General features: G+C 43.1%; 54 protein-coding genes and 3 pseudogenes. 31 read left to right on the forward strand and 26 right to left on the reverse strand.

Going from position 1 to position 52,059, the window contains the following annotated elements:
- Nucleotides 1–173: 173 nt before the first annotated feature.
- From H6F44_RS10125 to alr, 5 genes are all read right to left on the reverse strand, one after another.
- A complete protein-coding gene (locus tag H6F44_RS10125; RefSeq protein WP_190350840.1) occupies nucleotides 174–935 on the reverse strand; it encodes a fatty acid desaturase in 762 nt (253 codons plus the stop codon).
- A gap of 109 nt (nucleotides 936–1,044) precedes the next feature.
- Nucleotides 1,045–2,004, reverse strand: coding sequence for an orange carotenoid protein N-terminal domain-containing protein (locus tag H6F44_RS10130; RefSeq protein ID WP_190350841.1), 960 nt, complete (start codon nucleotides 2,002–2,004; stop codon nucleotides 1,045–1,047).
- Nucleotides 2,005–2,330: 326 nt separating this feature from the next.
- A complete protein-coding gene (locus H6F44_RS10135; RefSeq protein ID WP_190350842.1) occupies nucleotides 2,331–2,657 on the reverse strand; it encodes a hypothetical protein in 327 nt (108 codons plus the stop codon).
- A 106-nt stretch (nucleotides 2,658–2,763) separates the two neighbouring features.
- On the reverse strand, nucleotides 2,764–5,001 hold the full coding sequence (locus tag H6F44_RS10140) for a GAF domain-containing protein (protein WP_190350843.1): 2,238 nt from the start codon (nucleotides 4,999–5,001) through the stop codon (nucleotides 2,764–2,766).
- A 106-nt stretch (nucleotides 5,002–5,107) separates the two neighbouring features.
- The gene (gene alr / locus H6F44_RS10145) at nucleotides 5,108–6,244 is read right to left on the reverse strand and encodes an alanine racemase (protein WP_190350844.1); all 1,137 of its coding nucleotides are present in this window, start codon (nucleotides 6,242–6,244) and stop codon (nucleotides 5,108–5,110) included.
- 146 nt (nucleotides 6,245–6,390) lie between these two features.
- Between alr and H6F44_RS10150 the strand changes: the two genes are divergently transcribed.
- Nucleotides 6,391–7,791, forward strand: a complete 1,401-nt coding sequence (locus H6F44_RS10150; protein ID WP_190350845.1) for a family 10 glycosylhydrolase — start codon at nucleotides 6,391–6,393, stop codon at nucleotides 7,789–7,791.
- Nucleotides 7,792–7,893: 102 nt separating this feature from the next.
- Here H6F44_RS10150 and hisA read toward each other — a convergent pair whose 3' ends face one another.
- Nucleotides 7,894–8,655: a 1-(5-phosphoribosyl)-5-[(5-phosphoribosylamino)methylideneamino]imidazole-4-carboxamide isomerase gene (gene hisA, locus H6F44_RS10155; protein WP_190350846.1), complete on the reverse strand. Its 762-nt coding sequence runs from the start codon at nucleotides 8,653–8,655 to the stop codon at nucleotides 7,894–7,896.
- An 87-nt stretch (nucleotides 8,656–8,742) separates the two neighbouring features.
- On the opposite strand from hisA, the gene H6F44_RS10160 reads away from it, so the two are divergent.
- From H6F44_RS10160 to H6F44_RS10210, 12 genes and pseudogenes are all read left to right on the forward strand, one after another.
- Nucleotides 8,743–9,588, forward strand: coding sequence for an ABC transporter permease (locus H6F44_RS10160; RefSeq protein WP_190350847.1), 846 nt, complete (start codon nucleotides 8,743–8,745; stop codon nucleotides 9,586–9,588).
- 126 nt (nucleotides 9,589–9,714) lie between these two features.
- Entirely contained in the window at nucleotides 9,715–10,440 is a 726-nt protein-coding gene (locus H6F44_RS10165) for a hypothetical protein (protein ID WP_190350848.1), read from the forward strand.
- A 198-nt stretch (nucleotides 10,441–10,638) separates the two neighbouring features.
- Nucleotides 10,639–10,857 carry a type II toxin-antitoxin system HicB family antitoxin gene (locus H6F44_RS10170; protein WP_190350849.1) on the forward strand — a complete coding sequence of 73 codons (219 nt, stop codon included), beginning with the start codon at nucleotides 10,639–10,641 and terminating at the stop codon, nucleotides 10,855–10,857.
- Nucleotides 10,858–11,142: 285 nt separating this feature from the next.
- On the forward strand, nucleotides 11,143–11,361 hold the full coding sequence (locus H6F44_RS10175) for a DUF4160 domain-containing protein (protein ID WP_190350892.1): 219 nt from the start codon (nucleotides 11,143–11,145) through the stop codon (nucleotides 11,359–11,361).
- Nucleotides 11,315–11,644 (forward strand): DUF2442 domain-containing protein, encoded by a 330-nt coding sequence (locus H6F44_RS10180; RefSeq protein ID WP_190350850.1) that lies wholly within the window; start codon nucleotides 11,315–11,317, stop codon nucleotides 11,642–11,644. The genes H6F44_RS10175 and H6F44_RS10180 overlap by 47 nt, the downstream gene beginning before the upstream one ends.
- On the forward strand, nucleotides 11,641–12,330 hold the full coding sequence (locus tag H6F44_RS10185; RefSeq protein ID WP_190350851.1) for a hypothetical protein: 690 nt from the start codon (nucleotides 11,641–11,643) through the stop codon (nucleotides 12,328–12,330). Before H6F44_RS10180 ends, H6F44_RS10185 begins: the two co-directional genes overlap by 4 nt.
- Nucleotides 12,331–12,423: 93 nt before the next feature.
- Nucleotides 12,424–12,651: a hypothetical protein gene (locus H6F44_RS10190; protein ID WP_190350852.1), complete on the forward strand. Its 228-nt coding sequence runs from the start codon at nucleotides 12,424–12,426 to the stop codon at nucleotides 12,649–12,651.
- On the forward strand, nucleotides 12,648–12,917 hold the full coding sequence (locus tag H6F44_RS10195) for a type II toxin-antitoxin system RelE/ParE family toxin (protein WP_190350853.1): 270 nt from the start codon (nucleotides 12,648–12,650) through the stop codon (nucleotides 12,915–12,917). Before H6F44_RS10190 ends, H6F44_RS10195 begins: the two co-directional genes overlap by 4 nt.
- Nucleotides 12,918–13,012: 95 nt before the next feature.
- Entirely contained in the window at nucleotides 13,013–13,174 is a 162-nt protein-coding gene (locus tag H6F44_RS23995; RefSeq protein ID WP_407681870.1) for a DUF6888 family protein, read from the forward strand.
- A complete protein-coding gene (locus H6F44_RS10200; protein ID WP_190350854.1) occupies nucleotides 13,171–13,323 on the forward strand; it encodes a DUF6887 family protein in 153 nt (50 codons plus the stop codon). The genes H6F44_RS23995 and H6F44_RS10200 overlap by 4 nt, the downstream gene beginning before the upstream one ends.
- A gap of 77 nt (nucleotides 13,324–13,400) precedes the next feature.
- Entirely contained in the window at nucleotides 13,401–13,628 is a 228-nt protein-coding gene (locus tag H6F44_RS10205) for a hypothetical protein (RefSeq protein ID WP_190350855.1), read from the forward strand.
- Nucleotides 13,628–13,744: pseudogene (locus tag H6F44_RS10210) on the forward strand (PIN domain-containing protein); the annotation flags it as partial. The gene H6F44_RS10205 and the pseudogene H6F44_RS10210, both read left to right, overlap by 1 nt.
- 120 nt (nucleotides 13,745–13,864) lie before the next feature.
- Here H6F44_RS10210 and H6F44_RS10215 read toward each other — a convergent pair.
- Nucleotides 13,865–17,161 carry a PAS domain S-box protein gene (locus tag H6F44_RS10215; RefSeq protein WP_190350856.1) on the reverse strand — a complete coding sequence of 1,099 codons (3,297 nt, stop codon included), beginning with the start codon at nucleotides 17,159–17,161 and terminating at the stop codon, nucleotides 13,865–13,867.
- A gap of 243 nt (nucleotides 17,162–17,404) precedes the next feature.
- Here H6F44_RS10215 and H6F44_RS10220 point away from each other — a divergent pair, with 243 nt between their 5' ends.
- Nucleotides 17,405–17,554: a hypothetical protein gene (locus H6F44_RS10220; RefSeq protein ID WP_190350857.1), complete on the forward strand. Its 150-nt coding sequence runs from the start codon at nucleotides 17,405–17,407 to the stop codon at nucleotides 17,552–17,554.
- A 32-nt stretch (nucleotides 17,555–17,586) separates the two neighbouring features.
- Here the strand turns inward: H6F44_RS10220 and H6F44_RS10225 are convergent, their stop codons facing one another.
- The 5 genes from H6F44_RS10225 to H6F44_RS10245 all read right to left on the reverse strand — a co-directional run bounded on the left by H6F44_RS10225 (nucleotide 17,587) and on the right by H6F44_RS10245 (nucleotide 20,761).
- Nucleotides 17,587–19,035, reverse strand: a complete 1,449-nt coding sequence (locus tag H6F44_RS10225; RefSeq protein ID WP_190350858.1) for a bifunctional orotidine-5'-phosphate decarboxylase/orotate phosphoribosyltransferase — start codon at nucleotides 19,033–19,035, stop codon at nucleotides 17,587–17,589.
- A gap of 23 nt (nucleotides 19,036–19,058) precedes the next feature.
- Nucleotides 19,059–19,682, reverse strand: coding sequence for a CBS domain-containing protein (locus H6F44_RS23765; protein WP_190350859.1), 624 nt, complete (start codon nucleotides 19,680–19,682; stop codon nucleotides 19,059–19,061).
- A gap of 52 nt (nucleotides 19,683–19,734) precedes the next feature.
- Nucleotides 19,735–20,037, reverse strand: coding sequence for a hypothetical protein (locus H6F44_RS10235; protein WP_190350860.1), 303 nt, complete (start codon nucleotides 20,035–20,037; stop codon nucleotides 19,735–19,737).
- 73 nt (nucleotides 20,038–20,110) lie between these two features.
- Entirely contained in the window at nucleotides 20,111–20,434 is a 324-nt protein-coding gene (gene trxA / locus H6F44_RS10240; protein ID WP_190350861.1) for a thioredoxin, read from the reverse strand.
- Nucleotides 20,435–20,464: 30 nt separating this feature from the next.
- Complete coding sequence (locus tag H6F44_RS10245) at nucleotides 20,465–20,761, reverse strand: 2Fe-2S iron-sulfur cluster-binding protein (RefSeq protein ID WP_190350862.1); 297 nt, start codon at nucleotides 20,759–20,761, stop codon at nucleotides 20,465–20,467.
- 79 nt (nucleotides 20,762–20,840) lie between these two features.
- Here H6F44_RS10245 and H6F44_RS10250 point away from each other — a divergent pair, with 79 nt between their 5' ends.
- Together H6F44_RS10250 and H6F44_RS10255 are read left to right on the forward strand one after the other, a co-directional pair.
- Nucleotides 20,841–21,275, forward strand: coding sequence for a recombinase family protein (locus H6F44_RS10250; protein ID WP_190350863.1), 435 nt, complete (start codon nucleotides 20,841–20,843; stop codon nucleotides 21,273–21,275).
- A gap of 225 nt (nucleotides 21,276–21,500) precedes the next feature.
- Nucleotides 21,501–22,694 (forward strand): CBS domain-containing protein, encoded by a 1,194-nt coding sequence (locus tag H6F44_RS10255; protein WP_190350864.1) that lies wholly within the window; start codon nucleotides 21,501–21,503, stop codon nucleotides 22,692–22,694.
- Between the two features lie 167 nt (nucleotides 22,695–22,861).
- On the opposite strand, the gene H6F44_RS10260 is transcribed toward H6F44_RS10255, so the two are convergent.
- From H6F44_RS10260 to H6F44_RS10275, 4 genes are all read right to left on the reverse strand, one after another.
- Nucleotides 22,862–23,287 carry a DUF29 family protein gene (locus H6F44_RS10260; protein WP_190350865.1) on the reverse strand — a complete coding sequence of 142 codons (426 nt, stop codon included), beginning with the start codon at nucleotides 23,285–23,287 and terminating at the stop codon, nucleotides 22,862–22,864.
- Nucleotides 23,288–23,290: 3 nt separating this feature from the next.
- On the reverse strand, nucleotides 23,291–23,785 hold the full coding sequence (locus tag H6F44_RS10265) for a hypothetical protein (RefSeq protein WP_190350866.1): 495 nt from the start codon (nucleotides 23,783–23,785) through the stop codon (nucleotides 23,291–23,293).
- 37 nt (nucleotides 23,786–23,822) lie between these two features.
- Nucleotides 23,823–24,248, reverse strand: a complete 426-nt coding sequence (locus H6F44_RS10270; protein ID WP_190350867.1) for a DUF29 family protein — start codon at nucleotides 24,246–24,248, stop codon at nucleotides 23,823–23,825.
- Nucleotides 24,249–24,440: 192 nt separating this feature from the next.
- Nucleotides 24,441–24,596 (reverse strand): hypothetical protein, encoded by a 156-nt coding sequence (locus tag H6F44_RS10275; protein ID WP_190350868.1) that lies wholly within the window; start codon nucleotides 24,594–24,596, stop codon nucleotides 24,441–24,443.
- A 231-nt stretch (nucleotides 24,597–24,827) separates the two neighbouring features.
- Between H6F44_RS10275 and ftsH the strand changes: the two genes are divergently transcribed.
- The 4 genes and pseudogenes from ftsH (at nucleotide 24,828) to H6F44_RS10295 (ending at nucleotide 30,660) form a co-directional block, all read left to right on the forward strand.
- Nucleotides 24,828–26,714, forward strand: coding sequence for an ATP-dependent zinc metalloprotease FtsH (ftsH, locus tag H6F44_RS10280; protein WP_190350869.1), 1,887 nt, complete (start codon nucleotides 24,828–24,830; stop codon nucleotides 26,712–26,714).
- Nucleotides 26,715–26,779: 65 nt separating this feature from the next.
- A pseudogene (locus tag H6F44_RS10285) lies at nucleotides 26,780–26,935 on the forward strand (hypothetical protein); the annotation flags it as partial.
- Between the two features lie 81 nt (nucleotides 26,936–27,016).
- The gene (locus H6F44_RS10290; protein WP_190350870.1) at nucleotides 27,017–28,132 is read left to right on the forward strand and encodes a hypothetical protein; all 1,116 of its coding nucleotides are present in this window, start codon (nucleotides 27,017–27,019) and stop codon (nucleotides 28,130–28,132) included.
- A 29-nt stretch (nucleotides 28,133–28,161) separates the two neighbouring features.
- Complete coding sequence (locus tag H6F44_RS10295) at nucleotides 28,162–30,660, forward strand: lipase family protein (protein ID WP_190350871.1); 2,499 nt, start codon at nucleotides 28,162–28,164, stop codon at nucleotides 30,658–30,660.
- Nucleotides 30,661–30,764: 104 nt separating this feature from the next.
- Here H6F44_RS10295 and H6F44_RS10300 read toward each other — a convergent pair whose 3' ends face one another.
- The 5 genes and pseudogenes from H6F44_RS10300 to H6F44_RS10320 all read right to left on the reverse strand — a co-directional run bounded on the left by H6F44_RS10300 (nucleotide 30,765) and on the right by H6F44_RS10320 (nucleotide 34,584).
- Nucleotides 30,765–30,941, reverse strand: a complete 177-nt coding sequence (locus H6F44_RS10300) for a hypothetical protein (protein ID WP_190350872.1) — start codon at nucleotides 30,939–30,941, stop codon at nucleotides 30,765–30,767.
- Nucleotides 30,938–31,165, reverse strand: a complete 228-nt coding sequence (locus H6F44_RS10305) for a nucleotidyltransferase domain-containing protein (RefSeq protein ID WP_190350873.1) — start codon at nucleotides 31,163–31,165, stop codon at nucleotides 30,938–30,940. Before H6F44_RS10305 ends, H6F44_RS10300 begins: the two co-directional genes overlap by 4 nt.
- An 85-nt stretch (nucleotides 31,166–31,250) precedes the next feature.
- A pseudogene (locus tag H6F44_RS24000) lies at nucleotides 31,251–31,376 on the reverse strand (type II toxin-antitoxin system Phd/YefM family antitoxin); the annotation flags it as partial.
- Nucleotides 31,377–31,390: 14 nt separating this feature from the next.
- Nucleotides 31,391–32,782, reverse strand: a complete 1,392-nt coding sequence (rlmD, locus tag H6F44_RS10315) for a 23S rRNA (uracil(1939)-C(5))-methyltransferase RlmD (protein ID WP_190350874.1) — start codon at nucleotides 32,780–32,782, stop codon at nucleotides 31,391–31,393.
- Between the two features lie 179 nt (nucleotides 32,783–32,961).
- On the reverse strand, nucleotides 32,962–34,584 hold the full coding sequence (locus tag H6F44_RS10320; protein ID WP_190350875.1) for a cation:proton antiporter domain-containing protein: 1,623 nt from the start codon (nucleotides 34,582–34,584) through the stop codon (nucleotides 32,962–32,964).
- Between the two features lie 156 nt (nucleotides 34,585–34,740).
- Between H6F44_RS10320 and H6F44_RS10325 the strand changes: the two genes are divergently transcribed.
- Nucleotides 34,741–34,953 (forward strand): hypothetical protein, encoded by a 213-nt coding sequence (locus H6F44_RS10325; RefSeq protein ID WP_190350876.1) that lies wholly within the window; start codon nucleotides 34,741–34,743, stop codon nucleotides 34,951–34,953.
- A 39-nt stretch (nucleotides 34,954–34,992) separates the two neighbouring features.
- Complete coding sequence (locus H6F44_RS10330) at nucleotides 34,993–35,346, forward strand: HesB/IscA family protein (RefSeq protein ID WP_190350877.1); 354 nt, start codon at nucleotides 34,993–34,995, stop codon at nucleotides 35,344–35,346.
- A 140-nt stretch (nucleotides 35,347–35,486) separates the two neighbouring features.
- On the opposite strand, the gene H6F44_RS10335 is transcribed toward H6F44_RS10330, so the two are convergent.
- Nucleotides 35,487–36,935, reverse strand: coding sequence for a protein kinase domain-containing protein (locus H6F44_RS10335; RefSeq protein WP_190350878.1), 1,449 nt, complete (start codon nucleotides 36,933–36,935; stop codon nucleotides 35,487–35,489).
- A 184-nt stretch (nucleotides 36,936–37,119) separates the two neighbouring features.
- Here H6F44_RS10335 and pcrA point away from each other — a divergent pair, with 184 nt between their 5' ends.
- The gene (gene pcrA, locus H6F44_RS10340) at nucleotides 37,120–39,495 is read left to right on the forward strand and encodes a DNA helicase PcrA (RefSeq protein WP_190350879.1); all 2,376 of its coding nucleotides are present in this window, start codon (nucleotides 37,120–37,122) and stop codon (nucleotides 39,493–39,495) included.
- A gap of 16 nt (nucleotides 39,496–39,511) precedes the next feature.
- Here pcrA and H6F44_RS10345 read toward each other — a convergent pair whose 3' ends face one another.
- From H6F44_RS10345 to H6F44_RS10360, 4 genes are all read right to left on the reverse strand, one after another.
- Nucleotides 39,512–40,645, reverse strand: coding sequence for an ATP-binding protein (locus tag H6F44_RS10345; protein WP_190350880.1), 1,134 nt, complete (start codon nucleotides 40,643–40,645; stop codon nucleotides 39,512–39,514).
- A gap of 95 nt (nucleotides 40,646–40,740) precedes the next feature.
- Entirely contained in the window at nucleotides 40,741–42,402 is a 1,662-nt protein-coding gene (locus H6F44_RS10350; RefSeq protein WP_190350881.1) for a DUF1565 domain-containing protein, read from the reverse strand.
- Between the two features lie 63 nt (nucleotides 42,403–42,465).
- Nucleotides 42,466–43,176 (reverse strand): ribonuclease H-like domain-containing protein, encoded by a 711-nt coding sequence (locus H6F44_RS10355; RefSeq protein ID WP_190350882.1) that lies wholly within the window; start codon nucleotides 43,174–43,176, stop codon nucleotides 42,466–42,468.
- Between the two features lie 273 nt (nucleotides 43,177–43,449).
- Nucleotides 43,450–44,139, reverse strand: coding sequence for an NUDIX hydrolase (locus H6F44_RS10360; RefSeq protein WP_190350883.1), 690 nt, complete (start codon nucleotides 44,137–44,139; stop codon nucleotides 43,450–43,452).
- 210 nt (nucleotides 44,140–44,349) lie between these two features.
- Here H6F44_RS10360 and H6F44_RS10365 point away from each other — a divergent pair, with 210 nt between their 5' ends.
- The 8 genes from H6F44_RS10365 (at nucleotide 44,350) to H6F44_RS10400 (ending at nucleotide 51,701) form a co-directional block, all read left to right on the forward strand.
- A complete protein-coding gene (locus H6F44_RS10365) occupies nucleotides 44,350–45,135 on the forward strand; it encodes a protein phosphatase 2C domain-containing protein (RefSeq protein ID WP_190350884.1) in 786 nt (261 codons plus the stop codon).
- A 135-nt stretch (nucleotides 45,136–45,270) separates the two neighbouring features.
- On the forward strand, nucleotides 45,271–46,044 hold the full coding sequence (locus H6F44_RS10370) for an ADP-ribosylglycohydrolase family protein (RefSeq protein WP_190350885.1): 774 nt from the start codon (nucleotides 45,271–45,273) through the stop codon (nucleotides 46,042–46,044).
- Nucleotides 46,038–46,811 (forward strand): ADP-ribosylglycohydrolase family protein, encoded by a 774-nt coding sequence (locus tag H6F44_RS10375; RefSeq protein ID WP_190350886.1) that lies wholly within the window; start codon nucleotides 46,038–46,040, stop codon nucleotides 46,809–46,811. The genes H6F44_RS10370 and H6F44_RS10375 overlap by 7 nt, the downstream gene beginning before the upstream one ends.
- 17 nt (nucleotides 46,812–46,828) lie before the next feature.
- Nucleotides 46,829–48,682 (forward strand): hypothetical protein, encoded by a 1,854-nt coding sequence (locus H6F44_RS10380; protein ID WP_190350887.1) that lies wholly within the window; start codon nucleotides 46,829–46,831, stop codon nucleotides 48,680–48,682.
- A gap of 18 nt (nucleotides 48,683–48,700) precedes the next feature.
- Nucleotides 48,701–48,994 (forward strand): hypothetical protein, encoded by a 294-nt coding sequence (locus tag H6F44_RS10385; protein ID WP_190350888.1) that lies wholly within the window; start codon nucleotides 48,701–48,703, stop codon nucleotides 48,992–48,994.
- Nucleotides 48,991–49,407, forward strand: coding sequence for a type II toxin-antitoxin system VapC family toxin (locus H6F44_RS10390; RefSeq protein WP_190350889.1), 417 nt, complete (start codon nucleotides 48,991–48,993; stop codon nucleotides 49,405–49,407). The genes H6F44_RS10385 and H6F44_RS10390 overlap by 4 nt, the downstream gene beginning before the upstream one ends.
- A 26-nt stretch (nucleotides 49,408–49,433) precedes the next feature.
- Nucleotides 49,434–50,486, forward strand: coding sequence for a cysteine hydrolase family protein (locus H6F44_RS10395; protein WP_190350890.1), 1,053 nt, complete (start codon nucleotides 49,434–49,436; stop codon nucleotides 50,484–50,486).
- 441 nt (nucleotides 50,487–50,927) lie between these two features.
- A complete protein-coding gene (locus tag H6F44_RS10400) occupies nucleotides 50,928–51,701 on the forward strand; it encodes a hypothetical protein (protein WP_190350891.1) in 774 nt (257 codons plus the stop codon).
- Nucleotides 51,702–52,059 lie beyond the last annotated feature (358 nt).

Raw genomic sequence — 52,059 nt, forward strand, 5'->3', positions numbered from 1 at the left:
GTTTTTTCTTGCTTTTGCTGCTTTTCTTTGCATTTTATCAGTTTTCGTTGCCCTTGAAAACCTATGCGCGTATGCTTTTCTTGCTTTTTCAGCAAGCCCTATTTAAGTTGACAAACCAGAATATTCACAAAAGCGAAGCGGAGCGATGGGTTTAAAATATCTTGTTTTTTAAGTCAGTGCTTTGCACTGTAATTAATATGAGCATTGGGTAACTGATACCAAGGAACGTTGGGATATTGATGATGCTCCCAATGGTAATGCCCAAAGTTATAGCAGCTAATCAAAGACCAAATCAAAGAATAGCGATCGCGGTGGAGGCGTGGTAAGAAATTTGGATTGGTTTCAATTTGCTGATGCGGTAGATATGTACCGAAATAGAATAATTGCAGTGAACTCAGGACAAGGGGCAGCAACCAAAAGAGAATTAAGTTAATCACATTAACCTTGAAGAAGAAAATGAGACTAACAATGCTTATAAGCATACTTAGGATAAAAACGATTAGCGAACGAAAAGGAAAGTATTCGCGAATAAATTTACCATACCAAAACAAAGGACTAGAAAAGCCATCACAAAAATCTGGATCACCAACTTGAGATGTGTAACGATGATGCTTGGTATGATTTTCGCGGCAGTGATCGTAGGGTAAAAAAGCATAGATAGTGACTGCCAAACGACCAATCATATTATTGACATTTGGATAAGGCGGCAATAAATTCCCATGCATAGCATCATGGGCAACAATAAACAATCCAGTTTGGAGATAAGCCCGCAAAATCACAGTCCCAGCTATATATAACCATGATGTAGTAGATATAGGAATACTGAGGGATAAGAAAAAGCTGGTTATCCATAGCCCTAATATGAGCATTGATAGAGCTAATCCTGACCATGTATCAGACTTCCACATCTTTAGCGAACGAGCCAAAGTTTGCATATTCTCCAAAGACAATAAGTTAAATACTGATTTGCAGTCTGATTTTAGTTGCACTAACAAATGATAGGCGGTGCAGAGCATTACCTATCATTTGCTAATGTGGATTTACCTAGCGAGCAAGATTTAAAAGCTCTTTAGGAGAGGCAAGAAGATCAATCGCTACAAAGAAAATTTTATTGTCTGGATCGAGCAAGAAGCGCCATGCAATATTCATACCCACAGCCGAACCAAACCAGGGAGTTTGTACTTTGCCTGTTACTTTAATTTGGTTATAGCCACCCTCTGCTGGTTCTGAAATACCTTTTTCAGGGATAAGTACTAGATTCTGGCATTCCTCTTTGAAAAACCTCAACACCGCATCCTTGCCAACAATTGGTCTTTGGAAAGGAGGCTGCAAAGCTCCATCAGGAAGGAATAAGGAAATTAGAGCATCAAAATCATTGGCGTTCATGTTGTTCATGTAAGCCGAAATCGTAGGATTGCTTACACCTTCAATACTTACTTGAGTTCGACTGGCAATCTCGCGTGGTGGAGCGACAGGCTCAGCAATGCGGGTGTATCCACCCATTTTGGCTGGGTCAAAACCCATATCCAAAACTGAATTACGCAGAATTGTAATTTGTTGGCCTGGCTCCAGAGTTTTAAGAGTTTCCAAAACAGCCAAAGCATTTGCTGAAAGTTGATAACCTTCAGGGATCGGAGCGACAATTCCTTGCTCCATCCATTGCCCAAGCTGATACCAGAAGCCTAGCTTGATATTTTGTGTCCAAGTGGCATAGGTGCGGCATATAGGGGTGTCGGCGCGATTAGCTAAGTCACACATGACTTGGGTCTGTTGCTGAAAACTCATCTTTTTGATTTCTTCTAGAGTCAATTCAGCTAACTGCATACTCGCAGCTCCAGGGGCGGCAATAGTAACGGTCTTGCCCATTTCAAGGTATGTAAACCAAATCCATGCTAATTGATCTTCGGGGCTAAGTTGATTGAACCTTGCTGTAGTAGCTGGTACTACGTCAGCCGCTAAAGTGTTGGGGAAAATATTTCTAGCTGAATTAATGGTATATGTCATGATTTAATCGACAAATTCTATAGTTTTGAGAATGCCATGATCTATAGCAACCAACATTGATGCTTATGTGTTAGACATTCATGATAATTATGTACTCATATTGTGTCTACAATTACAAAACCTCTAAGGGTAGATATTTCTCATAAACACCAAAAGCACTTTGAAATGCTTGAACCAAACATTTCAAAGTGCTTCTGAAATTTTAGAATAATTCCCCCCATTAAAACTAGCGGTGTGGCGCGATGCACTGCTAATTCTTTGGTTTTTAATGTCTATTTTTAGACTGAGAAGGAAGTAGGGTGCATGGAATAGGGCAAAGAGAGGTTTTACATTCGAGCTAGCGCTGCAATCTTGGCGATTTTATCAGCATTCAATCCCTCAAGCTCCTCAATACTCAGCCAGCCATCTTTGACCAAGCCAGCAAAGACAAAAACGAGCATTGGCAGTCGATAATCGTAACGACCATCAACTTCGTGGCGCTTGACACTTAAAAAATCGTGCAATCGCCACATATCGTCAATTTCTTGTAAAGACCCAACTTGGTGACGCACTGCTGCCATTAGAGAGCCTATTTCTCTCTTGTAAGCAGTGTCAAAAGCCTTTTGGGCTATGGTTTCTTCTGTTGTTGTCCAATCCGCATTCATTACTTGCATTACTAAAATTTAAGATATAAGATTTGATTATGTTAAGAATAATTACTATATATCTAAACATAAGGTATTATCAATAGGCTTAATTTTTTCTTAGTAAGTCTCTGATTTAGTAGTTATAGCGCGATCGCTCAATTCTAAGTGCCTCTGATGCTCTTTGCGATTCGATCGCTAGCTGCGACAAAGACGCATAGATCAGTACTACATAGTTGGCTCTTATCGCAGACTCTAGTTGACGGCATTGGTAAGCAACTGACAAAGCGCCAACATATTCACTAGCTGATCGCAGCGAATTTAATAATTGCAACAGTTTTGCCTGCTCGTTGGTGGCGATCGCCCGATCTATAGATTGGATAAGCCTTGGGGCTTCTTCTAAATAATCATCGATTACATCGAGCAGAAATTCACGGGCTTTTGTCCCACTGCCCGCGATCGTTAAAATTGTCTCGATAAACTGTGGCTCAATCGCAGGATCGCGATCATCTGATGATTCATCAGGTTTCGCAGGCAAGTTAGCGGAGGCAGCTAGGGGCGGATTTTCAGGTGAATGATCATGTTGCTCAACTAGAAATTGTGGTGGTAAACCACTGCGAGACATGGGAAAGGAAATTTTGATATCCTCAATCATCTCAATATTATCTTCAATATTTTCAATATTATCTTCAATATTATTTTCGGGATTACTTGCAAGATTACTTTCGGGGTTACTTTCATTATTTTCAATCCTATTCTCGTCTGCAATGTCTGCGCTGATTTCTTGAATAGAGTCCTCAATAGTATTTTCTGAAGTGCTTTCCAAACCATCGGAAAGATTGGCAGGGTAATTAGTAATCACCTCAGTAACTATATTGGAAGTAGCATCTAGCGCATTATTAATCGTCTCCTGATCATTAACTAAACTAGATTCATGTATATCATCTTGATTTGTGGCTTTATTCGTGGTGATCGCGTCAGGCTGCTCTGACTCGTTATTCTCATCAAGCGCTTGATGTAAATCTAACGGTTCTTGACCAAGCCAGTCAGAGATATGCTCTTGAATATCTTGAGGAATATCTTGAAAGCTTCGCTCTGGTAAATGTTCACTTTCCTCTAATTCAGGTTTCGCATTAAATACTAAGTGTACATTTTCGCTAACCGTTTCTGATTGAATTACTTCGACTGCGATCGCCTCAACTTCGCTACTATCTTCTGTCCTAATATTTTCTACTTGCAAAACCGTTGCAGGTTCTATCTCAAATGCATGAATACTATCATCATGTATAACCTCTACTGAGGTTTCGGTATATTCCTGAATAGGTTCCTCTAAGAATTCTTTTGACGAATCTTCAGGAAGACTCTCTATGGTTTCTCTATCCAACTGAGCTTGCTGCTGCTCTGCTAGATCTTCCATTAGTTGATCTATCGACTCATTTACTGGTTCATTTACTGGTTCGTTTAAGGTTTTTACTAGTTTTTGCTGTTCGACAATTTCGCTAACTGTTGCTTGCAATTTGTCCAGTTCATGCTGCAAAAATCTTACGTCATCGCTTAAGGTCTGTGACTGTTGGCGCAGGTGGGTGATCGCGATCGCTACGCTAATTTGTGAGGCAACCAAGCTAAGGGAGGTGCGATCGCTTTCTGTCCAACTATGATAAAAACTGCCATGAAATGCCACAAGAGTACCCCAAAGTTCTTGTCCTGCATAAATTTTATTAGCAGCATAGGAAGAAATACCAATCTGTTCAAGGACAGTCACAATATGCGATGACAGACTAGAACTGCGAATATTGTCAACCGTTTGATCGCTGTGCTCGATTGTGGCAGACTCGGTTAAATGCCTTGCCAATGAAAGTTGACGCTCTGGCATATCGGCTAAAGATGTTACCCCTGTGGCGATCGCATCGGTGATAAATTCACCGCGTCCGTCAGGATGGCGGCGAAAAATGGCAACGCGATCAACTTGCAGCAATTTTTGAGCTACCTGTACAGCAATTTGCAACACTAAATCAAGGGATGGCGATCGCTGAATTGCGTCTGTAAGCTGGGCGATAGACTTTTCACGAACAATGATATTCGAGAGTAAGGTATTGGCTTCATTGGTATGACTTATGGGAATATTGCCTGTGGTTGCCAAGATTTCAGATTCCTGCGGAAGATCTCTAGTCGTGACAATGCCAGAATCTGCTCCCATGGCAGGCACTAAATTAGGTAGTAAATCAGGCACTAAATTAGGCAATAAGTTTTTGCACCGATCTTCCCAGCTAAGTTGATGCAGGCGCTCTTGCTGTACCAAAATAGCTTTGAGTCGTTCATAGGCAGCGCGATCGCGACAAAGATGACGTATTTGTTCTAGGAGGGTAGCATCCATGAGACTATCCCAAAATTATGTTCTCAGACAAGAATTTTAACTAACTTATGGTTGCGATCGTATGAGACACAAAGCGTAACTTTAAACCTGGCTGCACAGTAAGCTTTTATCTTGTCAACACACCAGCCCTAACATTAATGCGCGGCAAGCGATGCTTAAAACCACAGAGAACTTCCCATGAAATTGTGCCTAATAAATCTGCCCAATCATCGGCAGTATTTCCTGATTCGCCACCCAAAAACGTCACCACATCGCCCACATTGACATTGGCAACATTGCTAACATCGATCGCACATTGATCCATGGTAATCGTGCCAAGTTGTGAGACTCTTTGACCATTGATCGCGACTTGGATGCGGTTGGATAGACCACGCGGAATGCCGTCAGCATAACCGATCGCCACGATTGCGATTGTCATGTCCTTGGGCGCAATGAAGGATCTGCCATAGCTGATGCTTGTGCCAGCGCTTATTTGTTTAACCTGCGTGATTCTTGCTTTGACGGTTAGGGCGGGGCGTAAATTAATTAGGGACTTAAAATGTGGTGCAGGATAGAGTCCATATAGCCCTAAGCCAATTCTTACCATGTCGGAATGCAGACGATGATCGCTGAGGGTGGCGGCGGTATTGCAAATATGCGATCGCGCCGAAATTCCCTGCTGACTTAATTCATTCATCACCTGCTGAAACCGTTGTGCTTGCAAATCCATGAAAGTGCGATCGCAGTCATCGGCAGTGGCAAAGTGGGAATAGATACTCTGAATCTCTAAATTTGGTAAATGCTGTACCAACTGCACAAAGGCGATCGCCTCTTGCCAATTTACGCCTAATCTGGTCATGCCCGTATCAATTTTGAGATGTACAGGCACTGTTTCCTCAGTTGCTGCCAGCACTTCATGGTAAATTAGTGCCTGCTTAGGATTACAAATAGTTGGTTGTAAACGATATTCAGCGATCGCCTTAATTTCATCGATCCCATTGGTCGCCCCCAATATCAAAATCGGCGCAGTAATTCCTGCGCGGCGCAACTCAATCCCCTCAGGAATCGTGGCAACTCCCAACCATGTCGCCCCCGCCGCGATCGCCACCTGACTAACTTCAATCGCCCCATGTCCATAGGCATCCGCCTTCACAATCGCCATTAACTCTGTGGCGTGATTTAATTGGGATTTAAACTGTTGTACATTGTGGGATAAGGCGGTGAGGTCAATTTCCAGCCAAGCCCGATGGTTCTGTTTGAGCATTAACTCATTCTCCCTACGCTTCCGCAAAAATACGCTAAAAATACGCTTGCTAAGCGCAATATCGCTGAACCATACTGTATAGCGACTGGCAACAGCTACAAATTAATACAAATCAAACAGTAAAGATTACAAAGATTACAAAAACTATGTCTCAAGGTTGGCAAAAATATAAACTGAGTCTTAATTTTCGTCAACCTCCTTTATGGCGATTTCCATGGCGATCGCTTCAGCCATTATCTAAAGCATTTAGGCAGGTCAGTTTATTTTTGATCGCCTTTGCCACAGCTATATTTCTGCATCACTATATGCCGACAACTTGGGCGCAGTCCCATGATTCTCTTAACTTGCAGAATGCAGCGATCGCGCAATTAAGACCCGAAGTTCTTAATCCAGAAATTATAAGACCAGAAATTGCCCGTTCTAATCCGCAACCTAATCCTATAATTGCACCGCCAATTGTGCCGCCGACTGTCAATAAACGCCAAGAAATTCGCGGCGTATGGCTGACACTGAATGACTTTGCCATGTTTAGCGATCGTCAAAAACTAGGTGAGGGATTACAACAACTCCAGCAACTAAACTTCAATACGATTTACCCCGTTGTTTGGAACTCTGGTTATGTGATGTATCCCAGTGCGATCGCCCAAAAAGAGGGCATTCAGCCCTTTACCTATCGCGGCAATGAGGGACAGGACATTGTTGCCGATATTATTGCTCAGGCACATCAAAATAACCTGCTAGTGATGCCTTGGTTTGAATTTGGCTTCATGGCTCCTCAGATGTCAGAACTGGCGACAGGACATCCTCACTGGCTCACCCAGCAAGCCGATGGCAAAAAAACGTCGATTACGGCGGCGGGAGAAGTGGCATGGCTTAATCCTTTTCATCCTGAAGTGCAGCAGTTTTTAACGGACTTAGTGCTAGAGGCGGTAGTTAACTATGATCTAGATGGCATTCAGTTTGACGATCACACCAGTCTTCCGAAAACCTTTGGTTATGACCCCTACACATTAAATCTTTATCGCCAAGAGACAAAGAAGCAAGCTCCTACTAACGTTGATGATCCTGATTGGGTGCGTTGGCGAGCAAATAAAATTACTGCTTTTATGAGCAATCTCAGTAAAGCCGTAAAGCAGCGTAAGCCTAATGTAATCTTATCAGTGTCTCCCAATTACTACGATTTTGCCTATAAACAACAGTTGCAAGATTGGCTGAGTTGGGTGCGTCAAGATATTGTCGATGAATTAATCGTGCAGGTGTACCGCGCTGACATCGATGACTTTACCAGTCAGATCAGCCGTCCTGAAATTGTGGAGGCACAAAATAAAATTTCTACAGGTATCGGCATTCTTTCTGGACTTCGCAATAACAACGTACCGATCGCCCGTGTATTTTCCCAGTCCTTTGCCACCCAACGGCGCGGATTAGGCATTTCTTACTTCTATTACAAGAGCCTATGGAGTTATGGTCCCGAAGCGATCGCTGACCGTCAAAGGGAGTTTCAATATCTTTTCCGCAATCCTGCACCGAGAATTGCCATTAATTGAAGTTGCCACTCAAACGAACCACAAGAAAAAATTTAAAAGCGTTGCTTCGCAACGCTTTTAAATTTTTTCTTGGTTTGGGTTTGAGCGCAAAGCGCTGTAAATTTACGCGATCGCCGAATCGATCACATCCTGCCAGCGCCCATTGCCAACGGCACGTATCGCTTCAGGTAATTGGATATGTCCTGTGTAAATCGCCTTGCCCACGATCGCGCCCTTCACACCAACGGACTCAAGGGTTAACAAGTTTAGTAAATCAGCGATCGAGCTAATACCGCCAGACGCAATCACAGGAACATCGACATTTTCGGCAAGCTGGCGCAATGCCTCTAGGTTTGGACCTTGCATCGTGCCATCGCGGTGAATATCGGTATAAACAATCCCAGCAATGCCGATCTCCGCCATGCTTCGCGCCAGATCCACAGCCAATATCTCAGAAGTCGTCAACCAGCCCCTAGTGGCAACCTTACCATCACGGGCATCAATGCCGATCATGATTTGTTCAGGAAATTCCGCACAAATACTGGCGATTAGTTGCGAATTTTCCACGGCGGCTGTGCCTAAAATGACACGGCTGACACCAGAATGCAGTACTGACAGGATACTATCGCGATCGCGTAAGCCACCACCCATCTGCACACGGATCGGGATTGAACGGGCGATCGCCTCAATCACCTTCAAGTTTTGGGGCTGACCTTGCTTTGCCCCATCTAAATCAACTACGTGCAAATATTTAGCGCCTTGGCTATACCAACGCCTTGCCACTTCTACAGGGTCTTCACCAAATACCTCCGATTGTTGATAATCCCCTTGATAGAGCCTCACGCAGCGTCCATCTAAAATATCAATTGCGGGAATTACATCCATAATTTATACCATTGATCCCAGGATTCTAATTTTAACTAGATTTAGCGATCGCGGTATAGTACAAAACAAGGAATTTACCAAAACCCAATGAAGTTGCCATCAGTATCTCAAAATTTAATGTTTATTGGCTGCGTTATTAGTGCTGTTTTTTTGCTGATGGCGATCGCCGCACCAATATTGCAAGCCGTAGGACTGTTAACTAATCCTAGCGAGTTTCTCAGTAACCCGATTCATCAGCCCCCCTCAGCCCAATATTGGTTTGGTACAGATTTGCAGGGACATGATGTGTTTACACGCACGATCGCAGGGGCAAGTGTGGCATGGCAAGTAACCATCGCCTCAACGGTAATTAGCATCGCCATCGGTGTACCCTTGGGCATGATTAGCGGCTACAAAGGTGGCTGGCTAGACCGCATTTTAGTATTTGTCATGGATGCGCTATATACCTTGCCTAGTTTGTTGCTGTCGCTCACGATCGCCTTTGTGGTCGGCAATGGGGTCATCAATGCGGCGATCGCCCTCAGTGTTGCCTATATCCCCCTATATTTTCGGGTGATCCGCAACCAAACTGTGAGTACGAAAACCGAAGTTTATATCGAAGCTGCTCAAGCGATCGGTGCAGACACAAAAACAATCTTAATCAAATATCTCGCCCCCAACGTCATCCAAAGCTTACCCGTAATTTTCACCCTCAACGCCGCCGATGCAATTCTGACTCTGGCAGGTTTAGGCTTCTTAGGTTTAGGCATTCCCGAAGATGTACCTGAATGGGGTCACGATCTCAAGCAAGCCCTCGATGCGCTCTCGACTGGTGAAAATATTTGGTGGACAACGGTTTTCCCTGGTTTGGCGATTACTTTTATGGCGATCGGTCTTTCTCTAGTTGGTGAAGGTTTGACTCAGAGATTTAGCAGCAAGAAAACTAAAAACTAGCTGTATCGCTTCTAATGTAAAAATTTACGGGTTGTTTAGAAACTTTAAAACGATCAATTTCAATTTTTCATGGGAATTTGTAGACGTGAAACGTATAAAAATGTATACTAAGTTCTAACTGCAAAAGTGTTTATTAACGAAGAAACTTTAACAAAACTAACTCTTATGAAGTTCATATCAATACTTTCATTGTTGGTGCTAAACTTTAGCGTTTTTGGAACTATCCCCGTTCAAGCTTTGCCAGGTGAAACTCCAGAAACTGTTATGAGAAAATTCAATTCTAATAGCTTTTTTAAAGGGCTTAAGCTTTATCAGGGATATTACCCAGTTGGACAAAAGAGTGAGTGTTGCGTGAGAGGCAATGGAATTTTTTCTTTAAGGAATGGCAAGTTTCTTGAGACCTATTACACTATGCTTGGGGAGAATAAAATTTATCTCAAAGGTCCTGGAATTTACAAAGACTATAATTTTTCGTACAGTTTTAACGTAAATCTTGATAGAGATATCGTCTACAGTGAGAGACTTTATTTAGATTTAAATTCTAGAGACCCAAAACATGAAAATAAAAAGCATGATTATCGAAAAGATTTACAAATCACTAATGTGATGAATGAGGTATGGGGTGATTATTTAGTCAGTGACTTCAAAAACTCAAGATTTACAGATGCCATTATTATATCAAGATTAGCAACACGGCAAATATATCAAGGGAAGGAATTTGCATACGAAATTATCTATCAAGGTATACGCGATAATTCTTTTACAAAACATCCTATTATTGGGATTTCTGTAATTATCCCTGAATACATCGAAACAGTAAGAGGGTTAAGTGAATTTGAAGAGCGGCTATGAGACTTAGCTGCGCTTAATTCCTAATGGTCTTTTTGTTTAAATTGCGATTCCTGAGAGTACGTTAATGCAATGTAACCAACCCTAAATATTTGAATGCGTTGCGCTACACTAACACATCCTACTTGACTTGATTTGTAGTGCGATCATTACAAAATTGTTGGACGCAATCAAGAAACGAAAGAATCAGGAGGAAGATTTATGAGTAGATACAGTATGAATGTTCAATGGTCTGAGGCGGATCAGTTGTTTCTAGTCACAATTCCAGAATTTGCCGATCGCGTTGTCATGCCTTGTACGCATGGCGAAACTCGTGAGGAAGCAATTCATAATGGTGAAGAAGTTATTGAAATGTATCTAGAAGCTTGGCAAATAGAAGGTGAATCTATTCCTGAACCGAAGATACTTCAAGCTGCTTAGCGATCGCGGCGATCTTGTAGTGCGATCGCTGATCGCGTAGGGAGCGTTAATGAAATGTAACGCACCTTTCTGATGGTTTTGATTGGGTTTGTTTGGTGCGTTACGCTACGCTAACACACCCTACTTGATTTGAAGTGTAGCGTTATCGACTCGACAAGTGCGATCGCCGATCTTGTAGATCGTACTTTCAAACACAGCAAAGCGATCGCTTACAATAGAATGCAGCCCTGATTGCTACTCTTGCGTATGCCCACCCTATCCAGCTTCTATGGCATAAAAATCACAATGAACTACAACGATCACAATCCACCTCATATTCATGTTGAGTATCAAGATTGTGAAGCGATTATAATGATTCAAACAGGTGAAGTTTGTGGTCAAATGCCCAAAAGAGGACTAAATTTAATTTGGGAGTGGCTCGATCTGCACAAATCTGAACTATTGGAGAACTGGGAAAATGCACGTCAAAGAAAACCCCTTAACAAAATCGATCCCCTTCCATAAAAAGGAGCTATTGCTTCATGTTATCTCTGCGGAATATCTAGATAACTATCGATTAAAACTAACATTTAACAATGGAATAGAAGGGATTGTCGATTTAGAACAGGAATTGTATGGCGAAGTCTTTGAACCATTGAAAGATAAAAGTTTATTTCAACAGGTATTTGTAACTAGTCGGACTATAGAATGGTCAAATGGCGCAGACTTTGCCCCTGAGTTTTTATTTGAAATTGCTATTAACAAGCAATCTGTTTCTGAATCTAAACCATTGGAGGACTACGTATGACTGTTAATTCTCAATTAGCTGAAAAAGGTTTAGATACCAAAGTTTTAGAACAAAATAGATTACGAGGAATTGCTGAAAAATATAGGTTGCAAGGATTTGAAGTTGTAATCGAGCCTTCTAAATCCCTGATTCCTTTTGATTTGGGAAATTATTCTCCAGATATTATTGTGACAAAGGGATCGAATGAAGGTTACATAATCGAATTTAAAAACTCAATTGCTAAAATCTCAGTCGATCGCTATAGAGAGATTGCCGAAATAGTAGCTCAGCATCATGGTTGGCGATTTTTACTGATCACTGGCGAAGATATCTCTTCAGACGATCCCCAAGATGATAGTGAGTTACTGACTTGGGAACAGATGTTGCAACGTCAAGAACAGGCTCAAAGATTTTTAGCGATGGGAGAAGTGGAAGTTGCCTTTTGGTATTTATGGGGAATTTTGGAAGCTGCTGTGCGTCGTCAAGCTAGGCAAGTTACAATTCCGATAGAACGCTTTCCTGCCAATTCTTTAATTAATCATTTATATTCTCAAGGTGAGCTTTCGATAGAGCAGTTTGATCAGGTGAGAGTAATTCAAGCTGTACGAGATCGGCTTATACATGGGTATCAATTGCCTAATCTTGAGGAACCTATAAAACAATTGCAAGGGCTTGTCAATGAATTGATTGCAATGTGGGAAATCTAAATCTATAAATTCAGTGCGATCGCTGGTTTACCCGAAAAGCTTGATGGTTATATAATTTGTATATAGACTGTGTAGAAAAGGAAACAAACAGCCATGAGTCAAGCACAAATCACAGAATCTTTGCTAACTAGTACAGGTTTTTATAGCCTATTTCAAACCTTACCCCTAGAAATTCGTCAAGGCTTTCTACAACTTTTATTTCAAAATAATTCCTCTGAATTAGAAGACTCTATCCTTTATTTAGCTTGTGAAAATTCTCGGAAAGAAGGTTTTTTATCTGAATTAGAGTCACAATCTCTCTTGGAGAGTTTGCCTCAATGAAATATCAAATTGCCAAGCGCTTCAAAAAAGATTTAGACAAAATCAGCGATCGCAAAGTTCTTGCAAAAGTTAGAAAATGTATTGAAGCAATTGGAACTTCTCAAACACTGTCCGAAATTCCAGATCTTGAGCCACTAAAAGGGTTTTCGGGATACTATCGCATTAAATTTGATTATAGCTATCGTATTGGGATTTTTTGGGATGGAGAAGTTATTGAAATTCTCAAAATAGAAAGTCGTGAGGGATTTTACAAGAATTTTCCTTGATCGCCTTATACATGGCTATCAAATGCTTAATCTTGAGGAACCTACAAAACAATTGCAAGGGCTTATTCTTAGTACGCTAACACCCCCTACTTGATTTGAAGTGTAGCGTTATCGACTCGACAAGTGCGATCTATCCTAACTGGCAGTACAAAGCGATTGAGCTTGTTAGAATAGGCAAACGTGCTGGAAATTTATATATACTTGCCGAAGGAAATCTTGATCTTGAGATAAAAACTACAGGAGGCTATGAGCCATGACAGACATCAACTACAACAAAATGGAGTTGGATGACTTACGAAAATATGTACTTACTCATAGGGAAAATATTCAAGCTTTTCAGTCATATATCGATCGCTCGAATGCTTCTGGCAGAATGATTGCTGTTGATACGGCTACACCTAAATAGGAAGAAGATTTAGAGGAAAATATCCGCCATACAGCTAAGTAGCGATAATATATTTAGACATCTTCAGAAAGCCATCTATGTTATTACAAGAACTAAAAGAGCAAGTCTTCAAGCTACCGTTTAGCGATCGCCTTGCGTTAGTAAGCGCCATAATTGAGTCATTACAAAATCAGCCTATTTTCAGTGTTGATCACTCTGGCGCGATTAGACGGATGCGAGGCTTATTAAAAACTGACCAACCCGCACCAACTGACGAGCAAGTGGCTGCAATGTTAGAAGAGCGTCGAGTGGAGAAGTATTTGTAGTGAGAGTTTTAGTTGACACCAATATTGTCCTAGATTTTTTGTTGCAACGAGAGCCATTTTTTCAAGATGCAGATTTGTTGTTTCAAGCGATCAGTGTTGGTCAAGTCGTTGGCTATTTTATGCGGTTGCCCTGTAGAAAATCGCTGAAACCCTGATTGTCTCCTTGTAAATATTTTTAGGCTTCCATTACGAGCGGAATGTGGGTTACAGATGACCGATGAAATTTTTAGGCAAAATCAAGTTTCACCTGATTCTCTATATGAGCAGTTTTTAAAGTAAGTCCGTTGAATTATTGTGGAAAGCAGCTTTAACTTAATGGGTTTACTTATGTATTCATCTGCTCCTGCGTCGAGACATTTCTGACGGTCATCTTTCATTGCTAAGGCAGTAATAGCAATGATCGGCTTGGTAAAACCAATATTACGGATACGTTTAATTGCCTCAAGACCATCTAATTCTGGCATTTGGATATCCATTAATATTAAGTCTGGTGGCTGTATTTGTACTAGATTAATCGCCTGTTGTCCACTTCTAGCAATTTTAAGTCGAAAACCTTTTGCTTCGAGATAGCAAGTAATCGTAGAGATATTGGCTTCATTATCTTCAGCTAACAGAACTAGGGGGAGGTCACAATCACTGCCAATTACTTCGCTTGGATGTGGTGATATATTGGCTGGCTTTGGAGGCTGCTGAGATATGTTATCTGAGTAGGGAAGTGCGATCGCAAATTGGCTACCTACATTTACTTCACTAGTTACACTTACATATCCGCCATGCAATTCGACTATTTTTTTGACTAAGGCCAATCCTAAACCAGTGCCATTATATTGGCGATTAAGACTACTATCAACTTGGATAAAAGGTTGAAATATTTTTTTTAAGTCGTCAGAGGTAATACCGATACCTGTATCCGTTACCGTCAAACATACCCAATCTTGATAACTATGATCATTCGGGATAGGCTTTCTTTCGAGAGAGTACTGTAGAGTGATTTTGCCTCCCGATGGGGTAAATTTGATGGCATTACTGAGCAAGTTGATTAATACTTGACGGATACGACGTTCATCGAGCAATGTTTCTAGTTCAGGTATATTGCCCTTCAAATCTAATTGCAAGTTTTTTTGCATTGCCATTTGCCTAATAAATGTCAAACTAGATTGGCAAATATTCTTAACATTGGATACTTCAAGATCTAAAGTTATTTCACCAGCTTCGATTTTGGCAAGATCGAGGATGTCATTAATTAATTCCAGTAAATGATTGCCACTCTGCTCAACGATCTTCAACATATTTTTTTGTTTTTCTTGAAGAGAACCAAAGACTTCTTCAGATAAACCTTCAGTAATACCAAGGATGGCATTAAGAGGGGTGCGAAGCTCATGGCTCATATTGGCGAGAAATTCATCTTTGAGCTTTGTTGCTTTTTGCAGTTCTTGATTAGTCTGTTGCAGTTTCTCTTCAGCCTGTTTACTGTCGCTAATGTCGCGACATACACAAATCAGCAAATCGTCATCAGTAAATGTTAAAGATATGCCCTGATAAAAGGTGGAACCATTCTTATGGAGAGCAATTAGTTCCCCTTTCCAAGAGTGATCTCTTTCTAAAATAGGAAGTACCTCCTTTTCAATTTCGGCTATTACTTCTGGGGAATATAACTTATCCCAGCTTGAACCAAGCAATTCTTCAGGATCTTCATAACCAAACATTGCTAGATGAGATCGGTTTAAATAGATATATTTATTTTCTTGTAAAATAGCAATTCCATCAATTGCTGATTCAACAGCAGCAAGTTTTTGTTTAAGGGAAGCTTCAGTATTCTTGACAATACTAATGTCTTGGATGACTCCATGCCAAACTATCGCACCGTTTTCACGCCGAGTTGGACGTGAACTTGCTTTTAGCCACTTTGTTTTACCTGAATAGGTGACAATACGCCATTCATAGCAAAAAGGGAGCATATTCTGGCAGCTATTAGCTAATGCATTCTGATAGCCTTGTTTATCATCTGGATGTATCTGATTAAATACAATTCTAGCGTCTCGATAAGCTTCTACAATTGAGATTTCCGTAATTTCTTCAAATATCGGATTAAGGTATTTAAAGCGAACTAAACCATTTACATCTTGGACTAAAGTATAAATTATGCTAGGTGATGCGGTGGATAATTCTTGAAATTGAGAATCCTGCTCTATTATTTTCAGTTCAGCTTTTTTAAGATTACTGATATCTATAATGACACAAACACAAAGATCAGCTTGTTCTGAAAGTTTTGCTGCTGAAATTAATATATGAACTAGATGACCATCTTTGTGATAGTAGGATTTCTCAACAGGCTTTATGGCTCCATTTGTCTGAATATATTCAACTACATCTAGATCTTGCTGTATATATTCTGAAGGAGTAATGTTTAACCAATTAATCCGATTAGCTTCTAGATCTTCTCGGCTATAGCCTAACATTTCTAAAAAGTAATCATTTGCTTCTGTTACATGACCATTAAAATCAGTAAACATAATTCCTACAATATTAGAATCAAATACTGTACGGAAACGGTTATTACTTTCCAATAGTGCCAACTCAATCCGTTTGCGCTCAGTAATATCCTTAGCAATGCCTAGAAATCCGATGTCTTGCTCACTATCATCTCTCAAAGTGCTTATAGTTAATTCGACTGGAAACTTTGAGCCATCTTTACGGATATATGTCCATTCTTGGGTAAAGGTAATTCCCTTATCTGATCTCATGAATACCTCAAATAAGGAAACCGTATCTACCCCTCTCTCAGCCGATAGCTTGGCAATGCGATCAGCGATCTCTAATGGATCATGGAAGATTAATGGGACGCAATAACCAACCACTTCGCTCATGCTGTATCCTAGCATTGCTTCAGCGCCAGAATTAAAACTTAGGATCGTGCTATTTAAGTCACAGGTAATTATTGCGTAATCTGAACTATCAAGAATGGCGCGTTGTAGTTTGTTAATTTCCCATAATTCTTGGGTTCTCTCTTTAATCTTTAACTCTAGGGATTGGTTTAGTTCTTGAAGCTTTTGAATCTCTAAACTTTGAAGGTTTTGTTGCAGTAAGTTTTGATTATTTTCTTCTAGCTCTAAAGTGTTCTGTAATAGCAGATTAATCAAGTCATCTTGAGTTAATACACCAACTATCTGATTTCCGTTTAGTACAGGTAAATAGCTGATTTTATACTCTTGAAATAGATTTGTAGCAATTGTAACATCATGAAGCTCAGTCTCTTGAATTGTAATAACAGGATAGCTCATTTCATCCTGAATCAATAAATCTTCTGTCAAAGATCTTTGAGAGAGAATTCTTAAGATATCTGTTTGTGTGAGAATTCCAATTAATTGACTTTCTTCATTATTTATATTGCCATCTGTTGTAATGAGTACATAGTCTGAACCAGTCTCACGCATCTTAGCGATCGCTTCGATAACAGATGCCCTAGATGTAAGCATTAAAGGAATACTATATTGAATTGCTGAATTTTTGTCAGGACTATTATTAAGACTCATCATCGAAAATACCAATTGCTAACAAGTGTTTTTTAGGTCATGGTGAAACAAGGTTACTTCACAAGTACCACGAGCAGGTATTTAATTAACTATATGAGTTATGGTTATCTCTTTATAGTTTATTTACTCCTATTCCCGCAAAAAAGGATAGCATAGATTTATGGAAATTGCTAAAAATAGTTGTATTCTCAATAACATAAGCCTAAAAGCCCTGATTTATCTTGGCTATTCTCAATAATTCTGATGCCTACAATCGCATACCTGATTCTGGGCGTGAGCGTCAAACTGTTTGTCACTCTATGCGTGAGTATGCAAGGGATGACGATCAAGATGGCTTTTACGAAGTGCATTGCCATAGTATTGCAATACTATGGAAAGGATTTGGATGGATAGAGTGCGGAACTTCCCGTTTGTGTTAGTTAAAGTCAATCAGAAGTCGTCAATAAAATATCGAGTTGTGTTGAGTCTAAACGACCAGCTTCGTATAACGTTTCGGCAATTTCAGAAAATTTCAACACTGCATGGGCTTGATAACCCTGACGCGCTAATTTCTGGGTTACATCCCCTTCGTGATCGATCAATACAACCACATCCTTCACCACTAAACCCACCGATTGCAGTTTTGCGATGCCTTCTAGCACACTCTTACCTGTGATCAGAACGTCATCAATCAACACAACCGTCTCACCATCCCGAAATTGCCCTTCAACTAAACGACGAGATCCGTGGGTTTTGACCTCTTTGCGGGGAAAAATCATAGGGTAGTTGAGGCGCAATCCTAAACCCGTTGCCGTAGGCAATGAGCCGTAGGGAATGCCTGCAATGCGATCAAATGTCAAAGTTTGAAGAATATTGGTATAGGCGTTGAGGACTTGCTCGAATACTTGAGGATGGGAAATGATGGAGCGTAGGTCAATATAATAGGGAAACGTTGCACCAGATGCTTGGACAAATTCCCCAAACTGGATGCAGCCAATGTCATAAAGCTGCAAAATCAAATCTTTATGGAGATGTTCTTGCAGAATACACACATTTGGAAACCAAACCGAACAGGTGGGGTTGCCTTGAGTCATGTTTGCTATCATCTGATTGATGTCATTCCGTAGCGATCGGATGGCATTTCTGGGAGATTCACAGCTTAACAGATCGTCGGGAGTAGAAATAATCAGCCCATCAGCATTGGAGGTCAGTCCTGCTTTCAGAAATGCTTTCAATGCCGTTGGCTCTAGCGAAATGTCACCCGCTAAGATCAACCGCTCAGGCGAAATCGCACGGATACGGGCAAAGACATCAGCACTGCCAGCCACTTCTAACCCCAACTGTTCTGCAATCCCCCAAGTTTTAGCTTGCTCTACTAAATTTAGATAGAACGGTGATTGACGGCTCGGATATTCCTGCAACATAGCTGCTAAAGAATTGTCCGTAGCACACAAGATAAATACAGCCTTATCTGGATAGATCAGAAAGGGAGTCACTCCATCTTGCCCAATGTATGGATTGAGAGTAACTGCATCTACCTGCCAGATTTTAAAGATCATCTGGGCAAAAATTTTGCTGGTATGACTGTCACTATGCTGAGCGTCTAGAATAACTGGAATGTGATGTGGGATGGTCGCCAGGATCTGCCGCAATAATCCTAGCCCCGAAGCCCCCAATGCACGATAGAACTCCAAAGTTAGCGTGTAAGCGCAAACTAAATCAGCCGTTTCAACAATCAACCATTGCAACCATTCTTGTAATTCCCAAATATGAGCATGGGCTGCTTCCCATCCACCTAAGTGTTGGGGCCATATTTGAGGATTTGGCGCGAGTTCAACAGAGAGCAAACTCTGATTGCGAGTCATAGCCTTGCTCAACTTATCACAAAAATTCATAAACAATTTTGGGAGAGAATGATCTAATCGTCATAAATCCGACATTCCAAGGCATTGGGATTATCCTCACAGTAGGACAGGAGGGAATTCTGTTCCTTCTTTTCAACCCGTTGATGTTGATGGGTGGCTTCCGATTGGAGTTTCTCAGCCATATCCCAAGCCGCAGCGCACTCTGGAGAGGTTGCCCCCCTTGAGATACAAATAGTTCGTGCGTCTTCGCGGGCAATTTCGATTTCGTCTTCAATAAACAGACGTTTCGGATTTTCTACAAAGTCACTCTTAAAGAGAATATCACCGACAGAAACAATGCCCATCAAGGTTTTGCCCTGAACCACAGGCGCTCGACGAATGTGGGTTTGAGCAAATAACCGAGCCACATATTCCACACCCAGTTCAGGATTGATGACCACACAGGGCTTGACCATAATTTCGTAAACCCGCACGGTCTTGGGATCGAGACCAAAGGCTGCCACTTTGTAGATAATGTCGGTTTCAGTCACCATCCCATAGGGGTCTTGTTCGTGGCGTGGTTCGACTATCAGTCCCCTTAGGCGTTTATCTTTCATCAACTTCACAGCATCTGCAACCGTTGCCGAGCCACGAATGGTGATAACGTTTCGAGTCATGATTTCTTCAGCTTGCATCATAGGAATTTAAATTTTTATTCAATGGGATAAGTGGAATATGCTCAAAAATTGGCTAGTATTGCCCAGAAAGTAATTCGCTGGGTGATAATCTCATGCTAGATAGCAGATACCTAAGAAGGCGATCGCTGATTCTGTGCGTGGTAGCCGCCGCATCGTTTTCCTGAATACCAGGTGCATAGGCTTCAAGTACTGCACCGTTTTGTGAACAAGTCGTCATGAAATAGTCGCAAGTTGGACATTCGGTTTGAGTCACTTGGAGGCTTGGGCAGTTGCACCCAATGGTTAAGCGATCGCTCAAGATCCGTTGAGCCAAGCTGCCACAGTTAGGACATCGAATTTCTATGCGTGTATTCATCGTCGCACCTCAAAATTGAATGATTGTGTGAGAAGGAAATGGTCAAAAGCAGGGAGAAGCCCACGGTGGAAGACTATCGTTGTCGTTCTACCGCAGCCGTAAATTCTTCATAGGATTTGACCCCAACTAACGTTTCCATCAATGCGCCCTGTTTAAAGACCATGACGGCTGGAATACTTCTAACCCCAAAGCGTTTGGCTACGGCTTTGTTATCGGTCACGTCCAGTTTGAAGACTTTGGCGCGATCGCTATATTCCTCAGCCAGTTGATCGATTAATGGCGCAACTAGTTTGCAAGGACCACACCAAGTTGCCGTGCAATCTACAACCATGAGTGATTCATTGCTCAATAGGGAATCAAATTCAGTTTCATCTTGAATAAATTTAGCCGTACCCATGTTTATATCTCCAAATTGATGATGTGTGATTTAGTACAAATTTTCTTCTTGGTGCGTTTTAATCGTGCAATTGGAGCGGGGATAAGTAACACAGGTCAGCACAAACCCCGCATTCACTTGGTCTTCATCTAAAAATGATTGATCCGACTGATCCACTTCCCCAGAAATCAGTTGGCCAGCACAGCTAGAACAAGACCCTGCCCGACAAGAAATTGGTAAGTCAATGTCTGCTTCGGATGCGGCTTCGTAAACAGTTTGATCGTCTTGGACATCGATGGTGACATCTAATCCCTCGTCATTCACGAGTTTTACTTTGTAAGTTGCCATGGGATACTCCTAATCAAAACAAATTTAAGGCGTTAAGTTGAGATATAATGCTCTTGCAAGTCATTGAAACGACCCCACCATGACAGCAGTTCCTTCCAACAATTTATCTGCCTGGGAGCGCCTAGAGCAAGGCAGGCAAGCAAAAGCAAACAACGGTGGTTATGCGGGCTACGGATCGCCTGCCTTTGGGCAACGATCAGTAGATGGTGAATTAGTGGATGACCCAGAAGAGTCTCAGGTAGTTGAACTAATTCGCCGCCATCACAAATCTGGAAAATCATTACAGAAGATTGCCGATTGGCTCAATGAAAATGGGTACTCCACCAAACGAGGTCAAAAGTGGCAGCGTATTTCCGTAAAACGAGTGCTAGATCGACTCTACGGAAAGCTCTCCAGAATCTCAGGAGTAGCATCTCAGGCTGAACAGAAACCTGAAGCATCTCCCTTATCGTCTGATGACATCGCAACCAATAACCATATAGAGGATCTAACACTTCTAGGCAGAGGGTTTTAACAGTCAATCCGTAACATCCCTCTATCATACACCTATGTCTGTGCAAAACTGCTATAGACTTGAAACTAATAGCAATAAAACGTTACATTTCTCTTAAAGAGGTCAGATGACACTAAATTCTGGGATAGTTTTTAGGACTGTTTTAGCTGCTATGAAAAGCTGGGTTATTTCCTGTAGGGAGGCTTATCCTCCTATCTTGACTTTTCGGTTTACCGGAATGTGCTGATGTCAATCGATACATTTCAGAATTGGGCTCCTAATCTAGAAGATGCCATCGATCGACATCCGTTGACGATGCCTCCAAACACTCCATTGATGGAGGCGATCGCTTTGCTCAGTCAGACGCATGACATTATTTGTGTGCTGACAGATGACCAATCGTTGTCAACCCCTTCCGCCCAAAAGGTTCATGCTAGCTGTGTGTTGGTGATGCAAGGGCAAGAACTATTGGGGATTTTGACAGAACGCGATGTGGTTAGACTCACCTCCAAAGGGCTTAACTTGACTGAGATAACCGTTGCCGATGTGATGGTGTATCCGCCGATCACGTTGCCGCAGCAATCCATGCAAGACATTTTTGCCCCGCTATTTTTGTTTCGCCGCTACAAGATTCGTCATTTACCGATTGTGGATGACCAAGGACATTTGGTCGGGGTTATTTCCCAAGAAAGTATTCGCAAAATTATGCGTCCAGCAAATCTCTTGCAGTTTCGTCGCGTATCGGATGTGATGACCACTAAGGTGGTGCATGCCCCACTCTCCGCTACGGTCTTGCAATTGGCGCAGTTAATGACCGAGCATTGCGTGGGCTGTGTGGTGATCGTGCAAAGAAATTCAGAAGATAATGACTGCCCCGTTGGCATTGTGACGGAGCGAGATATTGTGCAGTTTCAATCGCTGCAAATTGATCTGCAAAAAACTCAGGCTCAAACGGTAATGAGTACGCCGCTATTTCTCCTCAGTCCTGAGGATTCGTTGTGGACGGCACATCAGGAAATGCAGAAAAGGCGGGTGGGGCGCTTGGTGGTGTCTTGGAACTGGGGGCAGGGGTTAGGAATTGTCACACAAACTAGCCTATTACGGGTTTTTGACCCCATGGAAATGTATGGGGTGATTGAAAATTTACAACAAACTATTCAACATTTAGAGGCAGAGCGATCGCCATCTAATCCCTCCCGTCAACCTCCTCCTTTGCTTGTCCAGTCCAGTTCTGCGGACTCATTACTCCAACAGAGTCGCTCCTCCTCTTACAACGAGATTGCGGGCGATCGTAAGTTTTTACTTGACTTGCTAGACAATGCTTACAAACACGTAAAGTATATGTCTGACAACTTGGATCTTTTAGTCGAGCAGAGGCGAACTCAGATCCAATCTGTTCTAGAGATACTTGAGCAACTCGGTCGTAAAATTAGACCTTAAACGCGATGTGCCTCTAAAAGACTAAACTTTTCCTAAATAGGGTTGGAATCGCAGAGAAAATCGCAGTTTGTAACGCTGTGCGTGACATCATGATGTTGACCAGTTTTCCCTAGAAGCAATGATCGACAATTGCCAAATTGCCCGCGCAACCCAGCGTTGATCTTATCTTAGTTGTCAAAAACTAAAGCGATCGCCTGCTCAATAATTGCCTCGCGATCCACCATTGCGCCCAACTCATCAGCCTCATATCTACCCTCAAAAGCTTCACTCGCAGCAGCATCTAGCGCGATCTCATAAGCTTCTTCTATCGTCTCGCGTAGTTCTGAAGGTTCGCAATAATTTCCTTTAGCCTTACGCCGTTGGTTAGTGCGCTGAATTTCTCGTACCGAGTTTTTAATTGATAGATCCCACGATCTCGTAGTGCGATTTTCAGCGCGTTGTTTGATGAGATGTAGCAGCAAGATTTTGGCAAAGCTATAAATCTTATTCAGCTTGTCATCCTTGCTCATCTCCGTCATCTCCTCCACCAACAACAAAGCATCGGCAATATTGCCATTTAGCAAAAATCCCTTTAGTTCTAACAATTCTTCCATCGCCTAAGCCTCCTGAGTCAAATCACCCAAATCAATATCACCCGTTACTTTGACATTTTTTAGCATTGTCTGCTCGACCGAGCCACTACCTGATGGCGCTGTCTGCTTCATTGATTTTGCGCGGAGGTTTACCCCCTCAATATCACTAGCTATAGTTTGTGATATTGAGGGCACAATTTTAACTTGTGTCGCCAACTCCTCAACCTTAGCTGCTAATTTTTGATTGCTGGATAAAAGCGATCGCACCTCATCCAACAATTTCACCACATCAGGATCATCAGTGATCGCCTCCACATCAATCACCGCTTGCTGAGGATCAAAATCTTGACCCGCGCTAATCGCTCTCACAGTCTGGGTATTAGGCGCTTTTTGACTGAGAATTGACCACAGCGATCGGGCTAATTTCAAAGTCTCATCGGTAATATTTTCGCCAACCTTAGTTAACGAGCCAGCACCCACAATCCCCAACAAACCCAAAATTAGCGAAACTGGTTCCATAATTTGCACCGATGATTTACTCAAGTTTAAATTTATTTTAGTTGCCAGAAACTAAAGCGATCGCATCTTGAATAACTTGATCGCGATCGACCATATGAGCGATCACCTCTGTTTCGTACCTTCCCTCAAAAGCCTCCAAAGCAGCCTGTTTTAAAGCCGATTCGTAGGCATCTTCTAGCGTCTCCTGTATTTCAGATTGTGAGAGATAGGTTCCATTAGCCTTGCGCCTTTTATTCGAGCGTTGAATTTGCTTAACCGCATTGAAAATCGATATTTCCCAAGATCTTGTCGAGCGTTTTTCGGCTTTCTGTTTAATCAAATGGAGCAACAAAACAATACTAAAACTAAAAATCTTATTTAATTTGTCATCTTTGCTCATTTCTGTCATCTCCTCCACCAAGAGCAAAGCATCAGTAATATTGCCACTGAGCAGAAAGCCCTTTAGTTCCAACAGTTCTTCCATCGCCTAAGCCTCCTGAGTTAAATTACCCAAATTAATAATCACCTTTTATCTTGTTATCTTGACAATGATTTACTAAAACTTAAATTTATCTTAGCTGTCCCAAAGTAAAGCGATCGCCTGACTGATAATAACAGCGCGATCGCTTTGAATTTTTGGCAAGTTAGGCAATGGTTCCGCGCAAAGGGAGATAGATCAATTAGTGGCACTGCACTGACAGAAATTACAAATAATGGCGATAATAGCGAAATTATGGACGCTTTGTACCTTTTCTGCCTGTCTTGCCCAAGCCGTATCAAGGAAAAGTGTAGAAGCAACTAAACCAGCGATCGCCACCGTAAGAATTTTCATTGTTTCTGAGATCAATATAGAGGTCGTTTTTTTGATTATAGTACGTTAATTAAACATAAAATCACAACCCATGCAACTGTCTTGATCCTAGAGATCTAAATTTGACTTTAAATTTGACTGTGATCTGCTTTCCTTTGGGTAGATATTTGCGATCGCGCGACTACATGAATAAGGATCGTGGTAAGTTAAGTTTAGTTAAGAAATTATTTTGATCATCAGGCTATTTGCTATATGAAATCCTCTTGGAGAACTGCGCTGCTGTGGTTACTGCCCATAGCGATAATTGGCTTTTTTGGATGGCAAACAGTGGTTGCCCGTCCCGTTCCTAGTCGTCCCACGGTCAATGCTGCGAATACGCGCATTTCCTACGGCAGATTTTTGGAATATCTCGATGAACATCGCGTCCGCAAGGTCGATGTTTTTGATGGTGGTCGCACGGCGGTAATCGTAGCAAGCGATCCCCAAATTGAGGGTAAAGAACAACGCGCTAGGGTGGATTTGCCAATCTACGCGCCCGAATTGATGGACAGGCTCAATGATGGATCTGTGGATCTTGCTATCTATCCTCCCAGCAACAACGGCGCAATTTGGGGCTTTGTTAGCAACTTAATTTTCCCCGTTGCCCTAATTGCAGGTCTATTTTTCCTATTTCGCCGCTCCAATCAAATGGGTGGACCTGGACAGGCTATGGACTTTGGTAAGTCTAAGGCGCGTTTTGCCATGGACGCTCAAACTGGCGTGAAGTTTGATGATGTCGCTGGCATTGAAGAAGCCAAAGAAGAATTGCAAGAGGTCGTCACCTTCTTGAAGAAGCCTGAACGCTTTACTGCTGTCGGCGCTAAGATTCCTAAAGGTGTTTTGTTAATTGGCCCACCTGGAACTGGTAAAACCTTACTTGCTAAGGCGATCGCGGGTGAAGCTGGTGTACCTTTCTTCTCCGTATCGGGTTCCGAATTTGTGGAAATGTTTGTTGGGGTTGGTGCATCCCGCGTGCGCGATTTGTTCAAAAAGGCAAAGGAAAATGCACCTTGCATCATCTTTATTGATGAAATTGATGCGGTCGGTCGTCAGCGTGGCGCTGGCATCGGCGGTGGTAATGATGAGCGCGAACAAACCCTCAACCAAATCCTCACGGAAATGGATGGGTTTGAAGGTAATTCGGGCGTAATTGTGATTGCAGCGACTAACCGCGCTGATGTGCTGGACTCTGCCCTATTGCGTCCAGGACGCTTTGATCGCCAAATTGGTGTTGATCCACCCGACATCAAAGGTCGCTTGCAGGTTCTCAATGTCCATGCCCGTGACAAAAAGATTAGTCCTGAAGTTTCTTTAGAAGCGATCGCCCGTCGTACTCCAGGGTTTGCAGGGGCTGACCTTGCCAACCTTCTCAACGAAGCCGCGATTCTTACCGCCCGTCGCCGCAAGGATGCGATGACTATGGCAGAAATCGATGATGCTGTGGATCGGATCATTGCAGGTCTGGAAGGCAAGGCACTCGTTGATAGCCGTAACAAGCGTTTGATCGCCTATCACGAAGTCGGTCATGCGATCGTGGGTACATTGATGAAAGAACATGATCCCGTTCAAAAAGTCACCCTCATTCCCAGAGGACAGGCGGCTGGTTTGACATGGTTTACTCCCGATGAAGAGCAAACCCTGATCTCTCGCGGTCAAATCCTTGCCCGTATCACTGCTGCCCTTGGTGGACGTGCTGCCGAAGAAGCTGTATTTGGTTCTGCGGAAGTAACCACTGGCGCAGGGGGCGATTTGCAACAGGTTAGCGGTATGGCGCGGCAAATGGTGACTCGTTTCGGAATGTCTAATATTGGTCAACTTGCCCTTGAAGGTCAAAGCTCGGAAGTATTTCTTGGGCGTAGCATGGGTGGTGGCTCCCAATATTCTGAAGATATCTCCGCCAAGATCGATCAACAGGTGCGCGAAATTGTGCAGAAGTGCTATCAAACTGCCTTGCAAATTGTCTATGAAAATCGTGCGGCGATCGATCGCGTTGTCGACTTGTTAGTTGATGCCGAAACTCTTGACGGTGAAGAATTCCGCCGTATTATTTCTGAGTACACTACAGTTCCTGTAAAAGAGCGTTTTGTACCTCAAATCTAAATCTCTCAATCACTAAAAAAATGGCGACTCAATGAGTCGCCATTTTTTTGTCTCAAACCCTTTCCATATCATCAATATCTCATTGTAAAGTTACCGATCGCGCCGCCCAAGGGATTCCACCCTTACCCCTCAATGCTCAGCAAGCATCCGCCCTTTGTGAGCTATTGCAAAATACCCCCGCAGGTGAAGAGGAATTTTTATTAGCGTTACTGGGCGATCGCCATTTTTAACAATTATTTCCAAACTGTTAAAATACATCTAAAATATATCAAACGAAAAAACAGCTATAGCAAGAAATAAATATGATTACCATAACACCAACATTGGAGATCCCACCTGAAATAGCTGAAGGACTCGCAAATGAGATTTACTATCGTGTTGGGGGCGTGATTCGAGAAGTCGCAGGGACTAAGCCTATTGTTGCATGGCTGCGTGAGGTTCCTAATACTTCAGGGAGTAATTTACTGACAATAGCGAATATTGGATCTAGTGCCAGTATCCTCAACTTAGGTATTTCTGTAATGGGTTTTGCTCTTGTATTGCATAAACTCAAAGATTTAGAAGAACGATTACAAAAAATCCAGAAGACCTTAGAGAAAGTTGATCGCAAAATCGATCTAGGGTTTTATGCCAACTTTCGTGCTGCTCTTGATTTAGCGACTAATGCTTTTTCGATGAACCAGTCAGAAAACCGCAAAAATATGGCAGTTCAAGCTATCAATCGGTTTCTCGAAGCAGAGCATATTTATTTAGATTACACAGACAAGGAGCTTGAGCAACGCAGTAAACTTGTCCACGAATATTTGTTAACTCTGTCTCTAGCCTATATTGCGGAAGCGCGATGTCATTTAGAACTAGAAGAGTCAGATATGGCTGTGCAACGTTTAGAGGCAGGATTTAGAGTAATTAGCGATCGCCTTCGTAAATATCTTGATATCCTCCTTACCTCCAATCCCGCCGCTTATTTACATCCAAAATTTAAGAATGAAATTGGATTAGGTAGACTCACAAAAGTTTATCAATGGATTGATCCAAGTCTAGATGCTGCTGCTGTCTTTGAAATGCAACGGGATAATATTTTTAGTCTCAAAAAGGATCAAGGTAGCGATTCAGGCTATAAATGGGTGAATAAACTACCACAGGCAATTGTGGCTGAGTCTGAGGTTCAGTGGGATATATGGGGCAATAGAGAGCAGATGAAAAAAGAAGCAATGAGTCGTCTTCCAAAAGTTTTTGCAAATATGGAGTCGATGATTGAAACGATTCAACGTTTTGAGGCTTATCAGTCTGAGGTAAAAGCAATTTCAAAACTAGGGATAAGTTTTCGGGAATGGACTCTATTAGCTCCAGTGGACAAACAGCAATCAGAGAATAGAACTTTGATGTACCTAGTCCCATCTAGACCTGTTGAAGCCTGATTTAGCCGTAATTACCAGAGATTTATTTAATGACTCACGAATGTTCCAAAGCATTAGAAATGTCCTACCTAGCTTGGTTGGCATACAGCACCGAACTAGCCGAAATCCATGAGAAGCTGAATGCAAGTGAATCACCGAATTTGCAAGCTTACCAAATTCTGGAACTACTTAGAGAAGGGACAGAACACTATGGCTTTGTGGCAATAAACGGTGAACAAGAAATAGTGATTGCGATTCGGGGGACAGTCAGCGTCAAGGACTGGATGTATAACTTACTGACACCGCGTATTGTTGATGAATTTCATTTTGGTTTTCAACTTTACACCGAGCCAATTTGGAAACAACTACAAAATATTCTGCCCGATTTGCTCAAAGACAAACCCAAAATCATTACTACAGGGCATAGTCTAGGAGGAGCTTCGGCAACTTTACTCGCCCATAAACTCAATAAATCAGACTTAAAGCCTAGTTACTGTAGTCTCGAAACCTACACATTTGGTGCGCCGCCTTTGGGAACTGAGAGCGTGAAATTAGAAACACCACTTTATAGATTTCGTACCCCTGGGGATCTGGTTCCCCATTTGCCACTATTGGGCGGCTGTATTGTGGAGATGACTAGCAATAACTTGACTTGGCTTCCCCAAGTTCAACAGCCATTGGCGGAGATGAGTAAAACACTCACTGAGTACAGCCATCCTGAGCCAGAGTATTTATTGCATTCCACAGGCAAAGTTTATAAACTTGATGCCTCACAAATGAATATTCAGACACAGCAATCTGAATTTTTGAAAATCTTGTTAGAGAAGCCAGATCACGGTGCTGCTTTTGCTGAAATCGGCAGTAGCCTTGTCAAAATTTTTCAATTTCAGGGAAATATTCAGGCTTTAGTGACTGAAAGTATTGGGAGCTATCTCGGAAAGATTGCTGAGACATTGCTGATTGAACATGATATCTTACAGTATATTCAAGCTCTAGATAGCGAAAAAAGTTTACCTCAATCAGTTTTTGCTACACCTGAACCTGATATCAAAACTGAAATACAAGCAATTAGCTTAGGAGAAAATAAAGATATGTTCAATAAAAACTTGTTGAAAAAGATTGCTAAAGGCGCGGTTCAAGCAGGTGAGGAGATTGTAAAGGAAACTGCTCATGTTAGCGGTGCAATTGTTGAGATGACTAATCTCTCTGAATCCGTTAAACCTGTTGATAATTCTCAAGCAGAAGACGAAGCTTCTACAAAAGATTCTGCAATTGTTGTAACTACTGACAAGCCACAAACAGGTAATTGGTGGGATGGCGCATTTGGTGCAGTCGCAGGAGCAGCAGGAGCGGTTGGTAATGCAGCTAGTGCGGTTGGCGGAACAGTTGCAGGTGCGGCTGGTTCTGTTGGGAATGCCGTTGGTAGTGCGGCTGGTATTGTTGGCGGCACGGTTGCGGGTGCGGCGGGAAATGTTGGCGGGGCGATCGTTAGTGCGGGAAGTGCAGTTGGTGGTGTAGCTGGATCTGTCGGTAGTGCAGTCGGTGGAGCAGCAGTGGCAACCGCAGGAGCAGTCGGTGGGGCTGTTGGTGCATTTACGCAAACTGTGGGAGGTGCTGTCGTTGACGGGATCTCATCGGCAACTAGTACAGCAGGGAATGTAATTGACTTTGCTGAAAACAGTCCTTTACTCCAAAAAGCTGCACAAGCTTTTAACGCAGACTGGTTACTGAAAGTACTAAACCAAGTTGATGTGATTGCATCGGCTACTGAGGTAGAACGTCTCAAGCAACAATATCCAAATGAATCGAATTATCAAATCGCACAAAGAATTATTGGACAAAAAGCAGTAGGTGCTGGTTTATCTGGATTTGGTACTAGTATTGTCCCTGGTTCTGCCGCAGCATTGTTTGCTGGAGATCTAATTGCAACTACTTTACTGCAAGCTGAGATGGTTTATCAAATAGCTTGTGCCTATGGAATGGATCTTAACGACCCAACTAGAAAGGGCGAAGTTGTTGCAGTATTCGGTTTAGCTTTTGGCGGCAAAATGGCAATCAAAGCAGGATTAGGACTGCTAAGAAATATTCCAGTTGCAGGAGCCGTGATTGCTGCAAGCTCTAATGCAGTAATGATTTATACACTTGGTCAAGCGAGTTGTGCTTTTTATGATGCCAAGCTAAACCCCGTTAACTTTGAAGAAAAATTAGTAGACATTCAAAAAGATAGTGAAGAGCGTTTAAAAAGTGCGATTCCACAAGAACAGATTATCGATCAAATTCTCGTTCATGTGATCTTGGCAGGTAATCAAGGCAGAAGTAAGGAAAATGTTTTGGCTGATTTGAAAGCAGCTAATCTTAGACCAGAATCCATTGAGGCGATCGCTGAATACATGAGCGCACCACTTCCCCTTGAGGTTTTACTAAAGGATATCAAGCCAGAGTATGCGTTATCTTTGTTTGCCCAATGTCAGAAGTTTGCAATGTTAGATGGCATCATGACTCCCGAAGAAGCGCAGGTTATTGAGATGATTCATCAGAAGTTTGCTTGAGTATTTGCAAAAAAACAGCAAAACTTTGCATAAAAATAGCTCAGTCCGATCTCTTTTACTTTTTAAATCAGCGTCAAATTGCGACTAAAAATATTCAAGATTTTCTAACCATGCGATCGCCTATTCAGTTTGCGATCAGAGATCATTGCGTGGCATGGGTTTTGCAGATAAATTGTCCCTGCGCTGTCAGGCTTAGGAGCCGAGCATTCCCGATTTAAGGTGAATCTGAGGTTTAAGTCGGGTTTCTTTTTCTGCCAAAAATAAAGCCAACTCGAAATCATAAGGGAATATCTGCCATCCGCCTAATCTCTTGCACTGGCAACACTCGCTCCTTTAGCACTACTAACACATCAATATCTGAGTCAGCATTTGCTTCACCCCTAGCCACAGCTCCGTATAACAACACTGAATATAGGCGATCGCCATAAAGCTCTTGCAATTTTGATTTCAGTTCTTGTAAGAGCAACTGCAAGCGATCGCTAATATTGAGAGTCTTAGTGAGCATCATTTTGGATACCAATAGGAAAGTTCTCATCAAAAATTGGGTCGATGGAATAAGGACATTCTTTCGGTAAATCCTTAGGCTTATATATCTGTTGCATAGGGTTACTATTTTGCAAAACAAACAAAGTTTCCTGCTGCTGCTCCCAATCCTCAGCACTAATCACCACAAAATCCGCCCCATCTTGGCTTGTAATTTTGAGGGGAGAATGCAGGGCTACTTAGTTGCTCAGCAACGACTCAAAAAGGCGATCGCCTCCACATGGGAGGTTTGCGGGAAGAAATCAATGGGTTGAATGCGGGTTAACTTATAGCGATCGCCTTCGCAAAGTAACTTCAAGTCCCGCGCTTGAGTGGCAGGGTTACAACTGACATAAACTAGGCGATCGGGCATAACGCATGAGAGATTATCGCCCCGCAAATAATTAATTACCGAAGACTCACAACCCTTGCGCGGCGGATCAAGAATCACCACATCGGGCTGCACATTATTTTCCTTAATTACTTGCTCCAACAAATCCTCCACTTTGCCCGTGTAAAAGGTCACATTGTCAATGCCATTGAGTGATGCATTCAGCTTGCCCTGTGCCGTTGCCTGTGGTTGAATTTCGATCGCGATCGCCTGTTGCACCTGTTCTGCTAGGGGCAGCGCGATCGTACCAATCCCTGCATAGGCATCGACAATTACTTCCGTTCCCTGTAAATCTAGTGTCGAAGCGATCACACTTAGCATCTTTTCCGCCTGCTCTGTATAGACCTGAAAGAACGTATCGCCGCGTAAATGGAAGGTTAGCCCTGCAAATTTCTCTAATAGATAATCACGTCCTGCAATGCAGCGACTTTCACGCCCAAAGATGGCATTGGTGCGATCGGGGTTGCGGTTTAAAATCACGCCCACAACTTGAGCGTAGCGATCAACCCATGTTTGGGCAAAGCTTGCCAAATTAGGAACATCCCAATCCCTTGTAACTAATGTAATCAGCACTTCGCCTGTATTGCGTCCGATGCGTAATCCTAAATGGCGCAGCAGCCCCGTATGGTTATTCTCATCATAGATTTCCCAACATTGGTTATGAATATCTTGCTTAATTTCGGCAAGTAAGGGATCAAGGCGTTGATCTTGGGCAGGGCATTGATTCAAATTAACAAGTTTATGGCTGCGCTTTTGATAATAACCAGCTTTGAGGTTGCCATCTTTGCCTTTGGCGAGGGGATAGGTGACTTTGTTGCGGTAGTGCAGGCTCTCCGTTGCGCCAATAATCGGCGTGAGACATTCAGCGATTAGCTCAGGACTAAAACCACCAATACGCTGTAATGCTTGGGCAACAAGGTTTTCTTTGATGCGAAGTTGGGCGGCATAACTGACGGTTTGCCATTGACAGCCGCCGCATTTGTCAGCAACGATACAGCTAGGGCGGATGCGATCGCTGGAAGGGGAAAGTATTTTCTCAATGCTGGCATTAGCAAAATTCTTTTTGACAAATTCCAATTTTGCCGCAATGCGATCGCCAGGAACTGTATTGGGTACAAAAATGGCAAGGTTTTCATAGCGCCCAACCCCATCACCGCTATCGGCAAGATCATCAATGGTGAGATTAATTTTTTGTCCCTGTTGCAACATATTTTTGAAACTATAGCGAATTGGTAAAATGCAAGTAATGAATGTCGGGTTATTGATCCGCCATTGATCAGAAAATTGGGCTTTAAGCTCTATGGTTCTTACAAGGCTGTATATTTACGATACAGTAAGGATTGAATATTTTGCTCATATGGGTTTTGATTCTCGCCATGGGCGTAGATTTAATGATGACGGGATTCTACGAGAATTACGGGAATAAGACTTGCCTCTAAAACAGATTGAGAAATGGAACCCACTAACACCTGTTGCCAAGATTGATTTCCACGCTTACCAATTACAATATCTGTGACTTTACGAGATTCTGCCACACGTATAATTTCTTCAGGCACAGTACCTATGCTAATCAAAAATTCATAGCGAATATCTGACAAGACCCTCTGAGACTTTGCTTGCAAAAGCGCGATCGCCTGTTGATCGCCTAGATTATCCACATACAAAACAATCACCTCACCATCACTACGCCTCGCCAGATCGGCGGCTTTAGTCAAGACATCCGTTGCTAGGGGCGAATTATCTACTGCTGCTAGAAAGATGGGACAGCCATAAATTGCGACTTTGGTGGGATCAACCTCGCCCCGTTCTAAAAGTTTGGGGGCAAGGGTAGGAATTGCCCATGCCCCTAATGGTGCGGTGACTAAAATTGAAAGCACCGCGATCGCCAAAATCGTCTCACCGCCAGCGACTCCCTGTGCTAAAGGAATTGCCCCAATAGCCGCTTGTACGGTTGCCTTGGCAGAGTTGGCTGGCAATAGAAACAACTGCTCCTTCCATGTCCAATTACTGCCTACAGTGGCAAGATACCACCCCAGCGATCGCCCGATCAATGTGCCAATTCCCAATACCGCAAGTCCTACGAGCAAATTACTACCTAAAACCTTGAGTTGAATACTTGCCCCAAGCAGCACAAAAAGCACAATTTCGGCGATCGTCCATAGACTATCAAATCCCCCGCGTAATCTTCGCGCTAGAGGGGCATCTAGTTCTACTAAAAAAAATCCCATTGACATCACTGCTAAATAGCCAGAGAAAATAGGAAGATGTTCAGCCAATATGACCAACCATAGGGCAGTACTAGCGGCAACTAAGGAATCTTGTCCAGCATTTTGTGTCCAGTTCTGCTTGATGAGTAAGGATACTAATATTCGCGCTGTCGCCCACCCTGCCAACACTCCCAATAGAATTTGGCAGATAACTTGAAATGGAAGCAACTGCCAAGGACTGAGAGTAACCCCTAATAAAGTGATGTCTGTTGCGGTAGTTTGTGATAGAAATGTGATTAGCAAGCTAAATACTAGTAATAGCAGTACATCCGATAAAGCGCTACCCGTAAGAATGGCATCGGGAATCCCTTTAGTTACACCCCATCCTAAACTTTTCAAGCGCAACATCGCAGGCACGATGACAGCAGGCGATTCTGCGCCAATAATGCAGCCGAGCAACAGCCCTGTCAAAAAGTCGAATTGCAGTAACCACATCGCCGCCCAAGCGATCGCGATCGCCTCACAAACCGCAGGCAAAAAACCTAATTTCAAGGCGACAATTCCCTGCTGCGACAATTTTTCGCGATCAAGCCCTAGACCAGCCTTCATCAAAATCACCATCACGGCGATCGTGCGAAGCGGCTTAGCGGCATCTAGCACCTCTGAATTGATCACATTGCCTGCCTGCATTCCCAAAACAATGCCCACTAGAACCATACCCACAAGGGCAGGAATTTGTAGCCGCCGAGCGATCTGCCCAACAAAGAAACCCATCAACAATATCCAAACAATACTTTCTAGCATTCGTGCTTTGCAATGACATCAAAGTTCGGTTCCTTATTTTATGGCACAGCCCCGCCAGTCACCCTGAAGTGGGAAATAGCCCCCCACTTTCGAGTTGTAAGGCTAATATAGGTATAGGTCATGGAAACATTAATCTTAAATAGCTAATTCAAAATTATGGTCTGCTGTAAAACTAAAAATAAGCTTGCTAAGGCTGTCAAATTACATCGTAACTTTCACTTCAAAACTGGTTTGCTGCTTGACCAAGGTGTGCGCCTTTTCGGTGTTCATAAGTGTCCTCTTACCAAACCCTTTTACAAGGCAGTGAAGGTGGCAGGCTATGCCAATGTTTCTTTGGCAAGTATTGCGCTTGTCTTACTAGAAGACTAATATGACATTTAGCTCAATTAGTAATTGGATCGATATCCTATGATTACTCTCACTGACGCAGCGATCGCCCGCGTCAAAAATCTACAAACTCAGCGCTCCACCGCAGCTCCCCTGCGTTTGGGGATCAAGCAAGGCGGTTGTTCGGGCTTGTCCTATCTCATGGATTTTGCTGACCAGCTAGAAGCTGAAGACAATCAATACGAATATAACGGCGTAAAGATTGTGATTAATAATAGCAACCTGCCTCAGTTGCAGGGCTTGGAGCTAGACTACACTGAAGACCTGTTGGGTGGTGGCTTCCGCTTCCGCAATCCTAATGCCAGCAAGTCTTGCAGTTGTGGTACTTCTTTTGCGACCCCCAAGGAAATTGGTGCGCCTGTAGCTTGTAGCTAGTTAGACTTTTCGTCAGTTACAGCGCTTTGTGCTTAATTAAAATCTAGAAATATTGAAAGCGGCGCTTTGTGCCGCTTTTATTTGTGCTGATTTAAATATTATTTCAATATTAGGACTTACGCTTTGGGGTTATTTTGGGGCTAGAGCAGAGAATTAAGTATTTTAAAGATTAGCCTGAGGGCTGCCATCATGGCGATCGCCGCAACACCTGCAACAGCACAGAAGGGCAGAATAGTCAGCAAATCGGGTATGGCGACTTTGGCAAAGTTTTTTGCTATCAAAAAGCCAATAATGCTCAGCACATTTACAAATACGAATAGATCTTTATTGTCGAGAATAGAGGTAATCCGCAATGTGGCGATCGCGCCCATAACCACAACTAGCACGATCCAATTGGTGGGACTCTCCAAAAGGCTCAAAGCAACCTGCCCCAGCAACATCGTTTCAAACCCTAGCAAAAATGCGGCGATAAATTGGGTGGGGATCGTTGCCGACAAGAGCCAAGGGGTAGAGTGCGATCGCCTAATTTTAGCAGGCTTAGAGGGCGCATTGACCATTTGCGGTGAGGCGATCGGCGGTGGGACTTGAATGCTCGATTGGGTATTTTTTGGCGGAGCCGATTGAATAATCGTGGGGGCTTGTGCCTTAAGCTGAGAGACTTGTTTTTGAGTCGCAAGCGCTTGAAGAACCGCCGCCGCCGATTCAAAGCGATCGCTGGGGGCAGTGGCTAACATCTTTAACAAAACTTGGTTGAGATGGGGACTAAGGTTGACAAATTTTTCCCATTGCCATTTGTTATAGTTCACATCAAATAATTCTTCGGGTTCCTTGGCGGTCAACAGATGCAAACAAGTGACCGCAAAGGCATAGAGATCTGTGGAGGCAAAAACTGTATCACCGCGCATTTGCTCAGGAGCGCCATAGCCAGGGGTGAAAATACCTGTCGATTTTTGACCGTGAGCCGCCCCCGCCACCTGCTTTACCGCCCCAAAATCCAGCAAAAAGTAAACTTGGTCAGATTTGCGTACCATGATATTGGCAGGTTTGATATCACGATGAATTGAACCTTTTTCATGGATAAATTGCATCACGGGCAGTAAGCTCTGCATAATTTCCAGTAAATCTGATTCGGCGATCGCCCCATACTGCTGCACAATCTGCTCTAGGGTAAAGCCATCGACAAATTCTTGCACCAAATAAAAAAATTCATCCTGCCCCGACTGCACCTCAAAATAAGCCAGTAAATCAGGAATCTGCGGATGCGTCCCCAAGTCTTCCAAAACCGTTGCCTCTCGCTCAAACATCTGCTTGGCGATCGCCATCTGGGCATTATTTAGCCCCACAGGTTGCAATAGCTTGACCACACAGCGCCGCATGGCGGGTGTGTAGCGATCGCGGGCTAAAAAAGTAGCCCCAAAGCCACCCCTAGCGATCGGTTTTTCCACGAGATAGCGCCCCCCCAGCAACAACGGCATTCCGCAATTAGTACAGAATTTTTGGGCGATCGTTTTTACAGTATTGCCACTGTCAAGGTCAGCAAAGGTATTAAGAGGTTTAGCGCAGTTAGGGCGCGTGCAGTAAATATCCACTATTTGACCTTGTAAGGTTACGACTGAATTTAATTAATAATTTTGATCCTTAACTTAGGCAAAGGCTTGTAAATCAAGCTTTCTCCTAAGTGCTTTGGTTTTTGTTATAGCGCAAAGCGCTTTATTGGTAAAGATTTTTGGCATACTGTATTACAGTCTAACTAAATTCTTCCCCCCTGAGCCAATGAGTTCTAATTTTTTGCACCATCTCAACCCCGCCCAACAAAAAGCAGCCAGCCATCTTCATGGCCCGATGCTCGTGGTGGCAGGGGCTGGCTCAGGCAAGACAAGAACCTTAACCTATCGCATTGCCAACCTCCTGCTCAATCACGATGTTTCCTCTGACCAAATTTTGGCGGTAACTTTCACAAACAAAGCTGCCAAGGAAATGAATGAGCGCATTCAGGCTTTGCTAACGCAGGAAGTCGCCCAAAGGGAACTAGGTAAACCCCTCAGTGAGGTCACAGAATGGGAGCAGGAGAAAATTCGTAAGCGGGTATTTAAGCGCTACATCAATAGCTATGCTGAGGATGGGCTATGGATGGGAACTTTCCATAGTATGTGTTGCCGTATTTTAAGGTTAGATGTTGATAAATATAAGGATGGTAATGGCAGAAGCTGGGGCAAGAATTTCTCAATCTTTGATGATGGCGATGTTCAAACCCTTGTGAAGGATATTGTGATCAATCGCCTTAACCTTGATGAAAAGAAGTTTGAACCAAAATCAGTGCGCTTTGCGATCGGTAATGCCAAAAATAAGGGCTGGACTCCAGAGGAGTATGAGCAGAATAGTGATGATGCCCCATTTCGGCGCAGGGCGATCGCCCAAGTTTATAGCCTTTATCAAGATCAACTTGCCACCAATAACGCCTTAGACTTTGATGACTTAATCTTTCTCCCCGTGCGCCTATTTCAACAAAATCCTGAGGTTCTCAATGCTTGGCATCAGCGCTTCAAACATATTCTCGTGGATGAATATCAGGATACTAATCGCACCCAATATGATTTGATTCAGTTGCTATCCACCAATAACAGTAAACCAACTTGGGAAGATCGCTCTATTTTTGTAGTGGGAGATGCCGATCAATCAATCTATAGCTTCCGTTCGGCAGACTTCACTATTTTGATGGAATTCCAGCAAGCTTTTGGCGATCGCCTCCCTGATCTCAATACTCAAACCATGATCAAGCTAGAGGAAAATTATCGCTCTGTTGCTAATATTTTGGAAATCGCCAACCAACTAATTGACCACAATTCCCAACGCATCGATAAAGTCCTCAAAGCAACCCGACCCGATGGCGATTTGATCGAACTCTATCGTGCTGATGATGAGGTGGATGAAGCCCAATTTGTGATTGAACAGATTCGCCGTGTTAAGTCCAAAAACCCTAGTGTCAATCTCGGACATTTTGCCATTCTCTATCGCACCAATGCCCAATCTCGCCCCTTTGAAGAAATGCTAGTGCGTTGGAATATCGCGTACAAAGTGATTGGCGGCTTAAGATTCTATGATCGCAAGGAAATTAAAGATACACTTTCCTATTTGCGGTTGCTTTCTAATCCATCGGATACCCTCAGCCTGATGCGGATCATCAATGTTCCCAAGCGCTCCATCGGTAAAGCCACCCTAGATAAGTTGCAACAGGCAGCCCAAGAGCTAGGCTTACCAATTTGGGAAATCATCAGCGATGAAACTACGGTCAAAACCCTGGCGGGGCGATCGGCAAAGGGTGTACTTTCCTTTGTGGAACTAATCCAAAACTGGCGCGAAAAGATTGGCGTTACCCCCGCTAAGGATATCATTCTGGGCATTCTCGAAGAATCGGGCTATGCGGAAGAGTTAAAAATGCAGGGAAATGATGAAGCCAGCGATCGCCTTGCTAACTTGCAAGAACTTTACAACGCCGCCGAACAATTTGCCGAAGAGAATGAAGATGCTTCCCTTGATGCCTTCCTTGCCAATGCGGCCTTAGCCTCTAGCCTTGATGATAGTAGTGAAAATGCCGATAAAGTCACCCTGATGACCCTCCATGCGGCTAAGGGTTTGGAGTTTCCTGTAGTATTTCTGGTAGGGCTAGAGCAAGGACTATTCCCCAGTTTTCGTTCCATTAACGACCCGATGGCTCTCGAAGAAGAGCGCCGCCTCATGTATGTGGGCATCACCCGCGCCCAAGAAAAGCTATTCCTGAGCCATGCCCAAGCCCGCCGCCTCTATGGTAATCGCGAATATGCCATTCCTTCCCAATTTCTCGCAGAACTGCCGAAGGAATATCTGACGGGACATGGCATTGATAAATTTATTAGTAAGGCAAGCCAACGGGCTGAAGCAACTAGTGTCAAGGGTTCGCTCCGCACGGTTGCCCCTGCTAAGGTGAGTGCCGTTAAGCCGCGCCCCAGTGTCAATTGGCAGGTGGGCGATCGCGTGATGCACGAGAAATTTGGCGAGGGGCAGATCTCTAATCTACTCGGTACGGGTGAAAAGATGTTCTTAGCGATCGCCTTTGCAGGTCAAGGTAAAAAGATTATTGATCCTAAGATTGCCCCAATTCAGAAGCTTTAGTATATTGACATTGATTTTACATTAATTGCAACTTCAGCCAAAATTGCAAAGTCGGTAAAGCAATGCGATAGCCATATTTAGCGCCATAGACTAGCCCCTTCTGCTCTAAACTGTCCAAAGCTCCTTGCAGACTGCCCCCTTTAGATAGGCGATGCTTTTGGATATACTCGCGGCTGTGGGGGCTGACGGTCGGATCGATGGCTAAGCTTTCCAATACACGCACCTGTGTCGGGGGTAAGAGCATGATTAAAGATTTAAAAGTTGGCGCAAGATCCTCCACGAGCGTCACCATATTGCGATGGACATGATCAGACTGAATCAAGAATTGAGATTCTTGAGGTTCCTTAGATTTAATCGCGTGACTGAGATAATCAAGCCAAATCCTTCGCATTAAAGCGATCGCGTCTCCCATATTGCCCTGTGTATATTCGGCAAACAATTTCAGTGCGTCATCCTTTTCTGCCTGTGCAAATCTTAAACCTCTATTGAGCATCACAGGTTCCAACCATTCGCACAATTCCTGATTGGTTAGGGGCGGCAGTTCCACCACATGAATACTGAGCTTGTGCATCCAAGGTTCAGGCACAGTCGCCATCAAAACATAACTAACCCGACTTTGAATTTGAATTTCGCGTCGCAAATATTCTTCCCATTCCCCTTTGCGATCCCAAGAGCGAATATGAGTAAAGTTATGCAGCACGATCGCCACCCGACAGTCTAGCCATTCCGCCATTTGTTGGGGAATGCTCAAAAGATTTTGAAATAACTGCCATAAACCAAGGTTCGATAATTTCCAAGTAAGCTGTGGTTGTGCTTGAGCTGAGGGAACATTAAACATTACAGGCTGTTCTTTCAATAGCAATTGTAACTGCAACATTTCCGCTTCGCTGTCAAAGGTATTGAGCAGTCCTTTGGCTAATAACTTAAGAAAGCGATCGCCATCGGTTGCCCTCAAACAATCCACGGTGATTACCCTAGTTTTAGAACGCTGTGCCGCCCATCTAACCAAGGTACGACGACCACTACCCGCAACCCCCGCAATTAAGAGATCCCCATCAGCCAATAAAATCTCACTGATTTGGCTCAGCTCCCTCTGCCTACCCACAAGACATTGCGGCAGAAATGGGTTATTACTCGGATTATTGCTCATAGTCTAATTTTACAACGCTTTGCGTTTGATCCCAATCCAGAAAGAATTTGAAAACGTTGCTTTGCCGCATTTTCAGATTCTCTCTGGGGCTATGTTTACAAATTATTTTGATGAATCACCCTTGCATCTAGCCCGATCGCTGATCTCACGATGGCGCGTAATACCTCAGCCCGATCGCGATCGGGGTAGCCCTGTACAAAAATGATATTGCCAAAACGAGAGGGAATTACCTTAGCACTAGGAACAGCACTCTGGACTTTATTGAGAACTTTGACATCCGCCGAAGGAATTACCACTAAATAGGGAAACTGCTCTTTGGCGCTCTGTGGCACAAGGGCAGCAATAGTTGGATTGTAAGGAACGGGAGTATTTATATTCGCAGTATTAGTTGGTGTATTGATTGGCGTACTCACTGGCGCAGGATTAGGGGCGATCGCTGTATTAGGAGTTGGCGTAGCTCTGACGATAGGAATGGTGACGGGTGCAGCAGGTTGAGGAATATTAGTAACAGGGGCGGGAGAACTAGGAATAAAAGCTGAGCTAGGAACCTTGGGAATAGCTGGCGGCGTAATGGGAACAGGATCGCGATCAATGATCACCTCTTGAATATTGGGGCGACTGATGGCAGGAGCAGGAGATAACCTAGGCACATTGGGCAAGGTACTAGTTGATGAGATAGGTGAAGTAATTGGTAGGGGGGCAGCAGGGGTGGGAGTCATGCCTGTAAAAGAGATTTTGCCAGCGATCTTTTGAGGATTGAGTTCATTGCCAACAGCAACCTGCTCCACGCCCGAATTATTATTCAGATCCTTTTCGCGGTTGTTCCGAAATACATTCTGTCCCAAATTGATGGTCGTACCGAGATCGGGGGTGGGATAGCCAGCGCGATCCTTGAGAATGACAATGCCATTGCGCCTATTGCCAGTGATCAAGTTATTGCGGAATGTGGGAGCCGCCAAATTGGAAATTACCACACCATCATTGTTGTTGGCAATATTGTTATTAATGACCACCACCCGCGATCGCTGCCCAATTGCCAAGCCAAACCCCGTATCCTCAAAAAAGTTATTGCGAATCTCACCGCTACTACTGCCCACCGCCGAAAGTCCATTGGCTCCATTGTTTTTAAACAGATTATCCGTAACATTTACTTCGGCATTACCCGTCAGAAAAAGTCCTTCACGGTTGCTATTGATAAAAGTATTATTAGCGATCGCCACCCGCTTGCTCGACTCCACCCAAACGGCCGTGCCTCTAGTCTCAGGATTAGTAACAGTAATGCCCTCAATCCTTGTATCGTTACTGGTGATTAATGCCACATTTTGACTGGCAAAGGAGGGGCTGATATATTTACCACTGCCACGAATGATCGTATTTGCGCCGCGCAGGGTTGGCTCACCGCGTAGGGTGATGCCTACGGGTAATTTGAGCGGAAATACTTCGCCCGTATCGGTGCTGTAGGTTCCTTGCGCCAATTGAATCACTGTACCTGCGGCGGGACTAGCGGCGATCGCTGCCGTAATTGACTTATAAGGATTATTGGGCGAGCCATCGGCTATACCCTGCTTACCCGATTGCGGATTGACATAAATCAGGGCGGCGGTAGTTGGTAATTGGCTAATAAATTCTGGCGATGGCTTGGTGAGTTTTGTTTCTAATGCGATCGCCATAGCTGACGGCACATTAATCACCGTCGAGATCGCCGTTGTGAGCATAATTTTGGCGATCGAGCTAAATGAATAAGTACTGCACCACATACAAAGTATCCTCTTAAACCAATAACCAGCACAAGGAAAACATTAGCACCATCTTGAAATAGATCAAGATGGTCTTTGAAAAGCTGCCCCTCTTCTCGAACGCAAACGTTGCTCAAGATGTGGATCATTTTTGAGATTGATTGTTAAATGTTTATCGCGATCAACCAAAGGAAACTGAGTTTGCCAATTGCTAATGATATGAAAATAATTTTCGGCATCCTCCAAACAATATTCATATATTTCTTTCAAAACTGTTTGATATCCCTTTTCTTTACGAAGTATTTTAATGCCATTCCTAAAAACGTAATAACCTTTAATTTTTTTAAATATGGGAATCCCTAAATAGGCAAAAAGATTATTTAAGCCTTGATTTAGATCGTTGCGCTGACTTGTTTTCTGGAGATCGAGGATTCTAATACTATCAATTTTGGGACTAAATTCTAATGCTTCTATTCTTTGACGCAAACAGAACATATCACTGGTTGCCAAACCATAGCCAATAAAATATTTGCCTCGCAAGCTATGTAAATCATTTAATATATCTTGAATTATCTTCTTTTCTTGAGTACTAGATTCGATAAATTGAATTTTGATGTATTGTTCATTACTGTCTTCTAAGATGCGCGTCAAAGTATAACCAAAAATCTTTTGTACGGAAACGTTTTTCTGAAAGTCGCGACACCACTCTAAGTCCAAGAACACAAGATCATAAATGGAACCGTTGTAAAAATTATTAACATATTTATTGGGGATTTTAAGTTCCTGCTTATACATGGCTTTTATACATGGCTTTTATAGCCTATTGATGTTTTGAGCATTTCAGAAAAATTAAAAAAATCAGCGCGAAGCGCCACTTTTTAAAATTCTGCTGGCTTTTAAGTCAGCACAAAGCGCTGTATATAGGTTTTAGCTTGATTTACGCTGGAAAATAAGTTTTTTTTGATAACGCTTTGCATATTAATACCTAAATTGTCACACATATTCTGACACTGCCAATTAGTTTATGCTCGTCTATCGATCGCTAGTTTAGCAAGCGGTTGTGAAAAGTTAGACTTCAAAGTTAAAGCCTTTGTCCTTGAGTTGCAAATATTTAGTCTCATCAAATTGGTATAGCTTTGCCGCCCGATGGGAGACATTATGCTGCACTTCACCCGTATCAAGCAGCAAATCCATACTTAATATTTTTTTACGAAAGTTCCGTTTGTCTAGCGATCTATTCCAGATAATCTCATAAAGTTTTTGTAACTGAGAAAGGGTGAAATTTCTAGGTAATAATTCAAACCCAATCGGTTCATAACGGATTTTGCTCCTTAGTCGGGTGATCGCTGTTTGTAAGATCTGATCATGATCAAAGGCTAGTTTAGGAATTTTAGAAAGGGGAAACCAGTAAGCCTCACGCGCATCTGTAGAGGCTTGAACCTTTTGCTCAACCAAATTAATCAATGCGTAATAGGCAACGCTAACTACGCGATCGCGAGGGTCACGCCCCAAGTCCCCAAAAGTATATAGCTGCTCTAGGAAAACATTCTGTATCCCTGTTTCTTCTTGCAATTCCCGCAAAGCCGCTTGCTCTAGAGTCTCATCCATCCTCACAAATCCCCCAGGGATCGCCCATTCCCCTTCAAACGGAGGAATGTCGCGTTTAATTAGCATGATTTTAAGCTCTAGCTCCGCATCAAGTCCAAAAACAATGCAATCAACGGTGAGAGAGGGGCGGGGGTATTTGTAGGTGGGCATTTGAGTATGGGTGTTAGCTTTTAGCTTTTGGCTTTTAGCATTTGGCTTTTAGCTTTTGGCTCTGGAGATTGGCAATTGTTTGAATTCGCGATTATTTCAACCTAACCAAAGCTAATCGCTAACAGCTAATCGCTAATAGCTAAAAAAGTTTATTGACATAGTGTAAAAACAACACTATATTAGTTTGTGTGGTTTATACACTATATCGCGATGCAAGGACAAGTTGACTCTTTTGAATATGCCTTCGGCTCGATCATTGGGCGCAATCATGTTCTTGCTGGCAAAAACAATCAGGATGCGTATGGGATTATCTCTAACGAAAAATTCATGATTGCAGTGGTGTGCGATGGCTGCGGCAGTGGCAAACATAGTGAGGTCGGCGCAAAGTTAGGGGCGAGGCTGGTGGTTAATGCGATCGCCGATCTGCTTAATCAAAACTTAGCGATATCTGAAGCTGAATTTTGGAATACCGTCAAAATAAACTTATTGCAGAAGTTAAAGGATTTGGTAACTCTTATTGATAGCGACATGGAATTTGTGAATGACCACCTGTTATTTACAATTGTCGGTACTGTAATTACAGATCTCGAAACAGTTACTTTCTCAATGGGTGATGGCGCGATCGCAATTAATGGCGAGCTTACCCAGATTCCCGCCTATCCCAACAATGCACCGCCCTATCTCGCCTATGGCTTATACAAACCCGATGCGATTGACTTTGAAATACGCGATCGCCTCCCCACCAGTGAATTAAAATCACTTCTCATCGCCACCGATGGCATTGATGATTTAATAAAAGTTGAAGACATCCATCAATTTTGGCAATCAGAACACTATTTCAGAAATTCCGATGCAATCCGCCGTAAGTTAGCCATGCTCAATCGGGAGGAAGTCAAACCTGATTGGAATAAACGAGAGTTAACTAGGCGATCGGGAGTGCTTTCTGATGATACGACTTTGGTAGTGATTAGAAAGCGGTTAGCGGTTAGCTGTTAGCTGTTAGCGATTAGCGGTTAGCAGTTAGCGATTAGCTTACTCCGAAAAAATCCCAATCACCAATTACCAATTACCAAAAAAGCTAAAAGCTAATAGCTAATAGCTAATAGCCAATTACCAATTACCAAAAAAACTATGTTAGGCGCAATTGTCGGCGATATCGTTGGTTCCATTTACGAGTTTAATAATCATCGCTCGAAAGACTTCCCTCTCTTTGGAAAAGGCTGTGATTTCACCGATGACACGGTGCTAACTGTCGCAGTTGCGGATTGCTTGATGAACAATGGCAACTATGCAGAATATATCAAAAACTATGCTCGTAAATATACAGGTCGAGGCTATGGTGGGCGTTTTGCTCAGTGGGTTGAGTCTGACAGTATGGAGCCATATAATAGCTGGGGTAATGGCTCGGCAATGCGGGTGAGTCCTGTCGGATTTTATTTTGATAACCTGCAAAGGGTTTCATTTGAAGCCAAGCGATCGGCTGAAGTCACGCATAATCATCCCGAAGGTATCAAAGGAGCGCAGGCAACGGCTGCCGCGATTATTCTCGCTCGCAAGGGACAGGACAAGGAATTGATTAAGACTCATATTTCCAAATTGTTTAACTATGATTTGAATCGCACCCTTGATGAAATCCGTCCTGTTTATCAATTTAATGAATCCTGTCAAGAAACTGTTCCCGAAGCAATTATCGCTTTTTTAGAATCAACGGATTTTGAAGATGCCATTCGCAATGCAATTTCTCTAGGTGGTGATAGCGATACACTCGCTTGCATCACGGGAGGTATTGCTGAAGCTTTTTATGGTGGTGTCCCCAAAGACATTGCCGCAAAAGCCTTGAGCTATCTCGATCCTGATCTGCGTGAAGTTGTCGAAGAATTTAGGGATTGGAGGAGTTTATGTTAGGCGCGATCGCTGGCGATATTATTGGCTCCATTTATGAAGTCATTCCCATGAAGCGGAAAGACTTTAAACTCTTCTCCTTTGGTAGTCATTTTAGTGATGATACGGTTCTCACCTATGCCGTAGCCAAATCTCTTCTCACGGGAACTAGCTATGCGAGTAACTTCAAAAAATGCTTTTGGCGCTATCCATTGGCAGGATTTGGACAGAGATTCACTTGCTGGGCAATGAGCGACCGCAAAGAAGGCTATAACAGTTGGGGTAACGGTGCGGCGATGCGAGTGAGTCCGATCGCATGGGCGTATGACCAGATCGAAGATGTTCTCAAGGAAGCCGAACGTTGCACCGCCACAACTCACAATCATCCCGAAGGCATCAAGGGCGGACAGGCGACTGCGGCGGCGGTTTTCTTAGCGCGTCAAGGTAAGACTAAGCAAGAGATTCAAGCTTATATCGAGCAAACTTTCGCTTACGATTTACATCGCACTATTGACGAAATTCGCCTCAGTTATAAGTTTGAAGTTTCCTGTCAAAAAAGTGTGCCTGAAGCGATTATTGCTTTTTTAGAATCAACGGATTTTGAAGATGCGATTCGTAATGCGGTATCTCTTGGTGGTGATAGCGACACGATCGCTGCCATTACAGGCAGTATTGCTGAAGCCTTTTATGGTGGTGTTCCTGATGCGATCGCTGTTCAAGTATGGAAAAAACTAGATCGTCCTATTCGTCAGACTGTGACTGAGTTTAGAAGAGTTTATCAATTGCCTTAAAGCATGGGAGTAAAATCATGGATATCTATCTCAACCAAAAACGAATTAAAGTTAATCCTAAAAATGCGATCGGCAAGGGTGGCGAAGCGGATATCTATGATCTCAAAAATGGCAAGGTTCTCAAACTCTTTAAATCTGCGGATCATCCTGATTATCAGTTACTACCCCAAGAACAATTGGCGGCTAAAGCCAGAATTACTCTTCATCAGCAAAAGTTACCTGCTTTCCCGCAAAACTTACCTGCGAGGGTGATTAAACCTGAAACTTTAGCCACAGATAAACAGGGAATGATCTTGGGCTATGCAATGCCCTTCTTGCAGAATACAGTGCCGCTTTTGAAATATAGCGATCGCAATTATCGCCAAACTAACGGCATCTCACAGCAATTTATAACCGAATTATTTCGAGATCTCCATGAATCAGTCCTAAAAGTTCATCAAGCAAATGTGACGATTGGTGATTTTAATGATCTGAATTTATTAGTTTCGCAAAACCAAGTTCATCTCATTGATGCGGATTCCTTCCAGTTTGGACAGTTTCCCTGTCAGTTATTCACAGCAAGGTTTGTCGATCCGATATTGTGCGATCGCCAAGCAAATCAACCAATTCTCAATAGTCCTCATAATTCAAATTCTGATTGGTACGCCTTCACGGTAATGTTGATGCAGAGCCTCCTCTATGTCGATCCCTATGGCGGCGTATATAAGCCGAAATCCCAGACTGCCCAAATCCCTCACAGTGCTAGACCTTTGCAACGCATCACCATTTTTCATCCCGATGTGCGCTATCCGAAACCCGCAATCCCTTACAAGGTTCTATCCGATGATTTATTACATCATTTCCATAACTGCTTTGAAAAAGACTGGCGTGGCGATTTTCCTAAGCCTCTGCTCCAATCAATGCGCTGGACAAGGTGCAATCAATGTGGCATCGAACATTTACGGAATACTTGCCCAATTTGTACGCCTCTAATTGCATTTCCCTCCTCTACCTCTGGGAGAGGGGCTGGGGGAGAGGGCTGTAAAGTTTTGCAGATTTTCCACACCGAAGGCGTAATTCTTCAAGTCGCTTTACAAAATAATTCCCTCAATTATCTTTATCACGTTAATCACGAATTTAAGCGCGAAGATAACACAGTTTTATTATCTGGAGAACTCGATGCTCATATTCAATTCGCCATCTTTGGCAAGTCCACAATCGTTGCCAAACAAGGTAAAGCACTTACACTCAGTCAGGGACAACCGCAAGCGATCGCCGCCGATCTAATTCGTGCTAATTCCTTTTCTCGCTATTGGATTGACAATGGGCAACTACTTCGCGATGGCAAGCTAGGCAATGAATATATTGGTGACATTCTCGAAGGACAAACACAATTTTGGGTTGGTGAGGCTTTCGGCTTTGGCTTCTATCGGGCAGGGGCGATCAGTGTGGCTTTCACCTTTGACGCGAAGCGTTCAGGAATAGGCGATCGCGTAAAGATTCCACCCATTCAAGGAGAACTAATCGATGCAAACTGTCTATTTAGCAACGACATTTGCTGGTTCTTCACTATCACCCAAGAGCAAGGCAATATCATTCATCGAGTTTCCGTATTGCGTCCCACAGGTGAGTTAGTTGCCACGATTACCGCACCTAAAGGCGATCTTGCTTGGTTAACAAATATTCATGGTGGCAGTGCGATCGCTAATTGGCTATTCGTTCCCACTGATGAAGGCATTGCGAGAGTGGAGGTAAACAATGGACAAATCATGATTACAAAGACTTTCCCCGAAACTGAACCCTATGTCGATAGCGGCTGTTCCCTGATAGTCGGCTCACAAGGTATCTATGTGATTCACTCACAAAAGATTTTGCAGTTACAATTAGCTTAGATCCTAGGAGCAAAAAAAATGCAAACAATTCAACTGAGCTTAGATGAAGAGATGATTCGTAATCTTAATCAGCTTTCTTCGCAGCAACAAACTACACCTGAAGAGCTAATCAAGCAATTCATTATCGATCGCTTGCAACAACCCACTAAACCTAAAACAGTTATGGAAAAGTTGCAGGAAGCAGAAAGACGGCGTGGTGAGCCTCGACATTTTTTGCAAGGGCGATCTGATCTATCGGATCGAGATGTGAGAAAGGCAATTATTGCTCAAAGAATGCAAGAAAAGTATCAAAGGATTCAGGATCAACTATGAATCACCCTTCTATTCTTATTGATAGTTGTGCCTTGGTTGCTTACTACAGTGAGCAAGATGTTTATCACGATATCATGTGTAGATTTCTTGCTGAATGTACCAGTGAACTGATCACCACCACAAGCTGTATCACAGAGACCATGTGGCTACTCGATTATGACTATCGCGTTCAAAATGAGTTTTTGGATGAAGTTCTAGATGGAGTGTATATTCACGAAACCTTGACCAATAATGATTTACGACGAATTATTGAATTGAACAAGAAATATGCCGATCACATGGCTGACTTTGCCGATTTATCACTAGTTGCTATTTCTGAACGCTTAGATATTCCTGCGATCGCTACTTTCGACAAAGATTTTCAAGTATATCGCCGATATCGCAATCAACCATTTACAAACGTTCTTGATTAAGGTTTTAAAACTGGAGAAACATTAAAATGACTACTCAAATTGTTACTCAACTTCCCATTCCCGCATTTTTCGATCGCCACAAAGTCGGATCGGTATGGCGTGTTCCCTATCAAGATCGGGCTAACCAAGCTGGATCTTGGGCGAAACAACATGGCATCACCCCTGCGGCAAAGGATCGTAAGAAAATTTGTTTGATGGCGATCGATGTGCAGAATACATTTTGTATTGCCGATCATGAGCTATTTGTCGGTGGACGCTCTGGTACTGGGGCGATCGAAGATAATGTGCGCTTGTGCGAATTTATCTATCGCAATCTGCACCACATCAGCGAAATTGCGCCCACAATGGACACCCACACCGCCATGCAAATATTCCATCCAATCTTTTGGATAAACGATGCGGGTGAACATCCCATTCCCAATGCCACATCGATTACTCTAGAAGATGTACAGCAAGGCAAGTGGAAAGTAAATCCTGCGATCGCCTATAGTCTCGCCAAAGGCAACTATATGGCAATTCAGCGCCACGCCTTGCATTATGTCCAGAAACTCAACACCGAAGGCAAATTTCCCCTCACGGTTTGGGCTTATCACTCCATGCTCGGCGGCATCGGTCACGCCCTAGTTTCTTCAGTCGAAGAAGCAATGTTCTTTCACAATATTGCGCGGCATAGCCAGACAAACTTTGAGATTAAAGGCGGTAATCCTCTCACTGAAAACTATTCCGTATTGCGACCTGAAGTGATGGATGGCGCTGATGGCAGACCGATCGCCCAGAAAAATACACGCTTTTTGCAAAGGTTACTGGAATTTGATGCCGTAATCATTGCAGGTCAAGCTAAGAGCCATTGTGTTGCATGGACAATTCAAGACCTGCTCAGCGAAATCCTTGCCCACGATCCCAAATTGGCGAAGAAAGTCTATCTGCTCGAAGATTGCACTTCGCCTGTGGTCGTTCCCAATATCGTGGACTATACGGATCAAGCCGACGCTGCGTTTAGGCGTTTTGCGGATGCTGGTATGCACTTGGTCAAATCCACTGATGCAATGGAAACTTGGGTAGATCTCAATCTTGCTTAAAGCGATCGCTAACAAGAGGTAAATTCTATGATGAGTATTAATTTGGACTGCGAGACAGAAAAATATCTAGTAGCAATTCTTGCGAAAGAAAATACTACCAGTTCAGAATTGATTGAACGTTTGCTCAGAGAATATTTGGAATCTATTCAACCCAAGAAGAATTTTCTGGAACGGCTGTTATTCCAGTAATTATCCCTGTAGGGGCAGAGCATTCCTGCCACAATTTATAAATTTTGAGACTATCTCAATACAGGAATGCTCTGCCCGAAAACTCACAACGCAGGGACAAAACCTCGCAACGCAGGGACAATTTATCTGTGAAAGCAGAGAGGGTTTAGCATTTGCGGATAAAGATTTCTGCGAGATATATAAATTGTGGCGCAAATGCTAAACCCCTACAGATCAAACGGATCGAATCCATATCACCAATCATCAAATAAAATGACAAACATTAACGATCTCTTCCAATCTGCACTAGATGATGGAACCCTTTCCAATGAATCTTTGCAAGCACTGACTGTTTATGACCTCGGCGCACAAATCCAAGCAGGGCTTGGCATTCATGTTGATGACGTGATGTCCAGTGAAGTCGTGCTAGTGACAGTTATGCCCGATGACTCTGGCTCGATCCAGTACTCAGGCAATGCCCAAGCAGTACGCGGCGGACATAACTCCGTAATTGATGCTTTAGCATCTTCTCAACAACAGGATAATATTCTCATTCACAATCGCTATTTGAATGGAAATATTCTTTATCCCTACTGCCCGATCGCCCAAGCAATTAGGATGGATACCAAAAACTACAACCCAAATCAAGGTACACCTCTCTATGATCAAACGGTGGTGCTATTGGGAACGGTATTAGCCAAGTCGCAGGAATTCTCGGATAATGGCGTACCAGTTCGCACCGTGACTCTGATTATTACTGATGGTGATGATTGTCATTCCACGCGCCATACTGCTAAAGATGTAGCAGCGATCGCCCATGATATGCTGCGGATGGAAAATCATGTGATAGCAGCGATGGGTATTGATGATGGCTCTACTAATTTTCGTCAAGTCTTTAAAGATATGGGCATCCGTGATGAATGGATTCTCACACCTGCCAATAGCGATGGCGAAATCCGTAAGGCTTTTCAGGTGTTCTCGCAGTCGGCAATGCGAGCTAGTCAGAGTGCAGCTAACTTTAATTCTTTAGGAGGATTTGGTGGTTGACTAAGGCAAGCATGAAAAAGTAAAAAGGCAAAAGGAGAAAATTGTTTGTAGGTTGTAGGGGTAGAGCATTTGCGCCACTATCTCGCAACTCCCCTCTACAATCTCGATCCGCAAATGCTCTATCCTCTTCGCTGTTACCGATCGCTTATCCCTGCGAATTGAGGGTTGTTGTTGAATATTGCAGATTTTTGGCGGTTTGGGGATTGTTGATGAATGTTCGAGGTTTAGGGCGGTTTGGAATTTTCGATGATTTGCGAAGGTTTAGGGCAGTTTGGAATTTTCGATGATTTGCGAAGGTTTAGGGCAGAGCATTCCCAATTTGAGATGGTTGCAGAATTTATAGATTGTGGTGGGAATG

This window comes from Pseudanabaena cinerea FACHB-1277, assembly GCF_014696345.1.
GTDB classification, from domain to species: Bacteria; Cyanobacteriota; Cyanobacteriia; order Pseudanabaenales; family Pseudanabaenaceae; genus Pseudanabaena; species Pseudanabaena cinerea.

Excerpts from the sequence above, each read along its gene's own strand:
- H6F44_RS10330 (WP_190350877.1), top strand. The coding sequence starts at position 34,993 with ATGATTACTCTCACTGACGCAGCGATCGCCCGCGTCAAAAATCTACAA.
- H6F44_RS10390 (WP_190350889.1), top strand. The coding sequence starts at position 48,991 with ATGAATCACCCTTCTATTCTTATTGATAGTTGTGCCTTGGTTGCTTAC.
- pcrA (WP_190350879.1), top strand. The coding sequence starts at position 37,120 with ATGAGTTCTAATTTTTTGCACCATCTCAACCCCGCCCAACAAAAAGCA.
- H6F44_RS10180 (WP_190350850.1), top strand. The coding sequence starts at position 11,315 with ATGCACGTCAAAGAAAACCCCTTAACAAAATCGATCCCCTTCCATAAA.
- H6F44_RS10320 (WP_190350875.1), bottom strand. The coding sequence starts at position 34,584 with ATGCTAGAAAGTATTGTTTGGATATTGTTGATGGGTTTCTTTGTTGGG.
- H6F44_RS10255 (WP_190350864.1), top strand. The coding sequence starts at position 21,501 with ATGTCAATCGATACATTTCAGAATTGGGCTCCTAATCTAGAAGATGCC.
- H6F44_RS10360 (WP_190350883.1), bottom strand. The coding sequence starts at position 44,139 with ATGCCCACCTACAAATACCCCCGCCCCTCTCTCACCGTTGATTGCATT.
- H6F44_RS10355 (WP_190350882.1), bottom strand. The coding sequence starts at position 43,176 with ATGTATAAGCAGGAACTTAAAATCCCCAATAAATATGTTAATAATTTT.
- H6F44_RS10245 (WP_190350862.1), bottom strand. The coding sequence starts at position 20,761 with ATGGCAACTTACAAAGTAAAACTCGTGAATGACGAGGGATTAGATGTC.
- H6F44_RS10205 (WP_190350855.1), top strand. The coding sequence starts at position 13,401 with ATGTTATTACAAGAACTAAAAGAGCAAGTCTTCAAGCTACCGTTTAGC.
- H6F44_RS10125 (WP_190350840.1), bottom strand. The coding sequence starts at position 935 with ATGCAAACTTTGGCTCGTTCGCTAAAGATGTGGAAGTCTGATACATGG.
- H6F44_RS10130 (WP_190350841.1), bottom strand. The coding sequence starts at position 2,004 with ATGACATATACCATTAATTCAGCTAGAAATATTTTCCCCAACACTTTA.
- H6F44_RS10365 (WP_190350884.1), top strand. The coding sequence starts at position 44,350 with ATGCAAGGACAAGTTGACTCTTTTGAATATGCCTTCGGCTCGATCATT.
- H6F44_RS10265 (WP_190350866.1), bottom strand. The coding sequence starts at position 23,785 with ATGGAACCAGTTTCGCTAATTTTGGGTTTGTTGGGGATTGTGGGTGCT.
- H6F44_RS10160 (WP_190350847.1), top strand. The coding sequence starts at position 8,743 with ATGAAGTTGCCATCAGTATCTCAAAATTTAATGTTTATTGGCTGCGTT.
- H6F44_RS10175 (WP_190350892.1), top strand. The coding sequence starts at position 11,143 with ATGAACTACAACGATCACAATCCACCTCATATTCATGTTGAGTATCAA.
- hisA (WP_190350846.1), bottom strand. The coding sequence starts at position 8,655 with ATGGATGTAATTCCCGCAATTGATATTTTAGATGGACGCTGCGTGAGG.
- H6F44_RS10270 (WP_190350867.1), bottom strand. The coding sequence starts at position 24,248 with ATGGAAGAACTGTTGGAACTAAAGGGCTTTCTGCTCAGTGGCAATATT.
- H6F44_RS10170 (WP_190350849.1), top strand. The coding sequence starts at position 10,639 with ATGAGTAGATACAGTATGAATGTTCAATGGTCTGAGGCGGATCAGTTG.
- H6F44_RS10140 (WP_190350843.1), bottom strand. The coding sequence starts at position 5,001 with ATGGATGCTACCCTCCTAGAACAAATACGTCATCTTTGTCGCGATCGC.
- H6F44_RS10225 (WP_190350858.1), bottom strand. The coding sequence starts at position 19,035 with ATGAATTTTTGTGATAAGTTGAGCAAGGCTATGACTCGCAATCAGAGT.
- H6F44_RS10190 (WP_190350852.1), top strand. The coding sequence starts at position 12,424 with ATGAGTCAAGCACAAATCACAGAATCTTTGCTAACTAGTACAGGTTTT.
- H6F44_RS10295 (WP_190350871.1), top strand. The coding sequence starts at position 28,162 with ATGACTCACGAATGTTCCAAAGCATTAGAAATGTCCTACCTAGCTTGG.
- H6F44_RS10215 (WP_190350856.1), bottom strand. The coding sequence starts at position 17,161 with ATGAGTCTTAATAATAGTCCTGACAAAAATTCAGCAATTCAATATAGT.
- trxA (WP_190350861.1), bottom strand. The coding sequence starts at position 20,434 with ATGGGTACGGCTAAATTTATTCAAGATGAAACTGAATTTGATTCCCTA.
- H6F44_RS10135 (WP_190350842.1), bottom strand. The coding sequence starts at position 2,657 with ATGCAAGTAATGAATGCGGATTGGACAACAACAGAAGAAACCATAGCC.
- rlmD (WP_190350874.1), bottom strand. The coding sequence starts at position 32,782 with ATGTTGCAACAGGGACAAAAAATTAATCTCACCATTGATGATCTTGCC.
- H6F44_RS10290 (WP_190350870.1), top strand. The coding sequence starts at position 27,017 with ATGATTACCATAACACCAACATTGGAGATCCCACCTGAAATAGCTGAA.
- ftsH (WP_190350869.1), top strand. The coding sequence starts at position 24,828 with ATGAAATCCTCTTGGAGAACTGCGCTGCTGTGGTTACTGCCCATAGCG.
- H6F44_RS10395 (WP_190350890.1), top strand. The coding sequence starts at position 49,434 with ATGACTACTCAAATTGTTACTCAACTTCCCATTCCCGCATTTTTCGAT.
- H6F44_RS10200 (WP_190350854.1), top strand. The coding sequence starts at position 13,171 with ATGACAGACATCAACTACAACAAAATGGAGTTGGATGACTTACGAAAA.
- H6F44_RS10300 (WP_190350872.1), bottom strand. The coding sequence starts at position 30,941 with ATGATTTCGAGTTGGCTTTATTTTTGGCAGAAAAAGAAACCCGACTTA.
- H6F44_RS10385 (WP_190350888.1), top strand. The coding sequence starts at position 48,701 with ATGCAAACAATTCAACTGAGCTTAGATGAAGAGATGATTCGTAATCTT.
- H6F44_RS10400 (WP_190350891.1), top strand. The coding sequence starts at position 50,928 with ATGACAAACATTAACGATCTCTTCCAATCTGCACTAGATGATGGAACC.
- H6F44_RS10305 (WP_190350873.1), bottom strand. The coding sequence starts at position 31,165 with ATGCTCACTAAGACTCTCAATATTAGCGATCGCTTGCAGTTGCTCTTA.
- H6F44_RS10235 (WP_190350860.1), bottom strand. The coding sequence starts at position 20,037 with ATGAATACACGCATAGAAATTCGATGTCCTAACTGTGGCAGCTTGGCT.
- H6F44_RS10250 (WP_190350863.1), top strand. The coding sequence starts at position 20,841 with ATGACAGCAGTTCCTTCCAACAATTTATCTGCCTGGGAGCGCCTAGAG.
- H6F44_RS10220 (WP_190350857.1), top strand. The coding sequence starts at position 17,405 with ATGCCTACAATCGCATACCTGATTCTGGGCGTGAGCGTCAAACTGTTT.
- H6F44_RS23765 (WP_190350859.1), bottom strand. The coding sequence starts at position 19,682 with ATGATGCAAGCTGAAGAAATCATGACTCGAAACGTTATCACCATTCGT.
- alr (WP_190350844.1), bottom strand. The coding sequence starts at position 6,244 with ATGCTCAAACAGAACCATCGGGCTTGGCTGGAAATTGACCTCACCGCC.
- H6F44_RS10185 (WP_190350851.1), top strand. The coding sequence starts at position 11,641 with ATGACTGTTAATTCTCAATTAGCTGAAAAAGGTTTAGATACCAAAGTT.
- H6F44_RS10325 (WP_190350876.1), top strand. The coding sequence starts at position 34,741 with ATGGTCTGCTGTAAAACTAAAAATAAGCTTGCTAAGGCTGTCAAATTA.
- H6F44_RS10275 (WP_190350868.1), bottom strand. The coding sequence starts at position 24,596 with ATGAAAATTCTTACGGTGGCGATCGCTGGTTTAGTTGCTTCTACACTT.
- H6F44_RS10370 (WP_190350885.1), top strand. The coding sequence starts at position 45,271 with ATGTTAGGCGCAATTGTCGGCGATATCGTTGGTTCCATTTACGAGTTT.
- H6F44_RS10380 (WP_190350887.1), top strand. The coding sequence starts at position 46,829 with ATGGATATCTATCTCAACCAAAAACGAATTAAAGTTAATCCTAAAAAT.
- H6F44_RS10150 (WP_190350845.1), top strand. The coding sequence starts at position 6,391 with ATGTCTCAAGGTTGGCAAAAATATAAACTGAGTCTTAATTTTCGTCAA.
- H6F44_RS10260 (WP_190350865.1), bottom strand. The coding sequence starts at position 23,287 with ATGGAAGAATTGTTAGAACTAAAGGGATTTTTGCTAAATGGCAATATT.
- H6F44_RS10345 (WP_190350880.1), bottom strand. The coding sequence starts at position 40,645 with ATGAGCAATAATCCGAGTAATAACCCATTTCTGCCGCAATGTCTTGTG.
- H6F44_RS10350 (WP_190350881.1), bottom strand. The coding sequence starts at position 42,402 with ATGTGGTGCAGTACTTATTCATTTAGCTCGATCGCCAAAATTATGCTC.
- H6F44_RS10195 (WP_190350853.1), top strand. The coding sequence starts at position 12,648 with ATGAAATATCAAATTGCCAAGCGCTTCAAAAAAGATTTAGACAAAATC.
- H6F44_RS10375 (WP_190350886.1), top strand. The coding sequence starts at position 46,038 with ATGTTAGGCGCGATCGCTGGCGATATTATTGGCTCCATTTATGAAGTC.